Source organism: Nisaea denitrificans DSM 18348, from assembly GCF_000426505.1.
Lineage (GTDB): Bacteria > Pseudomonadota > Alphaproteobacteria > Thalassobaculales > Thalassobaculaceae > Nisaea > Nisaea denitrificans.
Map to the genome: position 1 here is coordinate 1 of NZ_AUFM01000022.1, position 57,671 is coordinate 57,671.

Consider the following 57,671-nt stretch of genomic DNA (forward strand, 5'->3'; position numbering starts at 1 on the left):
TCTATGCGTTTAGCGTCTCTTACATGTTTGGCGAGGGCGCGTGCGGTGGGATGGGCGAAGACCGCATTCGCGGGCAGCTCAACCCCGAGCGCCTTCCTGAGACGCCCGACAACCTGCACCGCCAGCAACGAGTGGCCGCCAAGGGCGAAGAAGTTGTCCTCCGCCCCGACCTCCTCACGCCCCAGCACACCCGCCAGAACCGCGCAGCACACTTCCTCTTCCGGGCCTCTGGGCCCGCCGCCAAGGCCCGCCGCCGTCAGCTCCGGCGCCGGAAGCGCCTTCCGGTCCAGCTTCCCGTTCGCCGTGATCGGCAAAGCGTCCAGCGTCACCCAGTCCGACGGCACCATGTGCTCCGGAAGCTTGTCACGCAGGTATGGGCCAAGATCTGTAGGCACCATATTCCCCTCGGCAACCAGATACCCGACCAGACGCGGGTCGCCTTGCCGGTCTTCCCGCAGCAGCACCGCCGCTTCACGGATCGCGCCATGCCCCATCAGAACGGACTCGATCTCCCCAAGCTCGATCCGGAAGCCCCTCAGCTTCACCTGGAAGTCGCTCCGGCCAAGATAGACCAGAGCGCCATCGGCCCGTCTGCGGGCGATGTCTCCCGTCCGGTACATCCGGGCGCCGGGTGTGGCTGCATGCGGGTCCGCGATGAAGGTATCGGAGGTCAATGCCGGGCGACCGAGATAGCCGCGCGAGACCTGAACACCGCCAATCCAGAGATCCCCCGCAACGCCGACAGGCACAGGCTCAAGCGCGCTGTCCAGAACATAGAGGCTGGTATTGGCGATTGCCGTGCCGATCGGCAGCGGGTCGTCCGACGGGCTCTCGCACTTCCAGTGCGTCACATCGATGGCCGCTTCCGTCGGGCCGTAGAGATTATGCAGCTCGGCTTGCTCCGGCTTCAGGCTGTGGAACCGGTCCACCAGCCCCGGTGACAGCGCCTCGCCGCTGCACATCACATAGCGCAGGTCTGTGCACGCGGAGAGCGTCGCTGCCGAGCCACCATGGCCGAGGAAGCTTTGCAGCATCGACGGCACGAAGTGCAGCACGCTGATGCGCTCTTCGATCATCGTCTTTGCCAGATAGTCCGGGTCCTTATGACCGCCGGGCTTTGCCGCCACGAGGCAGGCGCCCGTCATCAAGGGCCAGAAGAACTCCCACACAGAGACGTCGAACGTGTAGGGCGTCTTCTGCAGCACCCGGTCGCCGTCACCGATATCGAAGGCTTCCTGCATCCAGAGGATACGGTTCGCCAGCCCCGCATGGTGGTTCATCACCCCCTTGGGCAGACCCGTCGAGCCCGAGGTATAGATCACATAGGCAAGGTCGTTCGGCCCGAGCTCGATATCAGGGTTGCCCGCATCGGCTCCGCGTCTGCTGCCGCGCCCGGCATCGTCGACGCAGAGCGTCCGCCCCTCATGCACCGGAAGCACGTCCAGCAAGCCTGTCCGCGTGATCACCACAGGCGCCGCCGCGTCCCCGATCATGAAGCCGAGACGATCACCGGGCAGTTCCGGATCGAGCGGAACATAGGCACCGCCCGCCTTCATCACCGCCAAGAGCGACACAACGAGATCAACAGACCGTTCCAGCGCAACGCCGACACGCACGTCACGGCCGACGCCCGCCCGCAGCAGGCGCCGCGCCAGGGCATTCGCCCGGCTGTTCAGCTCGCCATAGCCAAGCTCCACGCCCTCGAACCGCACCGCAGCCCGCTCCGGAGACTCCGCCGCGATCCGCTCGAACGCCCGGTGCACAGGCTCGAACCCGCCATAATCCCGCGTCGTCGCGTTCACACCATCAAGAAGCCACGCACGCTCCGAAGCGTCCACCAGAGGAACAGACGAAACAGACCCAGCACCACCAGACGCCAACCACGACAAAACATGCGAATAACGGGAGGCCAATAAAGCGGCGTCTTCCTCGCTGAAAGCACCGAGCGACAAGTCGAGGTCAACCTCGACCCGCTCACCGTCGCCATATTCCCGGACGAAGATCTCGACCGGCGTGCGCTCGACGCCGTTCAGCAGCACCCGGGGCACACCGGCCACTGCATCGCCGAACGGCAACTCGCCAAAATCGACCCGTTCATAGGAGATGTTGATATCGAAAAGTTGCAGTACCCGTTGCGCTGCCAGACCGAGGCTCCGGTTGACGCCGGAGAGCGGATAGCGGTGATGCCGCATGGCGCCTCTCATGGCCCGGTCAAGCTCGGCCAGCAAGGCGTCCAGCCCGTCTGCCGGATCGAGGCGAACACGGGGCGCTGTAGTCAGCGAGAACAGGCCAAAGGTTTCCTTATCCCGTGCGGTTGGCCGGTTCAGCACCGGCATGCCGAACACCATGTCGGTCGCACCAGAGAGCTTGTGAAACAGGATCAGCGCGGCGGCCATGAAGAGCCGTGCCGGTGTCGCGCCCTTTTCGGCAGCCACAGCACGCAGTTTTGTCATTGTCGCCGCGTCGACACCGATCCGCTGCAATGAAGTTGGCTCGGGCGGACGCCCTTCCAGCACGCTCGGCACCGCATCGACCAGTCGGTCGGGCAGTGTCTTGTATTGATCGCTCCAGTAGTCAGCGGCCTTGGCGAAGCGCTTGCTTTCCAGGAAGGCGCGGTCGCCTTCTACGGCACCCGCGAATTGCGGCGCCTCCGGCAGCTCCGGATGCTCTCCTCTGACCAGCGCGCTGTAGGCTGCCGCAACATCCCGCATCAGAATGCCGTTGGCCCAGGCGTCCATATTGATGTGATGATAGCTCATCACCCAGATATGCCGGTCCGTTGCAAAGCGGATGAGGTCGAAGCGGAAGGTCGGGCCGCCATCGAGCGGAATAGCCCGGCGCCCGAGATCGGCGGCAAGCGTTTCGGCAGCACTTTCCGGATCGGCAGCATCCGAAACATCATGCAGGTCGAACATCCGCTCCGGCGCCGGGCATTCGATCTGCACCGGCTCCAGCCCACCATCGTCTGCGACGGGTGTCAGCCTCAGCGCCTGGTGTCTCTGCCACACCCAGAAAAGCGCCTGCTCGAATTTCTCGGGGTCAAGCGGCCCGGAAACGATACTGCGCGCCGACACGGTATGCACGGCCGTGCCAGGGAATAAAACATGCTCTCGCCAAACCTCCTGTTGCGCCATCGAAAGCGGCAACGGATAGTCTATGGAATGAGCCTGCTCATTCATCTTGCCACTCACAGTCAATCTCCGAGGGTTTTCAATAAACAAAACCAGAGCATGAAATTACGCCCGATTCATCACCCAACAAAATTGATTGAATTCGCTCAAAACAGCGTGAATTTAAGCATAAACGATAAATTCAATATACCCAGAACCCATTGTGAACAAATAATTAATCGTTTGCAAACGCCTTAGCCTCACCTCATAGTGCCGCGGTCGCCGCTGGAAGCTGCTTTCAGGATAAGATCGCCCAGCGCGAGCATTTTGAGCATGTGACATATCGAAACATGCGAATATTTGTTACGGTATTGTGATGCCTGTCGCCGCCGCATTAGTGAAACTCGCACTCTTCGTGCTCTGGGCGCTGCCGACTTATAAGTCGACGGTGGAAATGCTGGAGATGCGGGAGCGCCGGTTGGGAATCCTGCCGGACGACAAGGACGTGACAGCAGACAATGCGAGCGTCGAACCGGAAGGCGAACCGGCACCAAAAACCACGAAATCAGCGCCGGCCAAAAAGGCCCGCTCCGCCTCTCAAAAACAGACGAGGACAACATGAGCACCGGATCCGAGACAGCTCCCAACCAGGCAGAAAACCCGGTCGCGACACATCAGGTTCTGATCAACGATGAAGAGCAGTATTGCCTATGGCCTTTGGCAAAAGCGGTGCCGAGCGGCTGGAGATCCGTCTTTTCAGGAAAGCATGAGGATTGCGTCGCTCATGTCGACAGGACATGGATCGACATGCGACCAAAGAGTGTTCGGGCCTGATGGCCTCGGGATTGATGGCAACGGGAGCAATGCCGGGCGTCCTGCGATCAGTAGCCGCACCGAGGCCCTGGCTGCCTGTACAGCGCCGGGCCGGCGCGGGCACAGGACCTGGCAGCGTTCTTATCTGCTTCCCTCCGGCAGGCGCCGGTGCCGGTTTTTTCCGAGAGTGGGCGGGCTCCCTGCCCGGTATCCGCATTGTTCCGGTTCAGTTACCCGGCCGCGAGGAGCGCTTCGGAGAAGCGCCCGAAGAAGATGCCGTGGCGCTCGCCCGGAACATCGCCGACGCTATCGCCTCGGAAGGCTGGGATCGCCCGGTTTTGCTCGGTTACAGCTACGGTGCATTGCTTGCTTTTGAAACCGCGATGCAGTTGGAAGCCGAAGACATCGATATCGCCTGTCTTATCGCAATGGCCCGCGCCGCCCCACAGACCACACCGCAACCGACCGTCGCTGATATGGATGACGATGCGTTCCTCGACTATGTCCGGCGTCTCGGCGGCCTGCCGCAAGAGGTCGATGAAGTGCCTGAGTTCGCGGAACTGATGTTGCCGGTCATGCGCGCTGACTTCCGCGCGAACGATCTTTATGCCCGGGCCGAAAGCGAACGATTACGCTGCCCCATCCACACCATTGCCGGTACGGCCGATGCAGCCACTGCCGACGGACGGGACGCTGCTTGGGCGGAACGGACCAAGTCGGATTATGGACTTGCCCGGATTGATGGCGGTCACTTCTTCATTAACGAAAACCCAAGCGCCGCATTCCATCAAATTCGCGATATGATATCATCCGCAAGCCATGCTGGCGGGAGCAAAGCATGATTTTTTTCCGGACCTTACTCGTCGCGATGGCCCTTCTGTTGTCGGCACTGCCTCACACGGCAGATGCTCAAACACCCGCCCCGCCGATCGATGATGACGAAGCCATACCGCCTTCCGGTCTCGGCGCCACAACAGTTGGTCAACGGGTGATTCTGTTACCGGATGGAACTTGGAAGATAGATCAATTCTATAGCGCCGACGAAGTGACCGCGATGAGCGACCACGGACGGGTCATCACGCTTTCACGCACGACCGACCCTGCGACAAAGCATCCTGTCCTTCGCTGGAAATATGCAAGAGGCCACGGCGGACCACTGCAAATCGTCGTCTCCCGCGCTATTACGACGGACAGGAGTAAACACAGCACGGATGACAATTGCATCCCGGTCCTCACTATTCGAAATCTGACCAACCTGGGCCTTTTCCGCATCATTGCCGAAGTCGAATTTACGGTGAAAGACGGCAGCGGCCAATCAGCGACAAGCGTGATGGCTGGTCCATTAGATGACGGTGAGGAAGGTGATTACCTCGCCTCCCCCCTTTTTCTGGAGACCTGCAAGAACCTGGAAGCGACCGTCAACATACCCTATTGCACATTCGAGAACGGGCTCGATTGCCGTGACGTTGTGACCGCAACACAGTTCGGAACAATACCGGCCAAGATCGCTGCCCCGAAAGAAAAGGCCGCACAAACGAAGCAGAACTAATAGAGAACCTCCACGCATCCGCGGGGGACGATGGATGCACCGGCGGTTCCAGGGGGGATACAATGTTCGGATTACCCAAGTCGTCGAAGATTATGAGCGGACACCCATTGGCGTTGGCATGCAGGACAACTGTGGCTTCACTGATGCTTCTGCTGACGGGCCTTGCCACCACACCGTCGGCAATGGCTCAAATTGCACCGCTTCCGCCCGTTTCCGGCTTCGAGCAGCCATCCGGACTCAGCTTCGGCGGTTTCAAATTCTACAACCGGATCCAGGCCGGCCTTATGGCAACCGATAACATTCGCCTCGACCCGACAGAAGAATCTGACTTTAAAAAGATTTTCGCTTTGAATGCAGGGGCTCAGTCGGACTGGGAGAAGCACGCGGTGGCTGCCACCGTCAGTTATGTCGACCAGAAAGCCGTCGATGTTTCCGATCAGAAGAGCAGCGCACTCTCCGGAACGATCAGCGGACGCTATGACTTCACAGACGCCCTCAACCTGCGGCTCGGCGCCCTCAACGAAGGCAGCATCATCGGCAAGAACGATCCGCTGCAATTCAACGGAAACCTGAACGGCACAACCCAGACCAACACCCTGGAAGCCGCACTCGGATGGGACGACAAAAAGTACTTCGTCAATTTGCTGAGCCGCTATCAGGACGTATCGAACGATACAGATATCGATGTAACTATCGTCAGCCGGGTGCAGTCTCAGGACCGCGAGGAATACAATCTCACTCTTGAAGCGGGTCAGCATTACAGCTGGGGTAAGGCCTCTGTCTTCGGCGGCCCGATACGGATCCGGTATTCGGGCTCAGACTTTATTCTGCCGGAGGACCGTGATTCTGAGGGCGGCCGCGCCGGCATCGGCGCCGAGTTTGTGCAAGGCAACCTGTCCGGCCTCGTCCGCATCATCGGCTTTGCGCAATATTTCGACGCTCCGACCATTGGCAAGGTGATTTCCGGCGTCGGCACGGCACAACTGACCTACAAGATCGACGACCAATGGGGTGTCGGCGCGGCGCTACAGCGCACGTTCGACGAAACGAACATCGAGACATCGGCTGGCCTCTTCACCAATCTCGCGGCAGTTTCGGCACTCTACCGCCCGGCAGATAATATCTATCTGAAGCTCGGGCCGACCTACAGGTTCTACACAATCGAAGGAACCCCCTACGAGGCGGAGAGTTTTACCCTGGATGCGACCGCCGCATGGCAAGTGCATGACCGCGTCGAATTGATGTTCAATGCCTCGGCATCGAACCAGATCGTGAACGACGCGTTCCTCGCAGATCTCCAATACAGCGAAACGTCGGCGACGATCTCGGTCGTCGTTACGTTCTAACCCCGGAGAACAAGCGTCATGGCACAGAAGACATCCCGCGCGCGCTTCGCCGCAACCATATGTAGCGCAACCCTCTGCTTTGCTGCAGCTGCTTCGGCCGACGACCGATACATCTTCCTCGGCGACAGCCTGGTGGACAATCAGAACAGCTTCATCGCGACCGGGCTCATCACGCCGACGAACGTGATCCCGCGAACACCGCCCTATTATCAGGGACGTTTTTCCAACGGCCCTAACTGGACCGACCGGCTGGCGCCGACGCAGCTCTATTACATGGATTACTATTTCAGCAATCCTGACTGCGCGACCACCAACGCTTCCAACGGACTTGCAAGCCTGTGCGGCTCAACCACAAATCCAGGAGCGCAGGACGGCGTCAGTCTCAGCTTTGCCTTCGGCGGGGCGAAAGCCGGAACGGAAGACTTGCCGAGCGCCGCGCCGGGCCTGCTGTCAGTGTTTGACGATCTGACGGCCTATAACACCTCCGGCGTCGTCGCCAACACCTCCGGCGCAACCTTCGCCATCCTGACCGGCGGCAACGACTATACGAACTATGTTATCGGCGCCAATCCGGGCGTCAGCGAGCAAGGCATCGTTGATCAGACGCTGGGAAACATCCAGACCGGCATTGAGCGGGCTTCCACCCTCGGCGCCCGGCGCGTGATCGTACTGAACCTTTTCGATCTGGACCGGGTACCGACCCTGGTAACGGATTTTACAGCAGATCAATTGGCGCAATCGGGGCGCCTGTCTGCGTCCCACAATGCCGGCATGCCAACCATGTTGCAAACGGCCCGGACGAATACCGGCCTCGAAATCGTTCTGGTGGATCTCGACGCGCTCTATGACGATATCGACGCACAGCCAAGCCTCTACGGCTTCACCAATACCACCGGCTCCTGCATCACCAATAACGTCGCAAACGGGCAATGTCCGGACGCAGCGAGCGAGAACGCCACTCTCTACTGGGATGGCCAGCATCCGACCACGGCTGCGCACGGCTATATCGCCGAGTTGGTGACGGCAACCCTGCAGGCGGTCGACAGCGACGGCGGCAGGCTCGCGGCTCTCGCCGATTCAGGCCTGGAACAGCAGCGCGCCGTAATGTCCGCCCTGCGCGGGCAGATCCATGACTTGCGTCGCGGACCCGGCCTTGCAGGTTCGGGAACGGCACCGGTCAGCAGCCAGCAGTTCGGCGACAGCACCGTATTCATCATTGCCGAAAACGGCTTCGGCAGCCGGGACAGGGACGGAGACTTCTCCGGGTACGACTACGACAGCAGGATGGCGATGGTTGGCATCTCCTATCGCCCAGATGACTCGAGCAGAGACTTCATCGTTGGCGCCCATATCGGCTATGCCAACCTGGATTCCTCCATCAACGGCGGCGGCTCTTTCGACAATGACGCAGTGACATTCGGCGGCTTCGGTGGCTGGCGGAGCGGTGCCTTCAGCCTCGGACTGCAGGCCGGACTGTCCTACCACACGGTCGATGACGTGAAGCGCGACACCGGATTTTCGGTGATGCCGACTGCGCGCAGCGATACCAGTGGATGGGGCGCGAACGCCGAACTGGAGGCGCGCTGGGATAACGACCTGAAGATCGGGGAACGGCGCATCGGCTATGCCGCTAGCGGACGGCTCGGCGCCGGCTGGACAACCCTCGACGGTTTCACGGAGACCGGTGCCAGTTTCCTAAATCTCACGGTCGATGATAGCGATGTCGCCGAGGTCAAGGCTGGGGTGGATTTCACCGTCTGGACAGATGTCGACATGACGAACGGTGTCCTGCAACCCTATCTCGGCGTCGGCTATGAGCACGACCTGCTTGATGCGGAGCGCGAGATCGACGCCCGCCTGTCATCCGGGCAGATTATCCACGCGGATTCCCGTGCCGGAGCGCAGAATTTGTTCAATCTGGCGGGTGGCCTTCGGTATCTCGCATCCAACGGATTACGGGCGGAGTTGAAGGTGGCGGCGTCTCTGGGTGCAGGCGGAGAGGAAAGCTTCATTTTGCCGCAGCTGAGAATTGCCAAAAGCTTCTGAGCGGTTGTACTCGAAGGACCGATTCGGATATGCTTGAAATGATTGAGAAAGACCTTCGACCGGCTGGGCGCAGAATAAAGATGAGGGGCCGCTTGGCCACGCACCATTACGCAAAACACGACTTCACCAACTCTGGAGAGTAATGATGGCAGATGATGTATTAGCTGCTCGGCGTGTCGAAGCCTCGAGCATCGTAAACACCTATATGGGCTGGTCCGCAGGCGCCAGTTTCATTCCGCTTCCCTTCGCCGATCTGGCGGCGGTTACCCTGGTTCAGATCAAGATGGTTGCCGATCTGGCAAAGCTCTATGAAGTGCCGTTCTCGCGCAATGTCGTGAAAACTATCATTGGCGGCCTGCTTGGTAGCCTGGTTCCGGCCGGACTGGCGCGCGGCGCCTCCAGCCTGATCAAGGCGATCCCGGGCGTCGGAACCGTGCTTGGTGTGCTGGCCGCTCCGGTCTTCACCACGGCCTCAACCTACGCGGTCGGCAAGGTCTTCATCCAGCACTTCGAAGCCGGCGGCAACGTGTTGAACTTCGACCCGGAAGCTATGCGCGAGCATTTCAAAGCCGAGTTCGAAGAGGGCGTTTCCAAAGCCTCCACATCGACGAAGGCCGCAGCCTGATCAGTCACGACAGCTGAAATCTTGGACAACCCGACCGGACGGCATAGGCGGTCCGGTCGGCTGTCATAACGCAGCGACGCTCAAATCGGATTGCGCCTAATGCAATTTATACCACTCGGCCTCTATGTGCTGCTTTCCGTGATCCTGGCCTATGCCGGTCGGCACACCCGGATCGGTGCGTTTGGGGTGTTCCTTTGCTGCGTGATCTTTACGCCGCTGTTGGTCGGGCTAGTGTTTGCGCTGGTCCGGCCTGCTTTGAAAAAAGCTTCATCCGGCCCTTCTCAAGAAGGCTAACCCGCCCCGGGAGGAATTTCCGCGATGGAGACCGGTTCCGCCGCTGCCGATCTGGTTGCGTCAAACGGCCTGATCAAATTCCTGCGCAGCGAAGCCACGCTATCGCCTCGCAAGGCACTGACCGTGGCCGCCGTTGCCGGCCTGACCAACGCGATGATTCTTGCGGTGATCAATACGGCGGCCGAGCATGCCGAGCAGTCGGAATCCCGCCCGCTTTATGCAGTGTTTTTCGCTGCCGCAATGATTCTCTATGTTGTTTCACAGCGCTGGATCCTGACCCAGGCCGCCGAACAGGTCGAGGCGATGATCCATCGCGTGCGCATGCGCATCGTCTCCCACCTGCAATATTGCGAACTGCTCGATGTGGAGCAGCTCGGCCGGGTGGTGATCTACAGCGGCATCGCACGCCATATGCAGACGCTCTCGCAATCCGCGTCAACCATGACCATTGCGGTGCAGATGACGATCCTGATTCTGTTCACGGCGCTCTATATCGCGTGGATTTCGATCACATCTTTTATCGCTCTCGTTGCCTTCATGAGCGTTGCTTTATTCGTCTACTGGCGAAAATCCTATTCGGTGCGAAGCGACCTCCGCGGCACTCTGGAGATGGACAACGACGTCTACAACACGATCGACGACCTGCTGGACGGCTTCAAGGAAGCCAAACTGAGCCGGGGCAAGGCCCGGGCCATCATCGCTCGGATCGAGGAAATCAGCCAACGCGCCTCGGAGATGCGGGGCGTTACACAAATCATGCTGGCAAAGAACTTCGTGTTCTCCCAGACCGCCTTCTACCTGCTGCTTGGCACCATGGTGTTCGTGGTCCCGATCCTGACCTCGGGCTATTCAGACGAGGTTCAAAAGTCGACCACCGCCGTACTCTTCATCATCGGACCGATCTCCGGCCTGATAGGCTCCATCCCGATCTTCGAGAACTCCTCCGCCGCAGCCGAGGCGATCATGGATCTGGAACGCGACCTGAAAAGGATGTCCGGTGTCGAGTTGGCGGTCAACGAAGACGGCAAACCACTGGCGGAAGCGCCGACGGCGGACAGCACGCGCTTCGCAGATTTCAAGACCCTAGAACTGCGCAAAGCAGTGTTCCGCTACACCCCACCAAACGGCGATCCCACTGAAAGCTTTGCCATCGGCCCGATAGATCTCACCGTAACGCGCGGGGAAGTTCTGTTTATCACCGGCGGAAATGGCTCCGGAAAATCGACCCTGCTGCGGGTCCTTACCGGCCTCTACCCCTTGCATGAAGGCACCATCCTGGTGGACGGCAAGGCTCTCCCCCAGAATGCATTGCAGGATTATCGCGAAATCTTCGCGGCCGTCTTCGGCGACTTCCACCTGTTCTCGGAACTATATGGTGTTCCGGATGAGGGACTGGACGAGGTCGCGGACTGGATCGCCACGCTGGAGATCCTCAACAAGGTAAAGTTCGACGGCCAGCGTTTTTCCACCATCGACCTTTCAACCGGCCAGCGCAAACGCCTGGCCCTGCTTGCCGCATTGCTGGAAAAGCGCCCGATCCTCGTGCTCGACGAATGGGCCGCCGATCAGGACCCGATGTTCAGACGCAAGTTCTACCGTGAGATTTTGGGTATGCTGCGATCACGCGGGGCCACTATCATTGCCGTCACTCACGACAACCGCTTCTTCGATGCTGCCGACAGGCAAATGCACATGGAAGATGGTATGATGGCGACCTTCGACCCGGAGCTTTTCCATGATTAGTCGCTTCTTCAAATGGGCGTCGGCCTGGACGGGCAGGCACTGGGTAGAGTTCTTCGCCGCCGGTGCGCTGCTGCTCCTGATGATCATCGTGTTATGGCCACTGATTGTCTACACAGTGCCGCCGGGATCAGTCGGGGTGATGTGGTACCGGTTCTTCGGTGGCACAGTCACAACGAGGGGCGAACAGCTCAGGGAAGGCATTCACTTCATCCTCCCGTGGGACAAAATCTACATGTACGATGCGCGCCTGCAGCGCATCAGCGAGAGTGTGCAAGGACTCAGCGTCGACGGCTTGGAGATCACGGTCAATATCTCCAGCCGCTTCGTCATCAACAGTAAATATGCGGGCTTCCTGCACAAGAGCATCGGGCCGAACTATACCGACACCCTGATGCGTCCCCAGCTCCGCACCCTGATCCTGACCTATATTTCAGAAAACGAGGCCTCCGACCTCTATTCAACCCGGCGCGAGCGGGTGCAGACCATCGTGCAGACCCGGTTCCAGAGCAAACTGGCGAACATTTCCTCCAACGTCCCGTTCGACGAAGCCTACGTCAATCTCGAGGACGTGCTGATCGAGGAAATCACCTTGCCAACCTTTGTACGCAATGCCATCGAGCAGAAGGAACGGGTCCGCCACATGAGCGAGGCCTATGAATTCCGTCTGCGGCTGGAAGAAAAAGAGCGTCAGCGTAAGCGGATCGAAGCAGAGGGTATTCGCAGTTTCCAGGAAATTGTCGCGCCGGGCATCACCGAGAGCTATCTGCGCTGGCGCGGCATCGAGGCAACCCTGCAGCTGGCCCAGTCCAACAACGCCAAGGTTATCGTCATTGGCGGCGCAGACGGGTTGCCGATAATCCTCAACACCGACCCTGGCATGAAAGGTGTGGAGAACGAACAACGAGGTGCGCCGGGCGGCAACAGTTCGCTTGGACCGCGCAGCGACCTTCTGAAGATGCCTTCCCTCGCCGGGCCGGCACCGCTGACCGCTACTGGTGCCATCATCAATCAGGACACCATGACTCCGCCCGGCACCCCCACACCGGACCAGAAAAATTCGCCGAACGGCCTACAGCAGGCAGGGAATCCGCCCCAGGCCACCGATGGTATGCCGCTGGCAGATCCGTCGGCCGAACAGACGCTTGGTAAATGGCTGGATAAATTCACCGGCGCAGCCGGCAAGAATGCCGCCACGCCAAAGACAGTGAACTAAGCCCGGGTTGTGAACTCAGAACACCGTTTCTGCTGCCGTGGCACCCGGACAGCGAGCAGGCGGAGGAGAAGGTTACGGCATGGGTCTCGTGCGAGTGGCCGAAACCTCGTCGGCAATCAAGCTTATGTCACCGCAAAGAGCGTGATCTCGACGGCGGACGGGAGCCGGGCGCCTGTGCCGATAAACAGTGTGCGATTAACCCAGACATAGCGCTCATCGCCGGTCTCGAGACGGGCCGATGTGCGCATATAATACTCCGCCGGATCGACCGGGTTGCCTTCGGCGAGCCGCGCCAGAACTTCCGGCGGGCCGTGCCTGTAGCCCTGGTTCACGACCTCGATCAAGGCGCCGTCCTGAGTCTCGAAGGCATAGCGGGCATCGAGCCAGGCGCATCCATTGTCATAGACTGTCTGCCAATCCGCACCGACACCGAGGATTGTGCCGTTAAGCTCCGGTCCCTCGACCCGGCCGCCCACGATCGGGATAATGCGCCGCTTGCCCGCCCGGCCCGGGCCAAGCTCACGGATCGGGCTCAGCTCCACCGTCAGCGTACAGACCGGACGCAGGCCGGGCGCGGCGCGCATCTCAGGCGAACCCGAGCAAACGGGCGGCATTGCCTTTCAGGATATCGGGGCGGATCTCGTCCTTGATCTTGATCTGCTCGAAGTCAGCGAGCCAGCGTTCCGGCGTGATCATCGGCCAGTCGGAGCCGAACAGGACCTTTTTCCGCAGGATCGAATTGCAATAGCGGACCAGGATTTCCGGGAAGTATTTCGGGCTCCAGCCGGAGAGGTCGATATAGACGTTCGGCTTGTGCTGGGCGACGGCCAGCGCCTCCTCCTGCCAGGGGAAGGACGGGTGCGCCAGAATGATCTTCAGATCCGGAAAATCGACGGCGACATCGTCCATGTACATCGGATTGGAATATTTCAGCCGCATGCCGTTACCGCCGGGCATGCCTGAGCCGACACCGGTCTGGCCGGTATGGAAGAGCGCGGTGCCGCCTTCCTCCTCGATGGCTTCATAGAGTGCATAGGCCATCCGATCATTCGGATAGAAGCCCTGCATGGTCGGATGGAACTTGAAACCCTTGATGCCGAAATCCCGGATCAGACGGCGGGCTTCCCGTACCCCCATCTTGCCCTTCCAAGGATCGATGGAGGCGAAGGGAATGAGCACGTCGTCATTCTCTGCCGCGAGTTCGGCGACTTCCTCGTTCTTGTAGCGCCGGTAGCCGGTCTCGCGCTCCGCATCAACGGGGAAAATCACGGCGGCGATATTCTGCTCACGATAATGCTGTGCAGTTTCGGGCACGGTCGGCGGATGCTGCCAGGGCGCCCGGAAATACTGCGCCATGGTCGCCTGCAAATCGTCATATCCATCGTCCGTGTGGCAGCCGCACGGCTCCTCGGCATGGGTATGGATATCGATCGCCCTGACCTTGGAAATATCAACCATATTCCTGTTCCTTCAGAGTGTCGTCACGGCTGCATCGCCGTCGGAATAGAGCCGCTCAAGAAGCGCGGACCGGCGCTGCAGGACACGGCGGAAATTGAGATTGCCCTTGGCGGTCATTTCCGCCTCCGGCATCGACGCTGGCTCGGACAGCACAATAGCCCGGCTGACACGTGTCGAGCTGCCGGAAAATTCCCGATCCCGGACGGCAAGCCGGCGGTGAATATCGCCGAGTAACAGCCTGTCGGTCAGCGCGCCGTCCGCCTCATCAAGAGCATATCCCTCACGCTCCAGCTCGGCGAGATTGGGGAAGATCATCACCCCTATCTCGCCCCGGTCGGCACCGGTCACCACAAGGTCGGCGGCGAGCGGCGCGAGGCAGGACAACAGGTCGAGCCTGAGCTGCGCGGCCCGGACCCAGGTTCCGGTCAGCAGCTTGAAATCTTCCGAAATCCGGCCATCGAACCGCAGGCCCCGGTTTAAATCCTCCGGGTCGACAAAGGTCATGGCGTCCCCGGTGATCAGGAAGCCTTCCTCGTCGAACGCCGCCCGGGTCTTTTCCGGTGCCTCGAAATAGCCGGGCATGATGTTCGGCCCCTTGACCCTGACCTCGCAGCGCATATCCGGATCCGGCACGAGCTTTACCGTCACCCCGTTCAGCGGCACGCCGACGACGCCGGAACGTTCCGTCGGCTCCATCTGCATAAGCGCCGCAGGTGCGGTCTCCGTCAGGCCCCAGGACGAGGTGATCAGCGGGATCTCGCCCTTGATCTCGAAGGCCATGCGCTCAAGCCCCTCCCAGACTTCCTGCGGCAGGGAAGCCCCGGCGTAGAAGATCAGATCCAGCCCCTCGAAGAAGCGCTGGCGCAGAGCTTTGTCGCCCGTCAGCGCGGAGACAAGCATGGAGAAACCGACCGGCACGTTGAAGGAGAGCGTCCCCGGCATCAGCGAAAGGTTTTCGACCGTGCGTTCGAACAACCCCTTCACCGGCTTGCCGTCATCGATATAGAGACTGCCGCCGTTTGCCAGCATCATGTTGAAATTGTGCGAACCGCCGAAGACATGGTTCCAGGGCAGCCAGTCGGTGATCCGTGGCGGCCGTTCACGCAGAAACGGCAGGGCGTCGGCGATCTGGGTCTGGTTCGCGCACATCATCCGATGAGTGGTCAGCACCCCCTTCGGGTCCGAGGTCGAGCCCGAGGTCATCAGGATCTTGCCCACTGTGTCCGGTGTGACGGCGGCAAAGGCGGCGTCGACATCCGCCCCGGCCCGCGCCTTCAGCAGATCATCAAAGGCCGTGACATCACTCCGCCCGCCAGTGCGGCTGGCGACGATCTCGATGCCGTCGAAAACTTCCAGCGCCAGAGCTTCGGCATATTGGTCCGCGTCAACGGTGAAGGCCATGCGCGGGCGGACCAGTTCCACCGCGTGGCGGAGCCGGTTATGGGCGCCATGGATGAGAGAATACTGCTCGGCCACGGGGACGATCGGCGCGCCGATATACTGCGCGGCTAGGGCAAGCAACCCGTGATCCACACCGGCGCCGGACAGCACGATGATCGGCGTTCCGGCTCCCATTCCGCGCGCCAGAAGCGCCGCCGCCAGTGCCCGGACTTTCTCCAGCACGGCGGCAAAACGCTCTTCCCGCCAGCCGGCACCGCTACGCTCGGCGACGAAAACGCGGTCCGGCGCTTCGGTGGCCCATCGATGCAGCCAGTCTCCAGTGCGTTCCACCACCGGGCCGAGCGGATAAGCCGAACGCAGGATGATGCTGCCGTCGGGACGATCCTCCCGTTCGGTGCGGTGGGGCAGGAAACTGGAAGTGCGCTTCATCCCGCCTGTCCTCCCGCCTGCCGGATGATCACCATCGCTTCGGCCACTGTCGCCCGCATTTCCGGCGAAAGTCCGCGGAACATCTGCTCCTCGTGCTGCTCGGCCGCCGCCATTGCCTTCTCGCAGAGCTGCCGCCCCGCCAGGGTGACGTTGAGCGCATAGGTCCTCCGGTCCGTCGGCACCCGCTCGCGGACGATCAGATCCCGGCCCTCCAGCTCATCAACCAGCACGACGAGGTTCGGCCGTTCGATATCCATCACCGCGGCGAGTTGGGACTGGCTGAGCCCCGGATTGTCCATGATCAGGACCAGCGCCGTATAGGACGTCATCCTGAGATCGAACGGGCGCAGAGCTTCCGCCAGATCCGCCTGCACGACATTGAAGGCCCGCTTCATGCGGTAGCCGAGAAAGCGCTGCAACAGGGCATCGGACGCCTCGCCTGCAAGAGGCGGCACCGCGCCCGGTTTCGTCTTGGGCGCCGTCATGCCGCGCCGCCGAATTTCGGGGCCCGCTTCTCCAGAAACGCGGCCAGCCCCTCAATCGCGTCCGGACTGGTCTGGGTCAGCGCCGCGCACAGGCTTTCGGTGAAGAGGCCATCGGCTTTGGACATATCCTCAATCCGGCTGAGGGCCTGGATCATGATGTAATTGGAGAGTGGCGCATTCGAGGCGATCTTGGCCGCCAGATCCAGAGCCTGCTCCAGAGCCTCGCCTTCGCCTACCGCATAATGGGTCAGGCCCAGAGCCAGCCCCTCTTCCGCCGAATAACGCCGTCCGGTCAGCATCATCTCGATCATCCGGTCGGCACCAAGAATACGCCCCACGCGGACACTGGCGCCGCCACCGACAAAGATCCCCCTGCGGCCTTCGGGAAGCTGGAAAATGGTCGAGGGCTCCGCCAGCCGGACATGGGTCGCGGTGGCGAGTTCAAGCCCACCGCCAATTACGGCGCCGGACAGCGCCGAGACCACGGGCAGGCCGCCGAACTGAATGCGGTCCATCACCGCATGCCAGCTGCGGGAATGCCGCATCGTGCCTTCGGCGTCGCGGGCGACATGCTCGCTGAGATCAAGGCCGGAGCAGAAATGCCCGCCAGAGCCGGTCAGCACCACGGCCTTGATCTCCGGCGGCGGATTGACGAAAAAAGCGTCAATCGCCTGCAGCAGCGCATCGCACATCGCATTGCGCTTGTCCGGCCGGTTCATGCTCAGAACGGCAATCTGGCCGCGCGCTTCGATCGTCAGAACAGGGTCGGTCATGGGAATACCTCAGCGTTTCGGCAGCCGGACCGCGCCGTCGAGGCGGATGGTCGTGCCGTTCAGATAGGGATTGGTGATGATCTGCCCGGCGAGCAGGGCATATTCCTCCGGCTCACCGAGCCGGGCCGGGAACGGAATGTTTTCGGCGATTTTCTGCGCCACCTCTTCCGGCAGGCCCTGCATCATCGGTGTCTGGAACAGGCCGGGTGCGATAGCGACGACACGGACACCGAACTGGGCGAACTCCCGCGCCGCCGGCAGGCAGAGCGAGGCAATCGCCCCTTTCGACGCGGCATAAGCCGCCTGGCCGAGCTGGCCATCCTCGAATGCCACCGAGGACGTATTGACGATCACCCCGCGCTCACCGCCTTCCAGCGGCGGCAGCTCGGCGATGTGCCGGGCGGCGTGGCTCATCACATTGTAGGTGCCGAACAGGTTGACCCGCAGCGTGCGCTCGAAGACGTCGATGGAGAGCTTGCCCTCGCGGCCGACAATGCGGGCGGCGGTGCCAATCCCGGCGCAGTTCACGACGATGCGGGGCGCGGCACCCAGTTCTTCCGCAATGCTATCGATCGCGGCGCCGACCGCATTCGCATCGCTGACATCGACCTGACGGAACAAACCGCCGATCTCGCCGGCAACCGCTTCTGCCAGCTCGGCATCGAAATCAAGGATGGCGACCTTCGCCCCTTGTGCCGCGAGATGACGCGCCGTCGCCGCGCCGAGGCCACTGCCGCCGCCCGTCACAAGTGCCGCGTTGCCTTTGATCAGCATGATTTGAATCCATGTCGAATGAGTGTGCGCATCGCTTTCGCTCCGCTCAGTAAAGAAGGAACAGCGTGATCGACGGGAACAGCACCAGAAGGACCACGCGGACAATATCGGAGGTGACAAACCAGAGCACCGCCTTGTAGGTCTCGCTGATCGGCGTTTCCCGATCCATCACGTTGATAATGAAAAGATTCATGCCCACCGGCGGGGTGATCAGCCCGACCTCGACCACGATCAGCACCAGAATGCCGAACCAGATCGCCATATGTTCCGGGCTCATGCCGAAATCGAGCTGGCTGACCACGGGAAAGAAGATCGGGATGGTCAGCAGGATCATCGACAGGCTGTCCATCAGGCAGCCGAAAACGAGGTAGAACAGCAGGATCAGAGTCAGTACGGTCCAGGCGCTGAAGCCCTGGCCGACGACCCATGCCGAAAGCTCCTGCGGCACCTGGCTGAGGGCAAGAAACCCGTTATAGAGGGCCGCGCCGAGGATAATGAAGAAGATCATCGCGGTATTCTGGGCGGTGGCGATGATGCTTTCCTTCAGGAAGCTCCAACTCAGTGCCTTGCGCGCCAGCGCAATGGCGCCCGTGCCCGCCGCACCGACCGCCGCACCTTCCGTCGGCGTGAACCAGCCAAGATAGATACCGCCGACCACCAGCCCGAAGACCAGTAGCACCGGCCAGACATTGATCAGCGCGCTGAAGCGTTCCGCATAAGGAACCGGCTCCCGTGTGCCGGCCGCGTCCGGGTTGCGCCGGACATAGAGCGAGATCGTGATCATGTAGCCCGCTGCTGCCAGCAATCCGGGAATGAAGGCGGCTGCGAAGAGCTTGGCGATATTCTGCTCTGTCAGGATGGCGTAGATCACCAGGATCACCGACGGCGGGATCAGGATGCCGAGGGTGCCGCCAGCGGCCAGCGTCGCCGTCGAGAAGCCGCCGGAATAGCCGTAGCGCCTCAGCTCCGGCAGGGCGACCTTACTCATGGTCGCCGCAGTCGCCAGCGAGGAGCCGCAGATCGCCCCGAACCCGGCGCAGGCGCCGACCGCCGCCATGGCCACACCGCCCCGGCGATGACCGAGCCAGCTTTCCGCCGCCTTGAACAGGGCCGTGGACATGCCCGACGCGGTGGCGAACTGGCCCATCAGCAGGAACATCGGGATGATGGTCAGCGAGTAACTGGAAAAGGTCGAATAGGTTTCCGACTTCAGCTTGGCCATGAACATGGCGCTGCCGCCTGTCGAGAAATAGAGCCCGCCAATGCCGCACAAGAACATCGCGAGACCGATCGGCGCGCGCAGGAAAATCAGGATAAGCAGGACCGGAAAGGACCAGAAACCGAGTTCGAGAGGGCTCACGGCCGGATGCTCCCGTCGTATGTCACGACATCCCGCCCAACCAGTAGCCCGGCGATTCTGGCCCCGGCCGCATAAAGCGCGATCAACCCGGCGATGACCGAGGCCGCGAAACTCGCGCCATAGGCCCACCAAACCGGAAACTGCAGAAGGAAGGTAGTCTCGCCATACCTGTATTTGCTCTGGAGCCCTTCGAACAGGCGCCAGGAAATCAGCAGGATGACCAGCGTCAGGGCAACTTCCCAGAAGGCTATCAGCCCCCGGTTCACCCCGGCCGGCAGCTGATCGGTGAAAATGTCTACCGTCGCATGTCCCGCCTTGAGCTGACAGATCGGGAGAAAGGCGAAAATGGCGAAGGCAATCCCGGCTTCGACGATTTCGAAGTCCCCCGTCACCGCGCCGACACCGCTTGCCAGAAGCGCCTCCGCAAGCCCGGGCGCCAGATCCGTCAGGAATGCGCTGTGGCCGAACGTGTTAAGACCGCGGCCAAGCACGCTGACGCAGGTGATGGCGATCAACACCAGCAGAACGGCGCCGCCGAGCAAGGCCATCAGGCGGGCCAGCCGTGTCGCGAGGACAGCCATAGTTTGAACTCCGGGAACGAAAACAAGAACGGGTTGCCCCGGACCGTCTCAGACGGCCCGGGGCAATACGGTTATTGCGCCGTGTGTTCCTTGATCAGGGCGGCGGCCTTGGCCTTCAGGCCGGTGCCGTCGAGCCCCTTGCCGTCCATCTCCTTGACCCAGTTTTCGGTCACGGCTTCCGCGGCCTTGCGCCACTCGTCGGTCTGCGCCGGTGTCAGGGTGATAATGTTGTTCCCCTTGTCGACCGCCGACTGCCGGGCAGGGCCGTCGTCCCGCTGCATCTGGGCTCCCGCGAAGGCGGAAAACTCAAGCCCGGAATTATCGTCGATCACAGCCTTCAGATCGTCCGGGAGAGCGCTGTACCGGTCCTTGTTCATCGCGAAGATGAAGGTGGTGGTATAGAGCGAGGCATCGCCGAAGCCGGTGTGATTCTGCACCAGCTCTGGCACCCGCAGCGCACCGGTCACCTCCCAGGGAATAACGGTCGCGTCGATCACGCCCTTGGAAAGCGCTTCCGGTACGGCAGGAACCGGCATGCCGACCGGGGTCGCGCCGAGCGCACCGAACAGCATGTTGGTCACCCGGGTCGGCGCCCGCAACTTGACCCCGTTCAGATCGGCAATAGAGCTGATCGGCGCCTTCGAGTGGATCAGGCCGGGGCCATGAACCCAGAGTCCCAGCACATGGAAAGCGCTGAAATCGCTGTCCATCATGGTTTCCTCGGCAAGCTCCCAATAAGCCCGTGAGGTGGCTTCCGCATTGGTCATGGTAAACGGCAGCTCGAACACCTCGGCCTTAGGGAAACGGCCCGGTGTGTAGCCGGAAACGGTCCAGATGATGTCGGCGACGCCGTCAATCGCCTGGTCGATCAGCTCCGGCGGCTTGCCGCCGAGCTGCATGGCCGGAAAGCGCTGGATCTCGATCCGGCCACCGGAATCCGCCTCAACCTTGTCGGCCCACTTATAGAGAATGTTTTTCGGGACATTGGCCTGCGCCGGCAGGAATTGATGCATGCGCAGGGTTACTTCCGCCGCGGCGGAGACGCCCACGCTGATGGCGAGCACGGCAAATGCCGCGGCCGCCCTTGTCAGGCTTACGCGAATAAAGGTCATGGTTTCCTCCCCAAATGACCGATGTCGGCGGAGGCTTTTTCGCCTCTCTTCCGATTAGTTATGTAACATAACTATTTTAATTTGTAACCATCCTCGTTCCTGATATCCCGGGAACGCGTTTGCATGCAGCAGCACAGCCTATCCGTTTTCCGAGAATTTATGAATTCCCCGAATGGGCGCGCCGCGCCGCATGCCGCCCGGCAACATAGGCAAAGGCGATTGCCGGTCCCAGATTGATGCCCGGAGCCGGGTAGACGCCTCCCATGACCGACTGCATGTCGTTGCCGCAGGCATAAAGCCCGGGCATCGGCTGGCCGTCCGCATCGACCAGCCGCGCCTCGGTATCCGTCAGCAAACCGGTGGCCGCGCCGATATCCCCCGGCCAGAGCCGGATGGCGTAGTAGGGCGGCGTCCTGACCGGGCCGAGCGTCGGGTTCGGGCCATGGGACGGATCGCCGTTGGCGCGCTCATAGACGGTTGTTCCCCGGCTGAAATCGAGGTCAATGCCGGTTTCGGCAAAGCTGTTCATGCGTGCGGCAGTGTCCGCCAGACCACCCGGATCGATGCCGAGTTTACCAGCAAGGTCTGCCAGCGTTTCCGCCTGCACCAGATATCCATCTTCCAGAAAAGGCCGAAGGCCCCGCCCGCCTGGCCGCACCATGCCGAGCCCGTACTTCCGTAGCCCTTCAGCGTCGGTGATCTCGAAGGCAGGGATGGTGGAGCCATCCCGGCTCGCAGCGTACATGGCCGCCACGAACTCATGATATGAGCGGCTTTCGTTGACGAAGCGCCGTCCATCCCTGCCGACCGAGAAAATGCCGGGCTTGGATCGGTCGAGCACGAAGTGTGGGAACACCGCCATGCTGCCGTCCTTGCGCTGGCGGCGCGACACCGGCGCCCAGAATACCGGCTGCTCCGCACCCTCCCCATAGCGGGCACCGAGCCTGAGCACGATATCATGCAGCGCGCCGGTATTGCCGGGGGCCGCCGGGCTGAATTCCGGCTGCGGTTCGGGCAGCATCTCCCGGCGCCGCTCCGGGTGACGGGCGAAGCCGCCGGATGCGAGGATCACCCCTCCCCGCGCCCGCAGCCTGAGATCCCCGCCTTTGGTGCGAGCCAGAGCACTTGTGCCTTCCGGACCGACCGAAATATCGAGAATTTCGGTCTCCGTCATCAGTGTGACCCCGAGATCCCGCAGGGTTTTCAGCAACCGGCCAGTCAGCGCATTTCCCATCACCAGCCGCCCCCCGCGCCCGTGGCGCAGACGGTCGACGGCATAGCCCGCAATCAGACGGGCACCATGGGCCAGCGATTTCAGCGATCGCGTCATCTTCAGCAGATGGCCGATATCGTCCCGGTCGACCATCATCCCGTTCAGGATGGTGAACTCCGGGATCGGGGGCCGCAGCAGGCCGAGCGCCTTTCCAAGTGTCCCGCCGTCGAACGGCAGCGCCTCAAGCGCCCGCCCGCCCGCGGCGGAACCTTCCAGCTCGAAGAGATAATCAGGATGGAACGGGCGAGCCCGAAATTGCACTGCCGTATTTTCTTCCAGGTGCCGTACCGCTTCCGGACCAGCGCGCAGGAAGGTTTCCCGCATCGCTTTCGGTGCCCGGTTGCCCACGGCGGCATCGAGGAACGCGGCCGCCCTCTCCGGGCTGTCCCCCGCGCCGACCTCTCCGGCATGCCGCGTGTTCGGAATCCAGACCGTCCCGGCGGACAGCGCCGAGGTGCCGCCGACGAACGCCGAACGCTCGACCAGAAGCGTTCTTGCCCCGTCGAGCGCGGCGAAAACCGCAGCGGCCATCCCGGCCGCCCCACCACCAAGCACAATCACATCCCAGTCATCGGGTGCCTGTTCAGATTTTGCGGATATGGAGGCGATTTTGGGATCGGACATTGAGCGCACTCTTGCTGCCGGATTGTGTCGGACAAGCCGATCATAGAGGCTCCCAATCCGAAACATGATTCAAAATTAGAATCTCTTTCCACTTTCTGATTTCACCGATGTAACCTGCGGGCTGACAAAGACGGCGGGACCGCCTGCCCGGATACCGGAGTCACGGCAATGAACGGAGTTGAGCAGTGAGCAGCGCCCTCGAACGCGGCCTTCGCATTCTCGAGCTGATGGTCGGCCACCCGGGTGGCATGCCGGTAAGCGGCATCGCTTCCGCGCTCGACATGCCGGTTTCCGGCGTGCATCGGCAGCTGAAAGAGCTGGCCCGGCTCGGCTATGTCCGGCAGGCGCGTGAGCAGGGCGATTATCTGCTCAGCGTGAAGCTCTCTGCCCTCGGCCTCGGCTTTCTCGGCCGGTCCGGGGTGACAGACATCGCACAGCCCATTCTCGACCGGCTGGCGGCGGCAAGTACCGAATTGATCCGGCTCTCCGTCATCGACGGGAACAGGCTGGTCTGGGTCGCCGTCGCACAGGGGGCAACAGGCGGTCTGCGCTACGACCCGGGGCGCGAGCAGGGCGTATCGCTGCATCTCGCCAGCACGGCGGGCGGGCAGGCATGGCTCGCCAGTATGAGCGATGAGAACGCGATTGCGCTGATCAGCCGGCAGGGCCTGACACCGACCGAATACGAGCCGGGACCCGGCGCCCCGACAAGCCTGACGGCATTGCTCGCCGCCCTGAGCGAAGCCCGTGCGAACGGTTACGCCCTGACCGTCAACAGCTACATGATCGGCATGGCGGCGATGGCGGTGCCGGTCCGGTTCGGAAACGGCGGCCCCGTGGTCGGTTGCCTGTCAATCGCAGGGCCATCAGTCCGGCTAGACGAGGCACGTGTCACCAGCCTGGCGCCGGTATTGGCCGAGGCTGCCGCCGAGCTTTCGACTGCGGCCGATGCCTCGCAATTCTTTAGCCGGCTGGGCCGGGGTTATTTCGAGGCACCAGAGCACCCTCAGACAAAAACAGCGAGATCGCAATGACACGCGCCTATTCCCTCGCCTACCTGACCGGCAATGGCGTCGATCCGGTGACTGCAGTCGGCATCGCCGCCGAGCACGGCTACGACATGGTGAGCTTCCGGCTGCTGCCGGCCGGCCCCGGCGACAGCCTCTTTCCGCTGCTCACGGACGATGCTCTGCTGCGCGAGTTGAAGGCGGCACTCCGCGACACAGGGATCACCATGGCCGACGCGGAAATGATCCGCCTGAATGCCGAAACGAAAATCGAGGACTTCACACCGTTTCTCGACCGGATCGCCGAGCTTGGCGCGCGGCATGTGCTGGTCGCGGTCGACGATCCAGATCCCGTTCGCAGCCAGGATAGCTACACCGCCCTTTGCGCCCGGCTCGGCACCTACCGCCTCACGGCGGATCTCGAATTCATGCCCTGGACCGGGGTGAAGGATCTGGCCCATGCAAGACGCATGGTCGAGGCAGCCGATCATCCATCCGCAGCCGTCCTGTTCGACAGCCTGCATTTCGACCGCTGCGGCTCAACCCTGGAAGAGCTCGCCGCCCTGCCGCCGGACCTGATGAACTATGTGCAGATCTGCGACGGACCGGTGCCTTATGACCCGTCAGACGCGGAACTGATAAGGGTTGCCCGGACGGCACGACTTATCCCCGGAGACGGCGGCATCGATCTCGCCTCCATCGCCGCGCTTGTCCCGAAGCACATGACCGTCAGCGTCGAGGTTCCGAACCATGCTCTGGCCGAAACCATCGGTGCCTCAGAGATCGCCCGGCGTGCATTGCAGGCAACGAAGATCCTGCTCGGCGACTGAAGGCAGAGACAACCAGCAAGAAACCAAGGGAGTGAAACGACATGGCTTTGACCGGCAGCGCCTTTCTGGCGCTTTGGCACGATATCGACCCGCCATCCCAGACCGAATACATGGAATGGCATACCCGTGAGCATATGCCCGAGCGGCTGTCGATCCCGGGCTTCACAATCGGCAAACGGCTGATCAATCACGATGTTCCGCGCTACCGCTACGGCACGGTCTATGCCGGAGACAGCGTCGAGGTGTTTCGTTCGCCCGCCTATCTCGAACGGCTTAACAATCCGACCGACTGGTCCAACAAGGTGCAGCCAACCTTCCGCAATTTCCTGCGCGTCGCCTGCGACAGGGTTGCCTCGGCCGGTGTGGGTGAAGGCGGTGCGATGGCCACCATCCGTCTCGATTTCGCAGCGGGGGCCGGACCGGACGGCGTGCGTGCCGGGTCCCAGTCCCTCGCCGACATCCTGCTCAAGGTCACCGGCGCCTGCGGCGTTCATATCGGTCTCGCCCGCACTGAAGTCTCCGGTGTGAAGACCAGGGAGACCGAGCTCCGGCCCGGCATGGCGGAGAAGGAATTCGACGTCGTCGTCCTGATCGAGGGCAGTGGCGCGCCTGAACTGGAGGCCTCCGTCCCTGAGTTCCAGGCAGTCATCGCCGAGAGCAGTATCGGCGTCAGCAACCCGCAAACGATCGTCTACAACCTCGCCTATCAGCTCACTGCCGCAGATATGGCTGGCACGGAGGGCGCGCGATGAAGGTCCTGATCACGGGTGGCGGCGGTTTCCTCGGCGCATGGCTCATCAAGCGACTGAATGCGCGCGGTATCGAAGCCCGGGTGTTCGACCGCAAGGAAGACCGCTCCATCCTGCGGGAGATCATCGGCGAGGTGGCCGATGGCATCGACTGGGTGACCGGCGACATTACCGACACGGACCGGGTCCGCGACGCGGCGCGCGACTGCGGCTTCGCCGTCCATCTCGCCGCCCTGCTGACCCCGGATTGCGCCGCTAATCCGGTGCTCGGCGCGCAGGTGAACCTGATCGGCACACTCAATGTCTTCGAGGCAGCGAAAGCGGAAGGCATGCGCGGCATCGCCTATGCCAGCAGCGCCTCCGCACTGGCGCCGGATGACGCCGCGGATCTGAGCCCGGTTACCCATTACGGTGCCTACAAGCTTGCTTGCGAAGGCTGCGCCCGGGCCTACTGGATAGAATCCGGCATTTCCAGCATCGGTTTCCGCCCGGCCATCGTCTACGGCCCGGCCCGGGAAACAGGCATCTCCGCCGGTCCTTCGGTGGCCTGCCGCGAGGCAGTGGCGGGACGGCCCTACACGATCGGCTATTCCGGCGCAGCGGATCTGATCTTCGTGGACGATGTGGCGGCGCTCTGCGAAGCGGCGGCCCTGAAGCCTTTCGAGGGCGCCCATGTCATCACTCTGTCCGGCGAGATGGTGGATGTCAGCGCCATCGCCGAGGCCATCCAGGATCAGGTGCCGGGCGCCCGGATCAACTGGGACGGCCCTCTCCTGCCGATCCCGGCGCACATGGAGCGGACCCCGACCGAGGATCTGCTGGGGCCACTGCCACGCACATCCCTGAAGGACGGTATCGCGCAGACCATCGCGCACTACCGTCCCGGCCGGAACGCGTGAGCACCATGACGCGCGACGCGCTGATTGCCTTGGTTCAGAGCTACTTTTCCGGCGTGGACGGAGAGGACCTGGACCAGGTGCTTGCGACCCTGACGGAGGACTGCCGCTTTTCCGTCGAAACCCACGATGTCGCGCTCAACGGTCATGCCGAAATCGGCGGGATGATGACGCAGCTATGGAGCCGTCACAAAGCCGTTCTTCATGACAACTTCCAATTTGTCTGTGACCCGGAGAACGGTGCGATCGCGGCACGTTTCCGGGTCGTCAACACGCTGCATGACGGCACACAGGTCCATAAATCGAACTGCAACTTCTTCACCCTGAAGAACGGAAAGTTCGATACGGTCGCCGTCTACATGGCCGGCGAGAACACCCTGGAACGCAAGCCCTAGCGGCCGTCCGGGCGCTTCATCTCGAAGGTATCCCGGCTGGTCGCATAGAGGTTCGCGCCCAGCCGCCCGATTGTATCCAGTCCGATTTGGTCGATATGGAGCTTCTCCTCGTCGAGCACCAGCGCATCGCGGACGGAGATGCTCTGCACCTCACCGACAACGATCTCGCGCCGGTTGCCCAACTCAAGCGTCGTGTGCCGTGTGCATTCCAGAGCGACCGGCGCCTCGGCAATGCGGGGCGGTTTGATGGTCTGGGACGGCTCCACCGTGAACCCGGCGAGCGGAATCTCGGACTCGCCATGCGGCAGGGGCGTCGAGCAGGCGTTCATCTTCTCCGCCATGGCCCGGTCAACGATATTGACCACAAACTCCCGGCTATCGCGGATGTTCCGCGAAGTGTCCTTCGGGGAACCGTCCGGCCGCGCTTCCAGCCCGAGAACGACCATGCAGGGATCAAAGGCGATGGCATTGAAGAAAGAGAACGGCGCGGCATTGACGACCCCGGCCTCATCAATCGTGGTCACCAGCGCGATGGGACGCGGGGTCACCACGTTGCGCAGCAGTTTATAGGCATCCGTCGCCGAGAGATCGGCCAGATTGAAGGTCTTCATTTACGGGTTCCGTTTCGTGACGGGAGATGTCGGTCGCTTCACAAGGAAGCTTATAAAAAAGGAGGCACCCTTTCGAGTGCCTCCTCAATCAATGGCGTCACGAGACGATGTAAGCGCCGTCTATTTTTTGAACTTCCGGATCTCACCTGACTTCAGACGCTCGATATAAGACGTCATCTCGTTCTTCACGATGCCCATCAGGAAATAGAGACCGATGATGTTGACCACCGCCATGGCGAAGATGGCCGCGTCAGAGAAGTCGATCACCGGGCCGAGATTGGCAGCCGCGCCGATCACCACGAAGACGCAGAAGATCAGCTTGAACACGAGCTCCGCCGTCTTCCCTTCGCCGAACAGATAGGTCCAGCTTTTCAGTCCGTAATAGGACCAGGAAATCATGGTCGAGAACGCAAACAGGATGACCGCGATTGCCAGAACGTACGGGAACCAGCTCACCGCAGAGCCGAAGGCGGCGGACGTCAGGGCAACGCCCGTATTTCCGTCCACTGTCGCGATGTGGTTGCCGTTGAGCATGTAGTTCCCCGTTGCCGGGTCAGAGATCAGCTGGCCGGAGATCGTGATCACCAGGGCCGTCATCGTGCAGATCACCACCGTATCGATGAACGGCTCCAGCAGGGAGACGAAGCCTTCGGTAATCGGCTCTTTCGTCCGCACCGCGGAGTGCGCGATAGCGGCCGAGCCGACGCCGGCCTCGTTCGAGAAAGCGGCGCGCTTGAAGCCCTGGATCAGAGCCCCGACAAAACCGCCAGCAATCCCGAGACCGGTGAAAGCACCCTCGAAGATCTGGCCAAATGCCCAGCCGATATTGTCGTAATTCACCGCCAGAATGATCACCGCCGCCGCGACATAGAGAATGCCCATGAACGGCACGACTTTCTCGGTCACACGGGCGATCGATTTCACACCGCCGACGATGACGGCGAAGACAACTGCCGCGAAGATCAGACCCGTGATCCAGCCCGGATAGTCACCGAGAATGCCGGAGATCTGGGCATGGGCCTGGTTCGCCTGAAACATGTTCCCGCCACCCAATGCACCAAGAATGCAGAAGATCGCGAACAGAACCGCCAGGATCTTGCCACCGGGGAGTCCCTTTTCGGCAAAGCCCTTGGAGATGTAATACATCGGGCCACCGGAGACGGTGCCGTCCGCATATTCGTTCCGGTATTTCACACCGAGCGTACATTCGGTGAACTTGGAAGCCATCCCCATCAGGCCGGCAAGGATCATCCAGAATGTCGCCCCCGGACCGCCGATCCCGACGGCAACGGCAACACCTGCAATATTTCCGAGACCGACCGTCCCGGACAGTGCGGTGGCCAGAGCCTGGAAGTGGCTAACCTCACCAGCATCGTTCGGATCGGCATAATCGCCTTTCACAAGTTCGATCGAATGCTTGAAGAACCGGAACTGCACGAAGCCGAAATACAGCGTGAAGATCGTCGCGGCGATTACCAGCCACATCACGATCCAGGGAAAGCTGGTCCCCGGGATCGGAGCAAAGATAAGGCTGACAAACGGGCCCGTGATTGTTGCGAAGATCGCATTGACCTTTGCATCCAGGCTTTCAGCTTCCTGCGCGAGAGCCGGAGTGCTGATCACCCCCATGAGCAATGCGAACATTGCCCCAAGATTGAATTTTTTCATTATCGCCCCCCATTTTTAAGCAACGACCGTGACCGGCACGTCGGCATGCATGACCAGATTCGCGGTAGCGCTGCCGAAAATCCGGCTCGCGATGCCCCCTTCGGAGGCCCTTCCCACGATGATCTGATCTGCCTTCTCGTCGCTTGCGACGGCGTTCAATGTATCGGCGACATTGCCGTGGCGGACCATGCCGCGCGCGTTCATACCGGCCTTTTTCAAGCTCTCGAGCGCCGGGGCAACAACCCGTTCCATCGCCAGGGCGATTTCCTCTTCACGTCGTTTGTGACGCTCGGCATTTTCTTCAGGTGTCTGAAAAGAGAAAGGCGACCATTCGATCACGTAGACAATCAGAAGCTCGCAATTTCCCGTAACAGACGCCAGGTTCTGCCCGAACTTTAACGCGCGTTCGCCAGAACCGTGGCCGTCCAGCCCGATAATCAACTTCATTCTGATACCCCCTGTTCGTATACCGGCAGGATAATCTCCTATCGGTTGTTATGATCAGCTTAGGTCAAGCTAGGGAAACGGTCTATCGCCAAAGCGACGCCCTTGTTTCGACAAAAAAAGAAGCAAATAATTAGTGAATTCAGGCTTTTTCGGCCCGATCAACGCCGCCGTTATTCGGCGGCGTTGATTGCATGAAAGACACGCCAAGCGTGCCGAAGAGCCCGGTCAGCTCCGTTTACGAATTACCGGGCTCGTTCCCGACCATGTTTTCCGGTCGCACCCAGGCGTCGTATTCTTCCGCCGTCACCAGACCGAGCCCGGTTGCCGCCTGCTTGAGGCTGGTTCCGTCCACGAAGGCCTTCTTCGCGATCCGGGCCGCCTTGTCGTAACCGATATGCGGGTTAAGAGCCGTCACCAGCATCAGGGACTGTTCCATCAATTGCTGGATACGCTCCTCGTTCGCCTCGATCCCGACAACGCAGTTCTCGGAAAAACTACGAGTGCCATCGGCGAGGAGCGCTACCGACTGCAACAGATTGAAGATCATCACCGGCTTGAAGACGTTCAGCTCGAAATGCCCCGTCGCCCCGGCGACGGTGATGGTTGTGTGATTACCCATCACCTGGGCGCAGACCTGCGTCAGGGACTCGGACTGGGTCGGATTGACCTTGCCCGGCATGATCGACGAGCCCGGCTCGTTCGCGGGCAGTTGCAGCTCGCCAAGTCCGCTGCGGGGACCGCTGCCGAGCATGCGGATATCGTTCGCGATCTTCATGCAGCTCGCGGCGAGAACATTAAGGGTGCCCGACATCTCGACAATGGCGTCATGCGCCGCCAGCGCCTCGAACTTGTTCACCGCGCTGGTGAAGGGCAGACCGGTCAGCTCCCGGACCCTCTCGACGAACGCCTCGGCGAAGCCCGGCGCCGCGTTCAGACCGGTGCCGACCGCAGTGCCGCCCTGGGCAAGCTCCATCAGCCGCGGTAACGCACCGCGCACCCGTTCGATCCCGAGCTCGATCTGCCGGGCATAGCCGGAGAACTCCTGACCCAACGTTACCGGCGTCGCGTCCTGCAGATGGGTCCGGCCGATCTTGACGATCCCCGAGAACGCCTCCGCTTTTGCCCGCAGCGCAGCGTGAAACTCCTGTAGCGCCGGTAGCAGAGCCCTGTCGATCTCGAGCACGCCGGCAATCGACATGGCGGTCGGGAAACTGTCGTTCGAGCTTTGCCCCATATTAACGTGATCGTTCGGATGCACCGGCTGCTTGCTGCCGATAACGCCGCCCATCAGCTCGATGGCCCGGTTCGAGATCACCTCATTGAGGTTCATGTTCGTCTGGGTGCCGGAGCCTGTCTGCCAGACCACCAGCGGAAAATGGTCGTCGAGCGTACCCGCGATCACCTCGTCGGCGGCGACCACCATGGCCCTGCCAAGCTCAGGAGCCAGTTTGCCAAGGTCCATATTGGCCAGCGCCGCGGCCTTCTTCTGAATCGCGAAGGCGCGGATCAGCGCCGATGGCATCCGCTCCCCGCCGATCTTGAAATTCTGCAGAGATCGCTGGGTCTGGGCTCCCCAGTAACGGTCCGCCGGAACGGACATCTCGCCCATCGTGTCGGTTTCAATGCGTGTATCGGTCATGAAAGACTCTCCGAATGCACCCTGTGGGTTCGGTAAATTTTCCGACCAGCCTCACTCCCCGGACCATGGCGTCGCGTCAAACTCTCGCGTCCGGCGAACTCAGGCCCCGTCCGCGTTGAGCCGCGGATCATCTTCACCTGGAATGCCCGCAATGACGCCATTGCGCAAGTGTGCCGCGGTCAAGACGCGCGTCATTGTAGATTATCAACATGTACCTGCCCTGATGTCACCAAGGGACGCAAGCGCCTTGCCAATCGAAAAAACCGCCGGTGTCTTCCGTTTTCAGACGGTCAAGAACAGAGAGCAGATTGGCGGCAGCGGCATCCGGGCTGTGCAGGTCCAGTCCCTGTTTTGCAAAGGGTACGGACAAATGAGTGTCGACCGTTCCCGGATGCAAAGCGACACAAACAGCTTCCGGAGCGCGGCGGGCCAGCTCGACGGACGCTGTCCGGACAAACTGATTGAGCGCCGCTTTCGAGGCACGATAGCCATACCAGCCACCGAGACGATTATCGCCAATGGACCCAACCCTTGCGGATAATGTTGCAAAGACCGTTTTTCCGGTGCGCGGGAGTCTCGGCAGAAAATATTTCATGAGCAGGGCCGGCCCAATCGCATTTACGGCAAAAGCGGTCGCGAGTTTCTGCGGGTCGAGCTCACGCCAGGTTTTCTCGGGCCCTTCGCCGCCCTGATGAAGAAATCCGGTCGCATCGATAACCAGTCGAATCTCCCCATCCGCTGCAGCCGCCTTTGCCGCACGTTCGAGGCTGGCCTCGTCGCCAAGATCAATGGGAAGAGGACTGCGGCGGCTGAAACCGAGAACAGTCTTGAAACGGTCCGTCTCGTTCAAGGCAGAGAACAGCGCCGAGCCAATTCCGCCGGACGCGCCGATCACGACGGCCACCCCACCGGGTGTAAAGGATTCAAACTTGTTCATTACAGATCTAGTCTTTCCGGATCAGGTCTCCGACGCGCTGGAACATCTGTGCGAGCCACGGACGTATCGGCAAGAACAGACGGTAGCCACATTCAAGCAGCGGCGTCAGACCCGGTAGCGATGCAATCCTGGCCCCCCACCTCCATCCCGGCAATTGTCGCCAGACCTCGACGAAGGCGGCGGCGCCTGAGTGTATCTGTCCGTCTTTCGCGATGATGTGGAAACGCTTCATCGCCGTTTCCCTGTCGAGGGCCGGCGGCATTACGGCATTGGAATCGGACACATCCACAAGACATAGCGCCCCCTGCACATCATGCTGCCGGTACATATGGATTTCGGACTGGCAGAGAGGACAGGAGCCGTCAAAGAAGACAACTGTTCGACTTTCTGTGTCCGCCATTTTCCGCCTCGCTCAATAAACTGGTGCTGACCTCGCATGAAGTCTTACGCTGCTGTGCTGGCGACGGATCTTTTTTGCAGCCTGCCGGAGCCGGCCATCAATGGCTCGGGATCGGACCGGCGACAATACAGATCACCAGCCCGTTCACTTACTTCAGACAGTCTCGGCGGCCCGCCGCGCGGGCCCTCTCCTGTCGAGCTGTAGCCAGAGGAAGAAGGCGACCGAAAGATTGAGGAGGTTCCAGGCCACGCCGTTCAGGAAAGCGGCGTCATAGGACAGGGTCAGATCGTAGATTTTTCCCGACATCCAGCCGCCAAGCGCCATGCCGAGCAACGTCGCCGATAGAACAAGCCCCACCCGGGTTCCGGCCTCGGCCGCAGGGAAAAACCGCCGCACGACCAGCGCATAGGTCGGCACGATGCCGCCCTGCGCCAAACCGAACAGGGCGGAAACGGCATAGAGGGAAATCAACCCGGTAAAGGGCAGGAACAGCAGCAGCGACAGGCCCTGCATGACCGAGGACACGATCAGCGTCGGCAAGGCGCCGATCCGGTCGGCAAGCCAGCCGAAGACAAGACGGCTGACTATGCCCGTTGCCAGCATCAGGGAGAGCATTTCCGCACCGCGCGCCGTGCCGTAACCCAGATCGCCGCAATAGGCGACGATATGGACCTGGGGCATCGCCATGGCGACACAGCAGCTGAGGCCGGCGACCAGAAGCAGGCCCTGCACGGCGCGGCCAGACAAGGGACTTTCGGCACTTTCCAGGGCCGGTGCGGTCGGTGGTTGGGCAGGCCTTCCCGGTAGCGGCGCAGGCACAGACGGGCTGCGTTCGCGTAAAGCCGCCGAAAGCGGCAGAAGGGTGCACAGGCAGACGCCCGCGATAATCATGTGCGTGTCGCGCCAGCCCTGCGTGTCGACAAAATACTGCACCACGGGTGGCCAGATCGTGCCGGCGAGATAGCTACCGCTGGCCCCGATCGCCACAGCTATGCCGCGACGGCGCTGGAACCAGTGGGTAACGTCAGAGATCACCGGCCCGAAGCTGGCCGAACTGCCGAGCATGCCGACCAGAAGCCCCTGAAGCAGTACGAACTGCCATAGATTTTCCGCATGGGCGGAGAGAAAATAGCCGAGCGCCAGTGCGATAGCGCCGAAACGCAGCGGCACCACGATGCCGTAGCGATCAGCCAGCCGGCCCATCAGGATGCCGCCAACAGCGAAACCGATCATGGTCGCTGTATAAGGTAGCGAGGCATCCGCCCGCGCCAGTTCGAAGTCTGCTTCGACCGCCGGCAGGATGACCACGACGGACCACAGGCCCACACCGCCGATCATGCTGATCAGCAGCGACATGGAAAGCCGGAACCAGGCGTAGGGACTGTCGACTTCCCGCTCCGCCAGAATGGACGCGATCTTCATGCGATAAACGGCCTAAACTGAATGATGTTTTAGCGCCGCTCGGAAAGGCGGCTCCGGAAGACGGTAACCGAGACGCCGCGAGACGCAAAGCCCGGACAACAGAGCATGGATAGCGCCCCGGGACAGGTCGGCGTGAGGTCAAAGCAGATAACGAGAAATCGGCTCGCTGCTTAACCTCACGGCTGCCGGTTCATGCGCTAGGTTTCATCAGCATAGGCGGTCGACTCATAGCTTTTAGTGCGCTCAAGAGCATCCAGCCAATAACCGGAGCTGATGATCTCAAGTTTTACAGCGTCTTCGCCAACAGGTTCCGCGCGCACGGTCCAGACGACCTCGGCAGCATTGGGAAACGACTTTCCGGACAGTTGATCTCCGTACAGTCGGTGCAGAATGGCGTGGTCGTCCATACCGTCGGCCAGCAACCGCACCAGGAACGTCTCATTGTTGACGTTCTTCAGCAGGTGCTTCGCGCCTGCGCCCACCGCCGTAACCTCAAGCTCCAGACGAACCGCATCGGGCTTCGGGAACGATTTTGGGAGAGCCGCATACAGCAGGCTTCCGGCATTGAAGAACCGTTCATGCAGGGTGGAGTTCGAGTATTCCTCCCAAAGTTTCTCATCTTGCATCTCACCGGCTGCGTTACGCATCTGACCGTCTCGAAGAAGGTCAGCCATGTCGTGCTTGAGCACCTGGTAAGCCGCCTCTTCGGGCTCGAGATCCTGCAGCGAAAGGATGCACATCTCACGCTTCTCGTCGTCGCTCATTCCGGACTGACTACCGTATTCCATGGCATCGAGCAGTGCCTCGAAATCACGTGTCGTCCGCGCCCCTTCTATTTCCAGGATGTTGGAGAAATGAAGCACCTGAACTTTGTATGAATTGACCATTCACGATCAGCTTTCTTCCGCCCAACCACGCAGGTTGGCGCGCAACGATTCCGCCCCGGTCGGCAGAATCGAAATGGGAATTTCCGGATACGATATTTAAAAGGTGATTATCCAAAGGAAGACAAGTCCTGGCGAGGAATATCTCATCATGGGTTTACGTGGACCGGGGCTGACGATCCGGCGCACGATCTCGCGCTTTGACCGATGATCGGCATCGACAAGGAGGGGCAAAGCCAAGCGCATAGATTGTCGGCCTCACGCCCCGTTCTCTCATCGCATAATAGCCGTATAAAAACCGGAACTACTCACCGCACCACATGCATCATAGAGAAAGAGAAACAAACAACCGGGTTCGTTATTCCGGTTGAACAATTGCGAAACGCAAAGAGCTGCAGGGAGCCGGCGCATGAGAGCCTTCAAGGGCATTAGAGTCATCGATTTCAGCCGCGTGCTGTCGGGCCCGGTCGCAACACAGATGCTGGGCCTGCTCGATGCCGACGTCATCAAGATCGAGTCGCCTGGCGACGGGGACCAGTTGCGCGGCGTGCTGACGGATCCCGAAATGGCGGCGAAGCGGATGTCTCCCGCATTCCTCACTGTCAATCTCAACAAACGCAGCATCGCGCTCGACCTCAAATCCGACGTTGGGCGAGCGGCAGCGCTCAAACTGGTCGAGAACGCGGATGTGGTCGTCGAAAACTTCGTTCCGGGCGTCGCCGCCAAGCTCGGCATAGATTACGAGAGCGTGCGCGCGGCCAACCCGAACGTGGTCTATTGCTCGATCAGCGGCTACGGCCAGAGCGGCCCGAAAAGCGCCGAGCGGGCATACGATGTCGCCGTGCAGGCGGATTCAGGCATGATGTCCCTGACCGGGCATCCTGAAACCGGGCCCACCCGTGTCGGCTTCATGCTGATCGATATGACCACCGGCATCTCGGCGGCCTACGCGATCGCTTCCGCACTGTATCGGCGCGCAGTCACCGGCGAGGGCCAGTATCTCGACGTCGCGATGTACGACACGGCACTTCAGATGATGTCCTGCCAGGCGGCGGACTACATGATGCGCGGTAACCTTACGGGCCTGCTCGGCAACGGCTCCCCGATGGCGCAGCCCACTGCTGGCGCCTTCGAGACAAGCAACGGGATCCTGCTTCTGGCGACCCTTACATCGGCGCAACAGGAAGCCTGTTTCCGTGCCCTCGGACTGGAGGGACACTTGCAGGACCCACGCTATGCCACCGAGACCGCGCGGCAGGAAAATTTCGGTACCGGCCGGGATCTGGTCCAGGCCGCCATGAAAGCCCGGACTGCGGAAGAATGGCTCCCGATCCTGAAGAAGCATGGTGTCGCGGTGCAGCAGGTGCGCGGCCTGGAAGCAGCACTCTCGGACCCGCAACTCGCGCACCGGGGCATTCTGGTCAACGCGTCCGGTGAGGGTCTTGACGAGAACACCGACCTGGTCGGCGCCCCGTTTCTGGCCAACGAGGACGGCCCGCTGACAGAGGCCAGCGCGCCGGTCAGGGTCGGCCAGGACAGCCGCGCTATCCTGGAAGAGCTGAACTGCACCCCAGACGAAATCGATGCCATCCTCGCCGGGGTGGAGTGAGCAGGTAAGCGTCGTCCCCGGCCAGACGAGCGGACTGCATGCGCATCAGTGTGCCCGGCGACTCAATCCTCGTTGGCAGGGTGATTGAGCTGGTCTATGGATTATGGATAGGTGCCCCATCACCGATTTCCCCGCTAGGACATGGCCATGAAGTTCCGCTTCCCCATCGTTATCATCGACGAAGATTTTCGCTCTGAGAACTCGTCCGGCCTGGGCATTCGTGCCATCGCGCAAGCCATCGAAGCCGAGGGTTTCGAAGTGCTCGGGGCGACCACTTACGGCGACCTGTCGCAATTCGCCCAGCAGCAGTCGCGGGCCAGCGCCTTCGTCCTGTCCATCGACGATGAGGAATTCACCCCGGGTCCGGATCTCGATCCCGCAGTCCTGAACCTGCGCACCTTCATCGAGGAAGTACGCTGGAAGAATTCCGAGGTGCCGATCTATATCTACGGCGAAACCAAGACCAGCCGGCACATCCCGAACGATATCCTGCGCGAGCTGCATGGCTTCATCCACATGTTCGAGGACACGCCGGAATTCGTGGCGCGCCACATCATTCGCGAGGCCAAAGGCTATCTTGAAAGCATCCAGCCGCCCTTTTTCAAGGCCCTGCTCGATTACGCCGAGGATGGTTCCTATTCATGGCACTGCCCCGGCCACTCGGGCGGCGTTGCCTTCCTGAAAAGCCCGATCGGCCAGATGTACCACCAGTTCTACGGCGAGAACATGTTGCGTGCCGACGTCTGCAACGCTGTGGAGGAACTTGGTCAGCTACTGGATCACAACGGCGCCATCGGCGCCTCCGAGCGCAACGCCGCGCGCATTTTCAACGCCGACCATTGCTACTTCGTGACCAACGGCACCTCGACCTCGAACAAGATGGTCTGGCACCATACTGTGGCGCCGGGCGACGTGGTCGTGGTGGACCGCAACTGCCACAAGTCCATCCTGCATTCGATCATCATGACAGGCGCCATCCCGGTCTTCCTGAAGCCAACACGGAACCATCACGGCATCATCGGCCCGATCCCGCAATCCGAGTTCGAGGTCGAGTCGATCAAGGCCAAGATCCGGGCAAACCCGCTGCTCAAGGGCGTCGATGCCGATGCGGTCAAGCCGCGCATCATGACAATGACGCAATCCACCTACGACGGCGTGCTCTACAACACAGAGACCATCAAGAGCCTGCTCGACGGCTATGTCGACAACCTGCATTTCGACGAAGCCTGGTTGCCGCATGCCTCCTTCCACCCGTTCTACGGCACATACCACTCGATGGGCCGCAAACGGGAGCGAACGAAGCACTCGGTGACCTATGCCACGCAGTCCATCCACAAGCTGTTGGCCGGAATCAGCCAGGCAAGCCACGTGCTGGTGCAGGATTCGCAAGAGGTCAAGCTGGACCGTCACCTCTTCAACGAAGCCTACCTGATGCATACCAGCACCAGCCCGCAATACAGCATCATCGCCAGCTGCGATGTCGCCGCCGCCATGATGGAACCCCCGGCGGGCACCGCACTGGTGGAGGAAAGCATCGCCGAGGCACTCGATTTCCGGCGTGCCATGCGCAAGGTCGACGAGGAATTCGGCGAGGACGACTGGTGGTTCCAGGTCTGGGGCCCTGACGCGCTGGCCGATGAAGGCATCGGTAACACCAAGGACTGGGTGTTGAAGAAGACCGATGCGGATGGTGTCCAGGCTGCCGATGGCGAGGATTCCTGGCACGGATTCGGCGACATGGCGCCGGGTTTCAACATGCTGGACCCGATCAAGGCCACGATCGTCACCCCCGGCCTCAATCTCGACGGCCGCTTCGACGACTGGGGCATTCCCGCCTCCATTGTGACCAAATATCTGGCCGAACATGGCGTTGTGGTGGAGAAAACCGGTCTCTACAGCTTCTTCATCATGTTCACCATTGGCATCACCAAGGGCCGCTGGAACACGCTGCTGACCGCGCTGCAGCAGTTCAAGGACGATTACGCAAAAAACCAGCCAATGTGGCGCACCATGCCCGAGTTCTGCGCCACGCAGAAACGCTACGAGAGCATGGGGCTGCGCGATCTGTGTCAGCACGTTCACGCGCTCTATGCCAAGTATGACGTGGCGATCCTGTCCACCGAAATGTATCTGAGCGACCTGACGCCGGCCATGATCCCCAGCGAGGCATTCTCCCATATCGCCCGCCGCACGACGCAACGCGTGCCGATCGACGCGCTCGAAGGGCGCATCACGACAAGCCTCGTCACGCCTTACCCGCCAGGCATTCCGCTGCTCATTCCCGGTGAGGTTTTCAACGGGAAAATCGTCGAGTATCTGAAGTTCAACCGGGAATTCGCGCGCGAATGTCCGGGTTTCGAAACTGACATCCACGGCCTCGTGCAGGAGGTCGGAGAAGACGGCCAGATGCACTACTTTGCCGATTGCGTGGCCGAATGACCTGCACTGACTGACGCTGCTTGAAAATGAAAAGGCGCGGTTTTCGGACCGCGCCTTTCTCTGTCTAAACCCCCAGCCTAAATCCCCAGCTTGTCCCGCAGCGCGTACCACCACGAGCCCGCCGCCGAATAGGGCACCCGGAACATCCGGCCGCCCGGGAATGGGTACCAAGGCACCTTCTCGAACACGTCAAACCGGGAACGGTCGCCATGGATGGCTTCCGACAGGATTCGGCCGAAAGTGTGGGAGCCGGTGACGCCATGGCCGCTATAGCCATGGGCGAAATAGGTGTTGTTGCCAATCCGGCCCATCTGCGGCACGCGGCTGAAGGAGAGGGCGAAATTTCCGCTCCAGGCGTAGTCGATCTTCACGCCCTTCAGTTGCGGGAACACCTTGTTCATGTTCGGCAGCAGTTTGGCCCTGATATCGTGCGGGTCGGTACCGCCATAGACCGTTCCGCCGCCGAACAGCATGCGCTTGTCGGCGGAGAGGCGGAAATAGTCGAGAATATAGCGCACATCCTCGACACAGACGTCGGTCGGGATCAGCTCGGCCGCGCGCGCCTCACCCAAGGGTTCGGTTGCCATGACCTGGGTCGAGACCGGCATGACCCGTGCCGTCAGCGTGGGCACCACATGGCCGAGATAGGCATTGCCGCACAGTACGAGCGTGTTGCAGGTGATCGAGCCATCCGGCGTCTTCACCACAGGCTTCGCCGCCTCGGTATCGACATGCACGGCAGGCGTCTGCTCGTAGATCACCCCACCCAGTTTCTCAAACGCGGCCGCCTCGCCCAGTGCCAGATTAAGCGGGTGCATATGGCCGCCGGAATGATCGATCACACCGCCCGCATAGACGTCCGAATTGACATGTTTGCGGAGCTGCTCCTTGTCGAGCATTTCCTGATTGTTGATCCCGTAGCCCTGCCAGAGCTTCAGCCGCTCCTCCAGCTCGCGCATATGCGCGCCGGTATAGGCAGTGAAGACGTTGCCATCCTTCAGATCGCACTGGATGTTATAGGTCTTCACCCGCTCGCGGATGATCTCGCCACCTTCCTGCACCAGGCCTGCAACGAAATTGGCGGTATCCGCGCCATAGCGCTTCTTGATGGTCTGCAGGCTGGCGTTCAGACCATTGACGATCTGCCCGCCATTGCGCCCCGAGGCGCCCCAACCGACCCGGGCCGCCTCGATAATCGCGACCTTGTGCCCCTTCTCGGCCAGGTGCAGCGCGGTCGAAAGCCCGCTATAGCCAGCGCCGACGACCAGAATGTCGACCTGAACGTCCCCCTTCAGTGGCGGACGCTCCGGCGACGGGTTGGCGCTGGCCGCATAGTAGCTGCCAGTATGCGCGGTCACGCCCTCGAAAATCATTTCCGGGCGGCTCATCACACGACCTCCAGATAGCTGTCATACTCGAAGTCAGTCACCTGACGGGCGAAGCGTTTCAACTCCTGCAGCTTGCTTTCGACCAGCATGGTCTGCAGCCGTTTCGAGTAGACTTTCCGGATATTGCGGCCGCGCCGGAAGGCCTCGATCGCGGTCGCCCAGTCCAGTGGCAAATGATCGAGCTTCATGCTGTAGGCATCGCCGGTGATCGGCTCCTCCGGCTGCATCTCGCCCTCGATCCCGATGAACGCACCGCCAAGGATGCTGGCCAGCACAAGATAGGGGTTCGTGTCCGCGCCGGCGACCCGGTGCTCGATCCGGCGCGCCTTGGGACTGCCGCCCGGAATGCGGATGGCGGCGGTACGGTTCTCATACCCCCAGGCAACGCTTGTCGGCGCGTGCGCGCCGGGCAGCAACCGGCGATAGGAGTTCTCGTGCGGGGCGAAGACCAACGTGTTTTCCTGCATCGTCGCCAGCAGCCCTGCGACCGCGTTCCGCATCAGCGGCGCACCTTCGTCGGTGCCATTATCGAAAAGGTTCTCGCCCGCCTCGTTCTCGAGCGAGAAATGGACATGCAGACCACTGCCCGCCCGATCTCCGTAGGGCTTCGCCATGAACGTCGCGGCAAGGCCGTGCTTGCGGGCGATACCACGGACCAGACGCTTGAAAAGAACTGCATCATCGGCCGCCTTCAGCGCGTCGGCCACATGCACCATGTTGATCTCGAACTGACCGGCGCCGTTCTCGGATATGGCGGCGTCCGCCGGGATACCCTGCTCGGCGCAGGCATCGTAGACATCGTCCAGAAACTCATCGAAATGCTCAAGCTCGTCCAGCGACAATGCGCCGTCGGAATCCAACCGCTTGTCGGTGATCGGCGAGCGTGGCGGCTCCGGCTGCGTGCCGCTTGGATCGTAGAGATAGAATTCCATCTCGGTCGCGACCACCGGGGTCAAGCCCCGCTCCTCGTACCGGGCCACGACCTCGGCCAATGCCCGGCGCGGGTCGCCCAGGAAAGGTTTTCCGTCCTCCTCACGCATCCACAACATGGCCAGCGCGGAGGGTCTGTTGGTCCAGTTGATCAGAACGATCGGGCGTCCGGTGAAATCGCAGATCCCGTCGGAATCTCCGGTTTCGAAAACAAGCTCGCTGCCTTCGATATCCTCTCCCCAGACATCGACGCTGAGGGTGGAAAGCGGCATGCGCAGACCACCCCCGAGGATTTTCACCGCCTGTTCAATCGGCAGGCGCTTGCCGCGCATGGTACCATTCAGGTCACAGACACAGGCGAAGACGGCTTCAATTTCGGGATTTTCCAGCAGCAAGCTGTTCAGATTGTCGACAGACACTCTTGGCCTCGTTCGGACACATGAAGATCAGGGGCGATTTTACTGACTTCAGAGCTCTTTTTCGCCTTCTGTCAAACCGAATATGAGCACGTGGAGTTATAGCTCGCGAATAGTGGGTTGCAGAAGCATGAGCATGTCATTGTCGGAACAGTATATCGCTCCCGGTTGGCGAGGCAAAACAGGGAGCTGAAATGCAGCACACCTAGCGCCGAACGGCCCACACTCGCAGGTCAACCCCGACCTTTATCGCGGCAAGAACGACCAGCGTGCAAAGAGCCACCTTCGATAGTGTCTCCATCGTTCCCTCGATCAGGAGGGCATGAACCACACTGCACACGACTACGATTGCTGCGAGGCTCGTGTGCGCATGGCGCCACGTGCGCACGCGCATCCGGAACCGCCGCCGGAACGCGGCCAAAACAGCGGCCCCGGTGACTGCCCACATGGCGATCACACCCCAGTCCGAGAATGGCGTCGGCGATGCGAAGAGAAGCGCGTCGATCACGTCCGGCGGGCTGGTGATCCAAAGGCCCGCTACGTGGATCGCCACCGCGATGACAAGAACGGCTCCAATAACGCGATGGATCCTCCGTCCGCGCGGAGCGGGTAGCCCCGGCAAGTACCCTCCGATCAGCAAAGGCTGAACCAACAGCAGAGCCATCGCGATAATTCCCGCAAACCCGGCCGCTATGTAGGCCGGGCTGCGCCATGCAAGCAACGGACTGACCGCCGCCGCGGCGATTGGCACCGCAATGGCAACAACGAGAACAGCCCACACCAGGGTCGTACGGACCGGATTCATTATAGTCGACCTCCCCTCGTTCAGGCCTGCTTGAGGACAAAACCCGCGTGCAGACTGGTATCTCGTGCACTCAACATTTCGCCGTCATTCTGACCGCCCCCGGCCCTCTGGTCATCGGGATACGGAAACACCGCCCTCCAGAAGAAGTAAAAACTCCTCGCCGACAACTGACAGCGAGGGGTTAATCGCTCAGACGGTTTCGCCGCGCCGGCGCCGCTCGGCATCGTCCCAGGCGGTGAGCGCCTGGTAGTCAGGCACGAAGCCAAGCCCTTTCTGCGCGTCGGAGGAGACCGCATCCCGCGAGGTCACGACATCGATGACAGCCGGCGCATTGGCCAACGCCCGTTCCAGCGCGGCCGGCAGGTCCGCCGGATCCTCTACCCGCTCGCCATGGGCGCCGAAGGCCCGGGCCATGGCCGCATAATCCGCATGCTGCAACGTGGTACCGACGACGCGGCCGCCGTAATTCACTTCCTGGTCGAAACGCTCGATGTTCCAAGCCGCGTTGTTGGAAACGATGAACACCGCCTTGGCGCCGTGCCGGACAGCGGTGTCCACCTCCATCGCGTTGAGTCCGAAGGCGCCGTCGCCATTTACCGAGATCACCTGCCGGCCCGGTTCCGCCAGCGCCGCGGCAACCGCGTAGGGCACACCGACACCGAGACAGCCAAACGCACCGGCATCCATGTAGGTCGTCGCACCGAGGCCGACCCGGGCGAAGCTGAGCAAGTCGCCGCCGTCCGCCACCGCAAGATAATCCGGATCGGCAACCTTGCGGATCGCGTCGAAAATCGCCATCGGATGGATTTTGCCGTCACCGCCCTTCGAGGGGCCGGTTCCGGCAGCACTCTTTGCAATCCGTTCCCTGTGCTTTGAGCGCAGGCCGTCGAGCCAGCCCGCGTCCCGTGTGCCCGCATCATTGCCGAGCGCGTCGGTCAGCGCGTCGAGGGCGAGCCCGACATCGGCAAGGATCTCCGGCTGGCCACGCCGGTTGTCAAAAAGCTCGCCCGCATTGTCGGCGATGCGCAGGAAAGTGGCGTCGGGAAACACCGCCGGCGAGCCGAAGGCCACCTGGTAGTCGAGCTTGCGGCCGAGGGTGATGACGAGATCCGCCTGCCCCATCGCCGCAGCGCGCACCGCGCCCACAACGGACGGATGCTCTGCCGGCACAAGGCCGCGGCTCTCCTGGGTGTCGAGATAAAGCGCATCGGCGGTGTCGAGGAAGCGGACAAGCGCGTCTCCGGCCCAGCGGGCACCACGCCCGCTGATCACCAGCGGGCGGCGGGCGGCCCGGATCGCGGCGACAGCCTCTGACACCCGGTCCGGGCTGGGGGCCGGCTTGCGAGGCGGCTTCGGCGCCATCCAGTCTGCCGGTATCAGGTTCTCCGGCACGTGGGTGCGCAGCACATCGGTCGGGATCTCGATATAGACCGGACCGGGCTCGCCCGTGTCACCCATCGCACAGGAGATCGCCTCGTCCAGCTCACGGATCACCTGCTCCGGCACCCGGGCGGTGCGGGAATAGCGGGTCACCGGACGCAGGATGTCGACATGCGGGATGTCCTGCAGCGGGCCCATATTGGCCTGCGGCCGCGAGGTGCAGCCGCCGATCAGCAGCACCGGCATGCGCGCCAGCGAGGCATTGGCCATTGCTGTCACCGTGTTGGTCACACCCGGCCCCGCCGTCACCATGGCGACGCCGAGCGTGCCGGTCAGCTCCGCATGGGCATGGGCCATGTGCACGGAGGCGGCCTCGTGCCGGACGTCGTAAACCTTGATGCCGTTCCGTGTGGCATGATCCCAGATCGGCTGGATATGACCACCCTGCAGGCCGAAGAACCGGTCGATGCCGCGCTCCTTCAGCAGGCGCGCGATCCACGCAGCAACACTCAGCGTGTCGGCATTGAGGTCTTGGACGTCGGTCATTCCTGTTTCTCCCTGGGGCCCTGTTTGCGGGTCAGTTTTCAGACATGCGGCCTGCCAGCAGGTCACGCAGCACACCGTGCTGGATCTTGCCTGTGGCAGTCCGCGGCATTTCCGTGGCTTCGATGAAGGTGACGACACGCGGTCGCTTGTAGCCTGCGAGTTTCCCCCGCGACCATTCGATCAGGGACTGCGCGGAAACGCCTGCACCATCGCGCAGCACGACCGCTGCCTCGACCCGTTCTCCCCAATGGCTGTCCGAGCGTCCGACGACGGCGACGTCGCGCACATCGGGATGCCGGGCCAGCACCGCCTCGACCTCGGTCGGATAGATATTCTCGCCGCCGGAGATGATCATGTTCTTCTTCCGGTCGATCAGGCGGATGAATCCGTCCGGCTCGCGCAGGGCCACGTCGCCCACCGAGAGATAATCTCCCCGGAAGGCTTCCGCCGTCTTGTCGGGCCGGCTCCAGTAGCCGTCGAAGACATAGGGACCGTTGCTGTAGAGCTCTCCAGGCGTGCCGTCGGGCACTTCGTTGCCGTCATCGTCGAGCAGGCGGACCGGCAGAGAGCCGACGACCTCGCGGCCGACCGAGCCCAGATGATCAAATTGCTCGTCCGGATGCAGCATGGTCACCCAGCCGGCCTCGGTCGAGCCATACAGCTCGAACAGGCCGGAGTTCGGGAACATCTCCATGACCCGGCGCTTGGTTTCCTCACGCGCAGGCGCCGATGAGATCATCAGCTTCTGCATCCGCCGTAGGTCGCCGGCCTCGCCCCGGAGATCGAGCATCATCTCGTAATGGGTCGGCACCAGGGAGGTGAAACTCGCTCCGGTCTCGGCCAAGGCCCGAAGGCAGTGCCCGGCGTCAAAACTGCGGCGGGAAAACACGCTTGTCGCACCGCCGCAATGCAGAAAGGAGGCGAAAAAATAGAGGGAATTGGCGTGGCACATCGGCATTACCAGCATTGCCTCGTCATTCCGGCCGATGCCCAGTTCAACCGCCGTCATCAGGGCGAGATTGCCGATTCCCTCATGTCCGCGGATTGCGCCTTTCGGGTTGCCGGTCGTTCCTGATGTATACATCAGGCACCAGGGATCCGAGGGTGTGACGGCCACTTCCGGCTCACGCGGAGCACCGGCCGCGATCAGGTCTTCATAACCGCGCCAGCCGGTCGGCGTCCCGGTCCCGCCGAGATGCACAAACCTGTCCTCCGGGACCCCGAGATCGGCACGAATCTCGTCGATTGCATCATGCAGCCCTTGCTCGGCAACGACCGCCGAAACCGCGCAATCTTGCAGAATGAAACGGATCTCCGGCGTCACCAGACGGAAATTCACCGGCACCGCGACAAGCCCAGCCTTGGCGGCAGCGGCATAGATTTCCAGCCACTCGACCCGGTTCCAGGCCAGCACGCCGACCCGCTCTCCCTTGGAAAGCCCCAAACCGAGCAGCGCATTGGCCAGTCTGCAGGCACGCGCATTCCAGAGCGCGAAGCTCATCTCCCGGTCAAGATCGCGAGCGCCTATCCGGCCCGGCTGCAGCCGTGCTTGGGCGGAAAGCATCTGCCCGATATTCGGCATTGGTGTCATCTACCAGCCTCCCGCTGCTGCGCCATCTCGAGGGCGCTGGCCAGCAGCTCGCAGGCATTCTCGACATGGCTCACGGCGAGCCGTTCCGCTGTATCGCCGTCGCCGGCCAAAACGGCCTCAAGGATTTCCGCATGCTGTTTCCAGATCACTTCCGGTCGCTCGGCCTGGCGCAACACATCGACCATCGCCCGGCGCAGAAACCGCCAATGGGGTTCCGCCGTTGTCGCCAGCATCGGATTGCCGGAAGCCGCATAGAGCATGAAATGAAAATCGTCGTCGCGGCGCATCAGCGAAACCGAGTCCCCCTCGGCCGCCGCCGTCCGTGCAGCTTCCGCTATCGATGCCCCTTGTACCTTCAACGCTGCCGACAGCGACGGGTCGGCAGCAATCCGCGCGGCGGCCTGTCTGGCAGCCCAGCCGTCCAAAGCTGCGCGAATGCCGTAATGATTCCTCATTCGGCCGTGGTCGAGCGGGGCCACAAAAAGACCGCGGCGGCCGCATTCCTCCACCATGCCATCCGCTTTCAGCAGCGACATGACCTGCTGGATCGGCTGTCTGGAGACACCGAAACGATCCGCCAGTCTCTCCTGCACGAGGTGGGTTCCGGCACGGAGGCGACCGTCACAGATTTCTTCGACCAGTGCGTCGTAAACCTGATCCGTCAGATTGGGGACGATCTTGAGCATATTTCGCATCCAGAATTCTGAATTCAGAATTCAATCTATATGCCCGAAGAGAGAATCAAAAGCTGATATCGGTTTTGCCATTCGCGGAGTGCAAACCGCGATGACCCGCTCCGGCACCGGCACGTTCAGCGCGCTTGGCGGCAGCAGTCGGCCCCGGTGATTTGAAATGCGGAATCCTTCGCTTACTCTATCAGACCGGCCTCAGGACAAAATCCGCGCGCAGGCTGGTATCTTTCGAGCTTGGCATCACGGGACGCAGGAAGACGGTTTCGAACCCGTCACTGTCATAGGCGAGATGCCCGTGCGGCTGGCCGAAGGCAGGAACGATCTGCGGCATTTCAAGCCGGAATTCCCCGTTCTCGTCGGTCAGCGTGGCGCCATGACTGTGCGGATCGCTCTCGTACCCTTCGGTCGTGTGCGCCCAGATCTGGATGCGCTGGCCCGCAAGCGGGGCGCCATCGCCCGCGCGGCGGACGGTTCCCGTCATCCAGAAGCCCCCGCCTCCGATACGTTCCACAATCGGGGCATTGGGAATGTAGTTGTTCGAACCGCCACGCATCGAAGGCGTCGGCGCCAGGCCTTGCGCCTGTGCCGGAACATGAAGGCCGCCCCCCCATGTTGCTGCGATAGCGCCGCCCGCTACAAGCAGGGTACGTCGGGTGAACAGATCAACGGACATATGGAATTCTCCAATTGCGCGTGACATTTCCAAGACCATCCAACGGGATATATCTCGCCAATCGCCGATCCATACCCCAAGACCCCTTATGATTTATGAGGATCAGAGCACGGGATAACCAGCGCTCACGGCTTCGTGATGCAAGATCCTTGAATGATCAGCCCAGAGCTTGGAGGCGGGTCTGGTTTCACTTAGCGCATCACCCCCGCGTGGGATCCTCCAGAGCCCTGATGACCCGCCGCATGATCTTGCGCCTTGTCCGGTCATCGGCGGCGGTCTCCATCTTTTCCCTGAGGCGAAGAGAGAACTCTGCCAAATCATTATGCCAATCCGGCCCCCGAACCGCTTCTGGCGTAAGCCGCCTGACCTTTTTCTTGAATTGGATCGCGGCGCGGCCAGCCGACAGGTCGACGGCGTCATCCAGTTGTGGAATGACGATCCGGTCCGGGTCGACACCCTTGGCCTGCAAACCGTCCCGCATGGCCGCAAGAGCCTCTTCCTCGCCGTGTGTGAGGAAGATTGCCGATTTCACCGGCAACCGGTCCGTCAGCCAGTCGATCAATTCGTCTCCGTCAGCATGTCCGGAATACACATCGATCTGCCGGATCGCCGCCTTCACGCGGTGCTCTTCACCAAAAATCGTGACCGCATCGACCCCGGCCGAGAGGAGCGCTCCAAGCGAGCCGGGAGCCTGGTAGCCGACCAGCAGGACAGTCGCATCGGACCGCCACAGATTCTGCTTCAGATGATGCCGGATCCGTCCGGCGTCGCACATGCCGCTACCGGCGATAATAATCGCCCCGCCCGTCACCCGGGCGATCAACTTGCTTTCATCGACCGACTCGGTAAAGCGGATGTTCGGGCGTCTGAAGCTGGCCCCAACGGCCGGCAGATCCTCCAGCATGAAAGAGTTCTTCTCGAATACCTCGGTCGCTCGGATCGCCAGCGGCGAGTCGAGGAAAACCGGCACCTCAGGGATACGCCGCTGATCGAACAGCGCTCCGAGATCGAGCAGAAGCTCCTGCGTCCGCTCGACCGCGAACGCGGGTATCAGAAGGTTGCCTCCCCGCTCCAATGCCTTGTTCACTTCCTCGGCAAGCACAGTCCGCCGGTGTTCAGGCGTTACATCGATACGAGGCCGCCCGCCGTAGGTCGCCTCACAGCAGACCCAGTCCCAGTTCCCCGGCGCTTCAGGGTCCGGGTGAAGCAGCTTGTGGTCCGGCCCGATATCGCCGGAGAACAGCAGTCGGGACAGGCGCGCGTCCGGATCGCCGGACGACACCTCCACCTCGATAGACGCCGACCCGAGAATATGTCCGGCATTCCAAAACCGGGCACGAACGCCCTCGCCGACCTCACGCCATGTCTCGTATTCGACAGAAGAAAAGGAGCCGAGCGCGGTCTGTGCATCTTCCTTGTCGTACATCGGGGTGACAGCCGGACGGCCGCGCCGCGCGTTCCGCCGGTTCAGCCGCTCGACCTCCATCTCCTGAATATTGCCGCTGTCCGGCAACATGTAGGTCAAGAGATCGACCGTTCCGCTTGTGGCGAAGATCTGCCCGGTGAAGCCCTGCTTGACCAGCTTGGGAATGAGCCCCGAATGATCGATATGCGCGTGGGTCAGCAGAACGAAGGAAATCTTCTTCGGATCGAACGGAAAGGGCCCGTAGTTGAGCTCCTTCAGGGTTTTCGAACCCTGGAACATCCCGCAATCGACCAGGAACTGACAGCGGTCGGTTTGCAGCCAATAGCACGACCCGGTGACGGTTCCGGCCGCGCCGCAAAATGTCAGGATCATTCGATAAAACTCCGTTGAACGCGCTCAAGCCAAAAATGTTAACAGGCGAAGCGGCTGGCACTGACAGATTACCCCCCGCCGGACTTTCAGCCATCCGATAAATAGAGTCCTTGCAGGCGTCCTCTTTTCCGCCCGTCGGGCGAGCAGAGGAAAAATGCGCTCCGCCAAGCCTGATGCCACCGGGACGAACGCGCCGGCAACCCACTCGATCCGTTCCGGGAACAGCAGCAGCGGAGAACGTATTTTCCACACGAGAAACAATATCTGACCGCTTCGTTCTAATTTCATAGCCGCACCTAGGCGATCGGGAACGAATTTTATATTTATCCTCCACGAACAGCTGATCTCTCGCTCTATTAAGCGAAACAGCCGATAAGAATTTCTAAGATTACCGGCACCGGATTGCCGTCATTGCCGCCGACCGGAACAGAGGCCACATCGGCCCACTCCCGGATCAAGCGCCACCGAAATAACCGGCCGGTCAAGAGAACGGAACACGACAATGAAATCGATCGTCACAGCTTTGATTGCCCTCGTCGCACTGTGCGGGTCTGCGGCCGCCCAGGCGGCGACGCCCCTGGTCAGCGTCGAGTGGGCAGCGGCCAATATCGGGAAGTCCGGCGTCGTCTTTCTTGATGTCCGCGGTCGTCTCGCCGGTGCCAGCAAGGAAGATTATCTGCGCGGCCATATCCCCGGCGCGATCTGGACCAACTATCTGAAAGACGGCTGGCGCACCGAGGATGCCAACGGCACGATCGCCCAGCTTTCCAGCGCCGAAACACTGGAGACCACGATCGGCAATCTCGGCATCGAGAACGAGGACCATGTCGTCATCGTTCCGGCCGGGAAATCGGCGCTCGATATGGGGACGGCTACCCGGATCTACTGGACGTTCAAGGTCGCCGGCCATGACGCGGTGTCGATCCTGAACGGCGGCATGAAGGCCTACACAGCTGAGATTGACTCAAAGACGAAGCAGCCGGTGAACCCGCTCGAAACAGGCGACGTCGTGCCGGAACCGACGATCTTTACCGTAGAACTGCGTGAAGACATGCTGGTCACGAAAGCCGATATGACCGCAGCAAGCAACGCTGGCGAGCTGATCGTCGACAACCGGCCGCAGGACCAGTTCCTTGGCATCAACAAGCATGCCAAGGCAAAGCGCGCCGGAACCATCCCGGGTGCCCGCAATCTGCCGGAAAACTGGCTGACGCAGAACGGCGGCACGTTCCGGGACCGGGACACGATTGCGAAGCTCTACAAGCTGGCTGGCATCAAGACTGATGGCGCGCAGATCAACTTCTGCAACACCGGCCACTGGGCAAGCCTCGGCTGGTTCGTTTCCCAGGAAATCCTCGGGAACAGGGCTGCCAAGATGTATGACGGCTCAATGGTCGAATGGTCGGCGGACGCGGGCCTTCCCGTTGACTCGATGCTGGAGCGCCCGCAGACGGCCCAGGTCACTCAGTAGGCACACCCGAGAACAGGACCGGCGCCAGCAGCCGGTCCACCGGCGCGAAATCGTCGGTCAGCACAACCGGAGACGCTTCTCCGGGATCCATCAGATCCGCGATCGGGATCCGCTGCCAGCTGCGGCGGATCCCGAAGGCAGAATGGATCGTTTCGTCCGGCACGCCTGACAAGGCCGCGACAACCTCATAGGTCACGCGACCGTCCGGGCCGACGCCGGTCCCCTCACCCATCTCCCGCCAGACCGTCACATCCGCGAAGTCGAGCGCCAGTGTATGGACCAGCGCCGCGAGGAAGCGCGGATTGCGGGCCCCATCCACCACATTGGCGACGAAGAACCCCTGCGGACGCAGCCGGGCCGCGACTTCGACATTAAACTCGCGGCTGACCAGATGGGTCGGCACGGATATGTCGTGGAAGGCGTCACCGAAAATGACGTCGAACCGGGGCTCGGGCGGCAGGGATTGCAGCAGAGCACGGGCATCGCGGTGATGGATCTCGAGCCCGGATGCGGACACATCCAGCCAAAGATGGTCACGCGCCGCCGCCGTGACCGCCGGATCGATTTCCGCGACCACCAGACGCGCGCCGGGAACTGTCGCCGCCCAAGAACGCGGCAGTGAGTAACCGCCGCCGCCGATGAAGAAGGCTGAGAAATCCACACCGGGAAGATCGAGCTGGAACCGGCGCCGTGCAAACTCATCGACGAATTGAATATAGGGGCTGAAGAGCAGGCTCGGGTCTGCCTTGTCATTGATGCTGTGCACCAGATTATCCAGCACCATCAGACTGCTCGGGCGCCCGCTATAGGGCGCGAAGTCATCGATGACGATGCAGAAATAGTCGCTTTCGACAGTACACCTGGAATCGAATGCGCCGCGGGCGATACCCGTTCCTGCGAGAGGCAGGGATAACAGCAGGATCGATATGGCGGCAATCAGAGCCGGACGCCGTCCCGCGAGCAGTGCGCACCCCAAAGCGAGGGTCCCATATAGCACGGTCACCGCGATCAGCGTGCCGCTGGAGCCGATCCAGGAGATGAAGAGATAGCCGGCCGAGAGCGTGCCCAAAATGCTTCCGGCCGTGCCGACAGCATACATGGTTCCAATCACGGCCCCCGTCTGGCCCGGATTGGCGTCGACGGACAGTTTTGTGACCATCGGCGCGACCATCCCGACAAAGAGGCTCGGCAACAGGAACAGTGCCGTTGTCAGGCAGACCACGATCGTCACCTGGCCGAGCCCTGACGACAGCAGCCCGACAGCCAGATCATTGAGCAAGACAAGAGCAAGCAGGCTGCTCCCTCCGGCCAATGCAAGCGAACCAGCCAGACGCTTCAATACACTCTGCCTGTCCGTTTCGGGACCGGCCATGAGACCACCGATCCAATGCCCGGCGGAGAGGCCAGCCAGAACCACAGCAATAATCGCCGTCCAGGTATAGAGCGACATGCCGACATAGGGCGCGATCAGGCGGCCGGCAACGATCTCCACGACAAGGCCACCGGCCGAGCTGAGGAACAGGACGGTTCCGAGAAACAGGCGAATAATCAGCGGCATGGAGCCTATTCTTTCTGCAACGTCAGTCATGAGAGAACCCGTCCAGATGTCGGCGCAACGCCCCGGTCTCCCATTGCCCACTGGCTGGCTCCGGCACCAAGCCACATGGAGAGCAATGCCAGCCAGGCGGTCAGAGAGAGTACCGACCCGCCGGTGACCCCTGCACCGACCGCGCAGCCGCCGGCGAGCATACCGCCGAAGCCCATCAACACGGCGCCGAAGACGTAGCGCACCATGCCGGTCGACTGATCGAAGACCTCGACACGGAATTCCCGCCTGACGAGCGACGAGGCGCAGGATCCGAGAGCGACGCCGGGCACGAGGCCGAGACTGAAACTGAGCGGTACGCTGGGCGCGGTGATCAGAGCCATGAGCGTATCGGCCGAAGGCCCGGTGAAGGTAACGCTCAGAACCGAGACAGGCTCGAAAGAGACGTGCGCCAGAGACGCCGTAAAGAGCCACCCGCCCGCGATGGTCCCGCCCAGCGCCACGGATAGCAGGGCACGGGGCCAGCCCAGAGCCGATCTGGATGCCAGCAGCACCGCGACCGCCAGCAGTACGCCGCCGAGGAGAATGCCGAAAACATCGGGAACATGAAGATTGAGGTTCCGGATTTCCGGACTGACCGTCCAGAGGGCGGAGAGGTCAAGCCGCAAGGGCGACAGGATGCCGGAAAGCGCCGCCTGGGCCACGACCGTTACCAGCAGCCCGGTCATCAGGGCCCGGAGATTCCCGGTCGCCGAAAGCACCAGCAGGCGGCTGGCGCAACCGCGGGCGAGGATCATGCCAATGCCGAACAGCGCACCGCCGATAATCGCCCCCGAGAGCGTCCCGACGGAGGTCAGTTGCCGTACTTCCGTTGCTGGCAGGGTCTCTGACCAGAGTAACAGCTGAACGAATAGCAACGCGGAGCCGAAGACAAGCAGCCAGACCGCGAAACTCGGCCCGAGCATGCCGCGCCAGAATTCCAGCGATGCGCTTCTTAAGCAGAAACGGCTGGCCTGAGCGCAGCCCCCGAAAGCGACACCGACCAGCAACCCGCCAAGTCCGGCCTTCGCCGGATCCGACAGCAGGTCGCTCGCAAGCAATGTCTCAAGAAATTCCATATCGACCAGTCTGTCAGATGCTCAGGCAAAGCGCCCCGCCGCCGGCCAGTCCGGCCAGGCGGCGGGGTCAATCAGTGTCAGCCGAACATGTCCTTGCTGATTCCGGCGTACCAGCCAATGCTTTCCTCGTAGGTCTGCTTGCGAAGGGCGGCATCCTCGCCGTTCTGGCTGATAAAGCCCGAAGTCTTCGCGATCTTCTCCGCCGTCGCCTCATAGGCTGCGCCGACCTTCACGCCGTTGTTCGTGCCGATCAGCGACCAGCAGGTGTTCGAGAACTTGGCCGGGAAAACCTTCGAGCCGGTCAGAGCGCCGCGAATGGCGTTCGCCGCCACCTTGGCCTGACTATTCGCGGAGAAACCGGATTTCGGCATGTCTCCCTGGTGCGCAGAATCTCCGAGAACATGGATATTCTCATCCTCGCGGCTCTGCAGCGTGGCGGGGACCACGGGCGCCCAGCCCTTGTCGTTCGTAATCGCGGCGAGCTCCGCAATCCGGCCGGCTTTCATTGCCGGAATGACATTGACGACATCCGCCTTCGTCACCTCTCCACCGACAACCAGCTCCATGCTCTCCGGACGTACTTCTTCCAGCGACCCGGTGAATTCGGAATCAAGCCAATCGATCATCCCCGGATAGCTGTTTTCCCAACCGGCCTGGAACAGCCCCTGCTTGGAGAATTTTTTCTTAGGATCGAAGATCAGAATCTTCGCCTTCGGGTTCTTCTCCTTCAGCATATGCGCGACCATGGAAACACGCTCATACGGACCCGGCGGGCACCGGTAAGGGTTCGGCGGAGCGACCATTGCGAACACACCACCCGGCCGCATCGCTTCGACCTGCGCCTTCAGAAGCTCAGTCTGCGAGCCCGCCTTGTAGGCATGGGGCATATGGTTTTGCTTCGTGACATCCCAGCCTGGTACCGAACCGTCGACGAAATCGATACCGGGAGAGAGAACGAGCCGGTCATAGGGCAATGCTGCCCCGCCAGCCAGGGAGACAGTTTTCTTGTCCCGGTCGACGCCAACGGCCCAGTCGTGCACGACGTTGATGCCGTATTCGCTGGCGAGCGTTCCGTATGTATGGCCAAGCGATTCAAGGCTCCGGAAACCGCCGAGATAAAGATTGGAGAAGAAGCAGCTGAAATAGGTGCGGGTCGGCTCGATCAGAGTGACGTCGAGCGCGCCCTTGCTGTCTTTCGCAAGGTATCGCGCTACAGTCGCGCCGCCGGCGCCGCCGCCGACAACGACCACTTTCGGCTTTCCGTGACTGGCGCCCATGATCATCGGCGCTGTGGTGAGAGCGGCGCTTGCCGCCGCTCCTTTAAGGATCGACCTTCTACTCAGAGACATTGCACTTCCTCCCTATTACGCCCCGTTCATTCGAGGCTTTCGAAATACGCTGCCAGACCGGCGATCTCTTCGTCCGACAAGCGGCCGGCAATCATCCGCATAACCGGATGCGGCCGGACCTCGGTCTTGTAGGCGTGCATGGCGACGACAAAATCCTCCCGCGGCCACCCGGTAATCGCGGGGATACCGCTGTCCGATCCGCTCTTCTGGTGGCATGTCAGGCACTCACCGGAGAGATATTCACCGTAGTCCGGATCGCCGACGATGGCGAGAATGGCCGGATCGACCGCATGGTCGGTCGCCGTCGATGTGGGTTCCGCTTCCGGAATGTCGCTCGGCTTGTCGGAGAACGCGCGCAAGTAGGCGATGACATGCGACCGGTCTTCGGCGCTCGGCATGCCGATGAAATTCATCCGCGTCCGCGAAACCAGGCTTTTAGGATTTTCGAGATAGGCGTTCAGACTGTCCGCCGTCCAGATCAGGCCATCCGCCCCGGCACGGATCAATCCTTCAGAATACCGGAAAGCCTCGACCGAACCGGCGACGCGGCCAAACACCCCGTTCAGGTGCGGTCCGACAGCGTTTCGGGCTTCCTTACCGACACGGTGGCAGGCCTTACAGACCTGGAACAGCCTCGCCCCGGTCTTCGCATCTCCGATTTCGCTCGCGGCGACAGGGCCGGACGCAGGTGAGACGGCAAGCATCACGGCAAGGCTGACTGCCTTGATGATGCGAGCCGTCCACACACTCATCCGGACATCCTTTCCTACTCGGTCATCGCCTTCAGGTAAGCGATGACAGCCGTGAGATCGTCTTCCTTCTTCAGACCGGCAAAGGCCATCTTGGTCCGCTTGATCATCGACTTGGGCTTGGCAAGGAAGGTCGCGAGCGTTTCTTCATCCCAGACCAACCCATCAGCGCCGGCTTTCTGCATATCCTTGGAGTATTTCTTGAAACCTTCCGCAGTACCAGCGGCTCGTCCAAAGATACCATTCAGGTGCGGGCCGATCTTGTGCTTGGCCTTATCGCCGACAGCATGGCACGCCTTGCATTTCTTGAAGACCTTCTCGCCGGCCTTGACCAGCGCCGGGTCCACTGCCGGAGCGGCGGCGACCTGGGTCGCTTCCTCTTTCGCGGCCTCATCGGTAGCCGGAGCGGCCATGGAATGCTTGGATGTCGGATCGTCCGGCGTGACGTCGACGACCTGCGCACGGGCGGTGATCTTCACCTCGGGCTTGCAGTCCGTCATGCAGGGAGCGCGGTTCTTCCAGACGGCGGTCTCCGTACGGTCGTCCGGATAGAAGCCTTCGGCATTCGGCATGGCGACTTCTGTGAAGTTCTCCCGGCTGAGCTCGAAATCATCATCAACCAGATCGTTCAGATAGAGCAGGTAAGCCGTAATCGAATAGGTCTCGTCAGCCGTCAGGGACTGCGCATCGCCGAACGGCATGGCCCGGTGAACATAATCCCAGACCGTCGAGAGATAGGGCCAGTAGGACCCGATCGTCTTGACCGGGCGAGCACTGGTCAGCGTGTCGATACCGCCGGCCAGCACCGGCCAGCGATCGACGGCCTCGCCGAAATCACCGTGGCAGGAGGCGCAACGTTCGGCAAAAATAGGCTCTCCGTCCGCTACCGAGCCGCTGCCTTCCGGCAGGCCGAGACCATCAGGGCGCACGTCGATGTCCCAGGCAGCTACCTCGTCCGGTGTCGCCGGACGGCCGAGGCCAGTCGGCTCCGCCATCGCGGTGGTACCCGTGAGGCCGACAGCGAATGTCAGGGCCGCCAGATTAAGAAATTTCGACATTCTCCGCCTCCCCGTTCGCATTGACATGCCAGGTCTGGATTCCATTGTTGTGGTAGATTGAATTCTCGCCACGGACGGCACGTAGCTCGTTCTTGGTCGGCTGCACGTAACCGGTGCTGTCGACGGCACGCGACTGCAGCAGCAGCGGGCTGCCGTCCCAATCGAACTCGTAATAGAAGCGGTGCATCGACTTGTCCCAGGACGGCCCGTCGATCCGCGCCTGATGCCAGTTGCGGCCGCCATCGGTGGTTACGTGCACTTCCTTTATGGTACCGCGCCCGGACCAGGCGACACCTGTAATGATGGTCTTGCCTTTGCCGTGCAGGATCGGCGCCTGCGGGCTCGGGTTTGTGATCACCGACTTGGCGTCCATCTCCCAGGTAAAGCGACGCGCTTTCCCGTTTGCCATGAGATCGGTGTATTTCGAGGTTTCCTCGCGATGGTGCCAAGGCATGTCGCCGACTTCGATGCGGCGCAGCCACTTCACCCACATATTGCCTTCCCAGCCCGGTACCACCAGACGCACCGGATAACCCTGTTCCGGCCGCAGCGCCTCGCCGTTCATGGCAAAGGCGACCAGACAGTCGTCGAGGGCCTTCTCGATCGGCACGGAGCGGGTCATGGCCGCTGCGTCCGCGCCTTCGGGCATGATCCATTTGGCGTTGGTCTTGAGGCCGGCTTCCTCGAGGATCGTCTTCAGCGGGATGCCGGTATAGATGACATTGTGGATCATGCCGTGGGTGAACTGACAGCCGTTCAGCTGCGCGCCGCGCCACTCCATGCCGCTGTTAGCCGCACACTCCAGGAAATAGGCGCGGTTCTCACGGGGGAAACGCTTCAGGTCCGCCATGGTGAAGACAAGCTCGCGCTCGACCAGTCCATTGATCATCAGCCGGTACTTGGCCGGATCAACCTCCGCGACGCCGCTGTGATGGCGCTCAAAGCAAAGGCCGTTCGGCGTGATCACGCCGTCGAGCTCGTGCAGAGGGGTGAAATTGATCGAGCTCACCGGGTCCGCGGTCAGCCAGGGAACGTTCCGGCGGCGAACATGGGCCTCATAGGGTGACGGCGTGCCGTAGGGCTTTACGTCAACGCCTTCGCCAAGCTCGTTTGCCCAGGGCTGAACCTCAAGGATCGCGGGATCGCCTGCGGCCAATGCCGGCGCCGCGGCGAGTGCGCCACCGGCAGCCAGGCCGCCCTTCAGGAAGGTTCTGCGTGA

General features: G+C 61.6%; 51 protein-coding genes (1 of these 51 running past the window's edge). 18 read left to right on the top strand and 33 right to left on the bottom strand.

Features of this window, described 5'->3' with window-relative positions; all coding sequences use genetic code 11:
* Positions 1-3,191 (bottom strand): non-ribosomal peptide synthetase (locus K328_RS24475; RefSeq protein WP_156901428.1); only part of this gene is annotated, 3,191 nt, incomplete at its 3' end.
* A 295-nt stretch (positions 3,192-3,486) separates the two neighbouring features.
* Between K328_RS24475 and K328_RS0116455 the strand changes: the two genes are divergently transcribed.
* The 10 genes from K328_RS0116455 to K328_RS24490 all read left to right on the top strand — a co-directional run bounded on the left by K328_RS0116455 (position 3,487) and on the right by K328_RS24490 (position 12,739).
* A complete protein-coding gene (locus K328_RS0116455) occupies positions 3,487-3,732 on the top strand; it encodes a hypothetical protein (RefSeq protein ID WP_028466910.1) in 246 nt (81 codons plus the stop codon).
* Complete coding sequence (locus K328_RS26440; RefSeq protein ID WP_084608357.1) at positions 3,729-3,944, top strand: MbtH family protein; 216 nt, start codon at positions 3,729-3,731, stop codon at positions 3,942-3,944. The genes K328_RS0116455 and K328_RS26440 overlap by 4 nt, the downstream gene beginning before the upstream one ends.
* Positions 3,944-4,765: a thioesterase II family protein gene (locus tag K328_RS25955; RefSeq protein WP_169721219.1), complete on the top strand. Its 822-nt coding sequence runs from the start codon at positions 3,944-3,946 to the stop codon at positions 4,763-4,765. Before K328_RS26440 ends, K328_RS25955 begins: the two co-directional genes overlap by 1 nt.
* Positions 4,762-5,472: a hypothetical protein gene (locus K328_RS0116465; protein WP_028466911.1), complete on the top strand. Its 711-nt coding sequence runs from the start codon at positions 4,762-4,764 to the stop codon at positions 5,470-5,472. Before K328_RS25955 ends, K328_RS0116465 begins: the two co-directional genes overlap by 4 nt.
* Before the next feature lie 143 nt (positions 5,473-5,615).
* Positions 5,616-6,818 carry an outer membrane beta-barrel protein gene (locus tag K328_RS0116470; protein ID WP_028466912.1) on the top strand — a complete coding sequence of 401 codons (1,203 nt, stop codon included), beginning with the start codon at positions 5,616-5,618 and terminating at the stop codon, positions 6,816-6,818.
* An 18-nt stretch (positions 6,819-6,836) separates the two neighbouring features.
* On the top strand, positions 6,837-8,864 hold the full coding sequence (locus tag K328_RS0116475; RefSeq protein ID WP_028466913.1) for an autotransporter domain-containing protein: 2,028 nt from the start codon (positions 6,837-6,839) through the stop codon (positions 8,862-8,864).
* A 145-nt stretch (positions 8,865-9,009) separates the two neighbouring features.
* The gene (locus K328_RS0116480; protein WP_028466914.1) at positions 9,010-9,489 is read left to right on the top strand and encodes a YcjF family protein; all 480 of its coding nucleotides are present in this window, start codon (positions 9,010-9,012) and stop codon (positions 9,487-9,489) included.
* Positions 9,490-9,588: 99 nt separating this feature from the next.
* Positions 9,589-9,783, top strand: a complete 195-nt coding sequence (locus K328_RS24485; RefSeq protein ID WP_036554738.1) for a hypothetical protein — start codon at positions 9,589-9,591, stop codon at positions 9,781-9,783.
* Positions 9,784-9,807: 24 nt separating this feature from the next.
* Positions 9,808-11,526: a cyclic peptide export ABC transporter gene (locus tag K328_RS0116490; protein ID WP_051285006.1), complete on the top strand. Its 1,719-nt coding sequence runs from the start codon at positions 9,808-9,810 to the stop codon at positions 11,524-11,526.
* A complete protein-coding gene (locus K328_RS24490) occupies positions 11,519-12,739 on the top strand; it encodes a prohibitin family protein (RefSeq protein WP_051285007.1) in 1,221 nt (406 codons plus the stop codon). The genes K328_RS0116490 and K328_RS24490 overlap by 8 nt, the downstream gene beginning before the upstream one ends.
* A gap of 122 nt (positions 12,740-12,861) precedes the next feature.
* Here K328_RS24490 and K328_RS0116500 read toward each other — a convergent pair whose 3' ends face one another.
* The 10 genes from K328_RS0116500 to K328_RS24495 all read right to left on the bottom strand — a co-directional run bounded on the left by K328_RS0116500 (position 12,862) and on the right by K328_RS24495 (position 23,009).
* Positions 12,862-13,323, bottom strand: coding sequence for a DUF3237 domain-containing protein (locus K328_RS0116500; RefSeq protein ID WP_028466916.1), 462 nt, complete (start codon positions 13,321-13,323; stop codon positions 12,862-12,864).
* A gap of 1 nt (position 13,324) precedes the next feature.
* Positions 13,325-14,197: an amidohydrolase family protein gene (locus K328_RS0116505; RefSeq protein ID WP_028466917.1), complete on the bottom strand. Its 873-nt coding sequence runs from the start codon at positions 14,195-14,197 to the stop codon at positions 13,325-13,327.
* Between the two features lie 12 nt (positions 14,198-14,209).
* Entirely contained in the window at positions 14,210-16,027 is a 1,818-nt protein-coding gene (locus tag K328_RS0116510; RefSeq protein WP_028466918.1) for a feruloyl-CoA synthase, read from the bottom strand.
* Positions 16,024-16,512, bottom strand: a complete 489-nt coding sequence (locus tag K328_RS0116515; protein ID WP_036554739.1) for a MarR family winged helix-turn-helix transcriptional regulator — start codon at positions 16,510-16,512, stop codon at positions 16,024-16,026. Before K328_RS0116515 ends, K328_RS0116510 begins: the two co-directional genes overlap by 4 nt.
* Positions 16,509-17,285: a crotonase/enoyl-CoA hydratase family protein gene (locus tag K328_RS0116520; RefSeq protein ID WP_028466920.1), complete on the bottom strand. Its 777-nt coding sequence runs from the start codon at positions 17,283-17,285 to the stop codon at positions 16,509-16,511. Before K328_RS0116520 ends, K328_RS0116515 begins: the two co-directional genes overlap by 4 nt.
* Positions 17,286-17,294: 9 nt before the next feature.
* Complete coding sequence (locus tag K328_RS0116525) at positions 17,295-18,059, bottom strand: SDR family NAD(P)-dependent oxidoreductase (protein WP_028466921.1); 765 nt, start codon at positions 18,057-18,059, stop codon at positions 17,295-17,297.
* 46 nt (positions 18,060-18,105) lie between these two features.
* On the bottom strand, positions 18,106-19,419 hold the full coding sequence (locus K328_RS0116530; RefSeq protein WP_028466922.1) for a TRAP transporter large permease: 1,314 nt from the start codon (positions 19,417-19,419) through the stop codon (positions 18,106-18,108).
* Positions 19,416-20,000, bottom strand: a complete 585-nt coding sequence (locus K328_RS0116535) for a TRAP transporter small permease (protein WP_028466923.1) — start codon at positions 19,998-20,000, stop codon at positions 19,416-19,418. The genes K328_RS0116530 and K328_RS0116535 overlap by 4 nt, the downstream gene beginning before the upstream one ends.
* A 71-nt stretch (positions 20,001-20,071) precedes the next feature.
* Complete coding sequence (locus tag K328_RS0116540) at positions 20,072-21,112, bottom strand: TRAP transporter substrate-binding protein (protein WP_028466924.1); 1,041 nt, start codon at positions 21,110-21,112, stop codon at positions 20,072-20,074.
* Positions 21,113-21,269: 157 nt separating this feature from the next.
* On the bottom strand, positions 21,270-23,009 hold the full coding sequence (locus K328_RS24495; protein WP_051285008.1) for an FAD-dependent oxidoreductase: 1,740 nt from the start codon (positions 23,007-23,009) through the stop codon (positions 21,270-21,272).
* A gap of 185 nt (positions 23,010-23,194) precedes the next feature.
* On the opposite strand from K328_RS24495, the gene K328_RS24500 reads away from it, so the two are divergent.
* Genes K328_RS24500 through K328_RS0116570 form a run of 5 tightly spaced genes read left to right on the top strand, consistent with a single transcriptional unit; the run spans position 23,195 to position 26,886 of the window.
* On the top strand, positions 23,195-24,043 hold the full coding sequence (locus K328_RS24500) for an IclR family transcriptional regulator (protein WP_084608360.1): 849 nt from the start codon (positions 23,195-23,197) through the stop codon (positions 24,041-24,043).
* Entirely contained in the window at positions 24,040-24,846 is an 807-nt protein-coding gene (locus K328_RS0116555) for a sugar phosphate isomerase/epimerase family protein (RefSeq protein WP_028466925.1), read from the top strand. Before K328_RS24500 ends, K328_RS0116555 begins: the two co-directional genes overlap by 4 nt.
* A 41-nt stretch (positions 24,847-24,887) precedes the next feature.
* The gene (locus K328_RS25960; protein ID WP_051285009.1) at positions 24,888-25,598 is read left to right on the top strand and encodes a hypothetical protein; all 711 of its coding nucleotides are present in this window, start codon (positions 24,888-24,890) and stop codon (positions 25,596-25,598) included.
* A complete protein-coding gene (locus tag K328_RS0116565; RefSeq protein WP_028466926.1) occupies positions 25,595-26,494 on the top strand; it encodes an NAD-dependent epimerase/dehydratase family protein in 900 nt (299 codons plus the stop codon). Before K328_RS25960 ends, K328_RS0116565 begins: the two co-directional genes overlap by 4 nt.
* Positions 26,495-26,499: 5 nt before the next feature.
* Positions 26,500-26,886, top strand: a complete 387-nt coding sequence (locus K328_RS0116570; protein WP_028466927.1) for a nuclear transport factor 2 family protein — start codon at positions 26,500-26,502, stop codon at positions 26,884-26,886.
* Here K328_RS0116570 and K328_RS24510 read toward each other — a convergent pair.
* The 8 genes from K328_RS24510 to K328_RS0116615 form a co-directional block, all read right to left on the bottom strand.
* Complete coding sequence (locus K328_RS24510; protein WP_051285010.1) at positions 26,883-27,497, bottom strand: flavin reductase family protein; 615 nt, start codon at positions 27,495-27,497, stop codon at positions 26,883-26,885. The genes K328_RS0116570 and K328_RS24510 overlap by 4 nt on opposite strands.
* 120 nt (positions 27,498-27,617) lie before the next feature.
* On the bottom strand, positions 27,618-29,165 hold the full coding sequence (locus tag K328_RS0116580) for an alanine/glycine:cation symporter family protein (protein ID WP_051285011.1): 1,548 nt from the start codon (positions 29,163-29,165) through the stop codon (positions 27,618-27,620).
* Between the two features lie 15 nt (positions 29,166-29,180).
* Positions 29,181-29,612, bottom strand: a complete 432-nt coding sequence (locus K328_RS0116585) for a universal stress protein (protein WP_028466929.1) — start codon at positions 29,610-29,612, stop codon at positions 29,181-29,183.
* A gap of 235 nt (positions 29,613-29,847) precedes the next feature.
* Complete coding sequence (gene fumC, locus K328_RS0116590) at positions 29,848-31,251, bottom strand: class II fumarate hydratase (RefSeq protein WP_028466930.1); 1,404 nt, start codon at positions 31,249-31,251, stop codon at positions 29,848-29,850.
* 226 nt (positions 31,252-31,477) lie between these two features.
* Positions 31,478-32,188 carry an SDR family NAD(P)-dependent oxidoreductase gene (locus tag K328_RS0116600; protein ID WP_028466931.1) on the bottom strand — a complete coding sequence of 237 codons (711 nt, stop codon included), beginning with the start codon at positions 32,186-32,188 and terminating at the stop codon, positions 31,478-31,480.
* Between the two features lie 7 nt (positions 32,189-32,195).
* Positions 32,196-32,588 (bottom strand): thiol-disulfide oxidoreductase DCC family protein, encoded by a 393-nt coding sequence (locus tag K328_RS0116605; RefSeq protein ID WP_028466932.1) that lies wholly within the window; start codon positions 32,586-32,588, stop codon positions 32,196-32,198.
* Between the two features lie 153 nt (positions 32,589-32,741).
* Entirely contained in the window at positions 32,742-34,010 is a 1,269-nt protein-coding gene (locus tag K328_RS0116610) for an MFS transporter (protein WP_036554741.1), read from the bottom strand.
* A gap of 197 nt (positions 34,011-34,207) precedes the next feature.
* Entirely contained in the window at positions 34,208-34,897 is a 690-nt protein-coding gene (locus K328_RS0116615; RefSeq protein ID WP_028466934.1) for a hypothetical protein, read from the bottom strand.
* Positions 34,898-35,303: 406 nt separating this feature from the next.
* On the opposite strand from K328_RS0116615, the gene K328_RS24515 reads away from it, so the two are divergent.
* Both K328_RS24515 and K328_RS0116625 read left to right on the top strand, forming a co-directional pair.
* Complete coding sequence (locus K328_RS24515; RefSeq protein ID WP_036554742.1) at positions 35,304-36,503, top strand: CaiB/BaiF CoA transferase family protein; 1,200 nt, start codon at positions 35,304-35,306, stop codon at positions 36,501-36,503.
* A gap of 147 nt (positions 36,504-36,650) precedes the next feature.
* On the top strand, positions 36,651-38,942 hold the full coding sequence (locus tag K328_RS0116625) for an arginine/lysine/ornithine decarboxylase (protein WP_028466935.1): 2,292 nt from the start codon (positions 36,651-36,653) through the stop codon (positions 38,940-38,942).
* A 77-nt stretch (positions 38,943-39,019) separates the two neighbouring features.
* On the opposite strand, the gene K328_RS0116630 is transcribed toward K328_RS0116625, so the two are convergent.
* The 8 genes from K328_RS0116630 to K328_RS0116665 all read right to left on the bottom strand — a co-directional run bounded on the left by K328_RS0116630 (position 39,020) and on the right by K328_RS0116665 (position 49,161).
* Positions 39,020-40,330, bottom strand: a complete 1,311-nt coding sequence (locus K328_RS0116630; protein WP_028466936.1) for an NAD(P)/FAD-dependent oxidoreductase — start codon at positions 40,328-40,330, stop codon at positions 39,020-39,022.
* On the bottom strand, positions 40,330-41,679 hold the full coding sequence (locus K328_RS0116635; RefSeq protein ID WP_028466937.1) for a glutamine synthetase family protein: 1,350 nt from the start codon (positions 41,677-41,679) through the stop codon (positions 40,330-40,332). The genes K328_RS0116630 and K328_RS0116635 overlap by 1 nt, the downstream gene beginning before the upstream one ends.
* A 202-nt stretch (positions 41,680-41,881) precedes the next feature.
* Positions 41,882-42,481 (bottom strand): ferric reductase-like transmembrane domain-containing protein, encoded by a 600-nt coding sequence (locus tag K328_RS0116640; RefSeq protein ID WP_028466938.1) that lies wholly within the window; start codon positions 42,479-42,481, stop codon positions 41,882-41,884.
* Between the two features lie 189 nt (positions 42,482-42,670).
* Positions 42,671-44,407, bottom strand: a complete 1,737-nt coding sequence (locus K328_RS0116645; protein WP_051285012.1) for a thiamine pyrophosphate-binding protein — start codon at positions 44,405-44,407, stop codon at positions 42,671-42,673.
* A gap of 31 nt (positions 44,408-44,438) precedes the next feature.
* Complete coding sequence (locus K328_RS0116650; RefSeq protein WP_028466940.1) at positions 44,439-45,998, bottom strand: class I adenylate-forming enzyme family protein; 1,560 nt, start codon at positions 45,996-45,998, stop codon at positions 44,439-44,441.
* Positions 45,995-46,684, bottom strand: coding sequence for a GntR family transcriptional regulator (locus K328_RS0116655; protein WP_051285013.1), 690 nt, complete (start codon positions 46,682-46,684; stop codon positions 45,995-45,997). Before K328_RS0116655 ends, K328_RS0116650 begins: the two co-directional genes overlap by 4 nt.
* Before the next feature lie 190 nt (positions 46,685-46,874).
* Positions 46,875-47,363, bottom strand: coding sequence for a peptidase associated/transthyretin-like domain-containing protein (locus K328_RS0116660; RefSeq protein WP_028466942.1), 489 nt, complete (start codon positions 47,361-47,363; stop codon positions 46,875-46,877).
* Positions 47,364-47,562: 199 nt separating this feature from the next.
* Positions 47,563-49,161 (bottom strand): MBL fold metallo-hydrolase RNA specificity domain-containing protein, encoded by a 1,599-nt coding sequence (locus K328_RS0116665; RefSeq protein ID WP_028466943.1) that lies wholly within the window; start codon positions 49,159-49,161, stop codon positions 47,563-47,565.
* A 502-nt stretch (positions 49,162-49,663) separates the two neighbouring features.
* Here K328_RS0116665 and K328_RS0116675 point away from each other — a divergent pair.
* A complete protein-coding gene (locus K328_RS0116675) occupies positions 49,664-50,632 on the top strand; it encodes a sulfurtransferase (protein WP_036554745.1) in 969 nt (322 codons plus the stop codon).
* Here the strand turns inward: K328_RS0116675 and K328_RS0116680 are convergent.
* From K328_RS0116680 to soxC, 6 genes are all read right to left on the bottom strand, one after another.
* Complete coding sequence (locus K328_RS0116680; RefSeq protein ID WP_028466945.1) at positions 50,622-52,220, bottom strand: fused MFS/spermidine synthase; 1,599 nt, start codon at positions 52,218-52,220, stop codon at positions 50,622-50,624. The two genes, K328_RS0116675 and K328_RS0116680, sit on opposite strands and share 11 nt — an antisense overlap.
* Positions 52,217-53,296, bottom strand: coding sequence for a YeeE/YedE family protein (locus K328_RS0116685; protein WP_028466946.1), 1,080 nt, complete (start codon positions 53,294-53,296; stop codon positions 52,217-52,219). The genes K328_RS0116680 and K328_RS0116685 overlap by 4 nt, the downstream gene beginning before the upstream one ends.
* Positions 53,297-53,373: 77 nt before the next feature.
* Positions 53,374-54,645, bottom strand: a complete 1,272-nt coding sequence (locus K328_RS0116690) for an NAD(P)/FAD-dependent oxidoreductase (RefSeq protein WP_028466947.1) — start codon at positions 54,643-54,645, stop codon at positions 53,374-53,376.
* A 26-nt stretch (positions 54,646-54,671) separates the two neighbouring features.
* Entirely contained in the window at positions 54,672-55,397 is a 726-nt protein-coding gene (locus tag K328_RS0116695; RefSeq protein ID WP_205620692.1) for a c-type cytochrome, read from the bottom strand.
* A 14-nt stretch (positions 55,398-55,411) separates the two neighbouring features.
* The gene (locus K328_RS27020; protein ID WP_028466949.1) at positions 55,412-56,452 is read right to left on the bottom strand and encodes a c-type cytochrome; all 1,041 of its coding nucleotides are present in this window, start codon (positions 56,450-56,452) and stop codon (positions 55,412-55,414) included.
* Positions 56,436-57,671 carry the 3' portion of a sulfite dehydrogenase gene (soxC, locus tag K328_RS0116705; RefSeq protein ID WP_028466950.1) on the bottom strand. It continues 21 nt past the right edge of the window, so only the last 1,236 of its 1,257 coding nucleotides appear in the window; the start codon falls outside the window, past its right edge; it ends in the stop codon at positions 56,436-56,438. The genes K328_RS27020 and soxC overlap by 17 nt, the downstream gene beginning before the upstream one ends.

Coding starts and splice junctions, on each gene's coding strand:
- K328_RS0116470 (WP_028466912.1), top strand. CDS start 5,616: ATGCTTCTGCTGACGGGCCTTGCCACCACACCGTCGGCAATGGCTCAA.
- K328_RS0116565 (WP_028466926.1), top strand. CDS start 25,595: ATGAAGGTCCTGATCACGGGTGGCGGCGGTTTCCTCGGCGCATGGCTC.
- K328_RS0116455 (WP_028466910.1), top strand. CDS start 3,487: ATGCCTGTCGCCGCCGCATTAGTGAAACTCGCACTCTTCGTGCTCTGG.
- K328_RS0116525 (WP_028466921.1), bottom strand. CDS start 18,059: ATGCTGATCAAAGGCAACGCGGCACTTGTGACGGGCGGCGGCAGTGGC.
- K328_RS0116655 (WP_051285013.1), bottom strand. CDS start 46,684: ATGCTCAAGATCGTCCCCAATCTGACGGATCAGGTTTACGACGCACTG.
- K328_RS0116630 (WP_028466936.1), bottom strand. CDS start 40,330: ATGAGCCGCCCGGAAATGATTTTCGAGGGCGTGACCGCGCATACTGGC.
- K328_RS24515 (WP_036554742.1), top strand. CDS start 35,304: ATGAGAGCCTTCAAGGGCATTAGAGTCATCGATTTCAGCCGCGTGCTG.
- K328_RS0116640 (WP_028466938.1), bottom strand. CDS start 42,481: ATGAATCCGGTCCGTACGACCCTGGTGTGGGCTGTTCTCGTTGTTGCC.
- K328_RS0116505 (WP_028466917.1), bottom strand. CDS start 14,197: ATGGTTGATATTTCCAAGGTCAGGGCGATCGATATCCATACCCATGCC.
- K328_RS0116500 (WP_028466916.1), bottom strand. CDS start 13,323: ATGCGCGCCGCGCCCGGCCTGCGTCCGGTCTGTACGCTGACGGTGGAG.
- fumC (WP_028466930.1), bottom strand. CDS start 31,251: ATGACCGATACACGCATTGAAACCGACACGATGGGCGAGATGTCCGTT.
- K328_RS0116685 (WP_028466946.1), bottom strand. CDS start 53,296: ATGGAATTTCTTGAGACATTGCTTGCGAGCGACCTGCTGTCGGATCCG.
- K328_RS0116690 (WP_028466947.1), bottom strand. CDS start 54,645: ATGTCTCTGAGTAGAAGGTCGATCCTTAAAGGAGCGGCGGCAAGCGCC.
- K328_RS0116510 (WP_028466918.1), bottom strand. CDS start 16,027: ATGAAGCGCACTTCCAGTTTCCTGCCCCACCGCACCGAACGGGAGGAT.
- K328_RS0116475 (WP_028466913.1), top strand. CDS start 6,837: ATGGCACAGAAGACATCCCGCGCGCGCTTCGCCGCAACCATATGTAGC.
- K328_RS0116605 (WP_028466932.1), bottom strand. CDS start 32,588: ATGGCGGACACAGAAAGTCGAACAGTTGTCTTCTTTGACGGCTCCTGT.
- K328_RS0116660 (WP_028466942.1), bottom strand. CDS start 47,363: ATGTCCGTTGATCTGTTCACCCGACGTACCCTGCTTGTAGCGGGCGGC.
- K328_RS0116480 (WP_028466914.1), top strand. CDS start 9,010: ATGGCAGATGATGTATTAGCTGCTCGGCGTGTCGAAGCCTCGAGCATC.
- K328_RS0116645 (WP_051285012.1), bottom strand. CDS start 44,407: ATGACCGACGTCCAAGACCTCAATGCCGACACGCTGAGTGTTGCTGCG.
- K328_RS0116695 (WP_205620692.1), bottom strand. CDS start 55,397: ATGAGTGTGTGGACGGCTCGCATCATCAAGGCAGTCAGCCTTGCCGTG.
- K328_RS0116515 (WP_036554739.1), bottom strand. CDS start 16,512: ATGACGGCGCCCAAGACGAAACCGGGCGCGGTGCCGCCTCTTGCAGGC.
- K328_RS0116600 (WP_028466931.1), bottom strand. CDS start 32,188: ATGAACAAGTTTGAATCCTTTACACCCGGTGGGGTGGCCGTCGTGATC.
- K328_RS0116555 (WP_028466925.1), top strand. CDS start 24,040: ATGACACGCGCCTATTCCCTCGCCTACCTGACCGGCAATGGCGTCGAT.
- K328_RS24490 (WP_051285007.1), top strand. CDS start 11,519: ATGATTAGTCGCTTCTTCAAATGGGCGTCGGCCTGGACGGGCAGGCAC.
- K328_RS24510 (WP_051285010.1), bottom strand. CDS start 27,497: ATGAAGACCTTCAATCTGGCCGATCTCTCGGCGACGGATGCCTATAAA.
- K328_RS0116585 (WP_028466929.1), bottom strand. CDS start 29,612: ATGAAGTTGATTATCGGGCTGGACGGCCACGGTTCTGGCGAACGCGCG.
- K328_RS0116650 (WP_028466940.1), bottom strand. CDS start 45,998: ATGACACCAATGCCGAATATCGGGCAGATGCTTTCCGCCCAAGCACGG.
- K328_RS0116535 (WP_028466923.1), bottom strand. CDS start 20,000: ATGGCTGTCCTCGCGACACGGCTGGCCCGCCTGATGGCCTTGCTCGGC.
- K328_RS0116540 (WP_028466924.1), bottom strand. CDS start 21,112: ATGACCTTTATTCGCGTAAGCCTGACAAGGGCGGCCGCGGCATTTGCC.
- K328_RS0116680 (WP_028466945.1), bottom strand. CDS start 52,220: ATGACTGACGTTGCAGAAAGAATAGGCTCCATGCCGCTGATTATTCGC.
- K328_RS0116675 (WP_036554745.1), top strand. CDS start 49,664: ATGAAATCGATCGTCACAGCTTTGATTGCCCTCGTCGCACTGTGCGGG.
- K328_RS0116580 (WP_051285011.1), bottom strand. CDS start 29,165: ATGAAAAAATTCAATCTTGGGGCAATGTTCGCATTGCTCATGGGGGTG.
- K328_RS0116490 (WP_051285006.1), top strand. CDS start 9,808: ATGGAGACCGGTTCCGCCGCTGCCGATCTGGTTGCGTCAAACGGCCTG.
- K328_RS25955 (WP_169721219.1), top strand. CDS start 3,944: ATGGCCTCGGGATTGATGGCAACGGGAGCAATGCCGGGCGTCCTGCGA.
- K328_RS0116665 (WP_028466943.1), bottom strand. CDS start 49,161: ATGATCCTGACATTTTGCGGCGCGGCCGGAACCGTCACCGGGTCGTGC.
- K328_RS0116615 (WP_028466934.1), bottom strand. CDS start 34,897: ATGGTCAATTCATACAAAGTTCAGGTGCTTCATTTCTCCAACATCCTG.
- K328_RS0116570 (WP_028466927.1), top strand. CDS start 26,500: ATGACGCGCGACGCGCTGATTGCCTTGGTTCAGAGCTACTTTTCCGGC.
- K328_RS25960 (WP_051285009.1), top strand. CDS start 24,888: ATGGCTTTGACCGGCAGCGCCTTTCTGGCGCTTTGGCACGATATCGAC.
- K328_RS0116520 (WP_028466920.1), bottom strand. CDS start 17,285: ATGACCGACCCTGTTCTGACGATCGAAGCGCGCGGCCAGATTGCCGTT.
- K328_RS0116625 (WP_028466935.1), top strand. CDS start 36,651: ATGAAGTTCCGCTTCCCCATCGTTATCATCGACGAAGATTTTCGCTCT.
- K328_RS27020 (WP_028466949.1), bottom strand. CDS start 56,452: ATGTCGAAATTTCTTAATCTGGCGGCCCTGACATTCGCTGTCGGCCTC.
- K328_RS0116465 (WP_028466911.1), top strand. CDS start 4,762: ATGATTTTTTTCCGGACCTTACTCGTCGCGATGGCCCTTCTGTTGTCG.
- K328_RS0116610 (WP_036554741.1), bottom strand. CDS start 34,010: ATGAAGATCGCGTCCATTCTGGCGGAGCGGGAAGTCGACAGTCCCTAC.
- K328_RS24495 (WP_051285008.1), bottom strand. CDS start 23,009: ATGTCCGATCCCAAAATCGCCTCCATATCCGCAAAATCTGAACAGGCA.
- K328_RS26440 (WP_084608357.1), top strand. CDS start 3,729: ATGAGCACCGGATCCGAGACAGCTCCCAACCAGGCAGAAAACCCGGTC.
- K328_RS24485 (WP_036554738.1), top strand. CDS start 9,589: ATGCAATTTATACCACTCGGCCTCTATGTGCTGCTTTCCGTGATCCTG.